44 protein-coding genes and 1 tRNA gene (2 of these 45 running past the window's edge) are annotated in these 57,671 nt (G+C 47.8%); 14 read left to right on the plus strand and 31 right to left on the minus strand.

The genetic code is table 11. From position 1 onward, the window contains the following. Positions 1 to 50, plus strand: partial view of a retropepsin-like aspartic protease gene (locus tag P2H89_RS11080; RefSeq protein WP_275826806.1) — the 3' end only. The gene continues 1,219 nt to the left of window position 1, outside the view; the window shows 50 of its 1,269 coding nt (coding positions 1,220–1,269); its start codon lies beyond the left edge, outside the window; it ends in the stop codon at positions 48 to 50. A gap of 39 nt (positions 51 to 89) precedes the next feature. Here the strand turns inward: P2H89_RS11080 and P2H89_RS11085 are convergent, their stop codons facing one another. The 5 genes from P2H89_RS11085 to P2H89_RS11105 all read right to left on the minus strand — a co-directional run bounded on the left by P2H89_RS11085 (position 90) and on the right by P2H89_RS11105 (position 13,838). Further along, complete coding sequence (locus P2H89_RS11085) at positions 90 to 6,224, minus strand: T9SS type A sorting domain-containing protein (RefSeq protein WP_275826807.1); 6,135 nt, start codon at positions 6,222 to 6,224, stop codon at positions 90 to 92. Positions 6,225 to 6,468: 244 nt separating this feature from the next. Beyond that, positions 6,469 to 9,039, minus strand: coding sequence for a TonB-dependent receptor (locus P2H89_RS11090; protein ID WP_275826808.1), 2,571 nt, complete (start codon positions 9,037 to 9,039; stop codon positions 6,469 to 6,471). A 349-nt stretch (positions 9,040 to 9,388) separates the two neighbouring features. After that, positions 9,389 to 11,524, minus strand: coding sequence for an elongation factor G (locus P2H89_RS11095; protein WP_275826809.1), 2,136 nt, complete (start codon positions 11,522 to 11,524; stop codon positions 9,389 to 9,391). Positions 11,525 to 11,677: 153 nt separating this feature from the next. Beyond that, positions 11,678 to 12,049 carry a hypothetical protein gene (locus tag P2H89_RS11100; protein ID WP_275826810.1) on the minus strand — a complete coding sequence of 124 codons (372 nt, stop codon included), beginning with the start codon at positions 12,047 to 12,049 and terminating at the stop codon, positions 11,678 to 11,680. A 493-nt stretch (positions 12,050 to 12,542) separates the two neighbouring features. Beyond that, on the minus strand, positions 12,543 to 13,838 hold the full coding sequence (locus P2H89_RS11105) for a lamin tail domain-containing protein (RefSeq protein WP_275826811.1): 1,296 nt from the start codon (positions 13,836 to 13,838) through the stop codon (positions 12,543 to 12,545). A gap of 244 nt (positions 13,839 to 14,082) precedes the next feature. Between P2H89_RS11105 and dnaG the strand changes: the two genes are divergently transcribed. The 4 genes from dnaG to P2H89_RS11125 all read left to right on the plus strand — a co-directional run bounded on the left by dnaG (position 14,083) and on the right by P2H89_RS11125 (position 18,810). Continuing rightward, on the plus strand, positions 14,083 to 16,041 hold the full coding sequence (gene dnaG, locus P2H89_RS11110) for a DNA primase (RefSeq protein ID WP_275826812.1): 1,959 nt from the start codon (positions 14,083 to 14,085) through the stop codon (positions 16,039 to 16,041). 132 nt (positions 16,042 to 16,173) lie between these two features. Continuing rightward, complete coding sequence (locus P2H89_RS11115) at positions 16,174 to 16,881, plus strand: hypothetical protein (RefSeq protein ID WP_275826813.1); 708 nt, start codon at positions 16,174 to 16,176, stop codon at positions 16,879 to 16,881. Then, positions 16,878 to 17,546, plus strand: coding sequence for a hypothetical protein (locus P2H89_RS11120; protein ID WP_275826814.1), 669 nt, complete (start codon positions 16,878 to 16,880; stop codon positions 17,544 to 17,546). Before P2H89_RS11115 ends, P2H89_RS11120 begins: the two co-directional genes overlap by 4 nt. A gap of 259 nt (positions 17,547 to 17,805) precedes the next feature. Continuing rightward, on the plus strand, positions 17,806 to 18,810 hold the full coding sequence (locus P2H89_RS11125; protein ID WP_275826815.1) for a histidine kinase: 1,005 nt from the start codon (positions 17,806 to 17,808) through the stop codon (positions 18,808 to 18,810). A gap of 32 nt (positions 18,811 to 18,842) precedes the next feature. On the opposite strand, the gene P2H89_RS11130 is transcribed toward P2H89_RS11125, so the two are convergent. The 8 genes from P2H89_RS11130 to P2H89_RS11165 form a co-directional block, all read right to left on the minus strand. Next, complete coding sequence (locus P2H89_RS11130) at positions 18,843 to 19,373, minus strand: class IV adenylate cyclase (RefSeq protein ID WP_275826816.1); 531 nt, start codon at positions 19,371 to 19,373, stop codon at positions 18,843 to 18,845. 119 nt (positions 19,374 to 19,492) lie between these two features. Beyond that, positions 19,493 to 19,957 (minus strand): hypothetical protein, encoded by a 465-nt coding sequence (locus P2H89_RS11135; RefSeq protein WP_275826817.1) that lies wholly within the window; start codon positions 19,955 to 19,957, stop codon positions 19,493 to 19,495. 167 nt (positions 19,958 to 20,124) lie between these two features. Next, the gene (locus tag P2H89_RS11140; RefSeq protein WP_275826818.1) at positions 20,125 to 20,934 is read right to left on the minus strand and encodes a M48 family metallopeptidase; all 810 of its coding nucleotides are present in this window, start codon (positions 20,932 to 20,934) and stop codon (positions 20,125 to 20,127) included. A 158-nt stretch (positions 20,935 to 21,092) separates the two neighbouring features. Continuing rightward, entirely contained in the window at positions 21,093 to 21,764 is a 672-nt protein-coding gene (gene plsY / locus P2H89_RS11145; RefSeq protein ID WP_275826819.1) for a glycerol-3-phosphate 1-O-acyltransferase PlsY, read from the minus strand. An 80-nt stretch (positions 21,765 to 21,844) separates the two neighbouring features. Next, entirely contained in the window at positions 21,845 to 22,663 is an 819-nt protein-coding gene (prmA, locus tag P2H89_RS11150) for a 50S ribosomal protein L11 methyltransferase (RefSeq protein ID WP_275826820.1), read from the minus strand. Positions 22,664 to 22,792: 129 nt separating this feature from the next. After that, positions 22,793 to 24,958 carry a polyribonucleotide nucleotidyltransferase gene (gene pnp / locus P2H89_RS11155; RefSeq protein ID WP_275826821.1) on the minus strand — a complete coding sequence of 722 codons (2,166 nt, stop codon included), beginning with the start codon at positions 24,956 to 24,958 and terminating at the stop codon, positions 22,793 to 22,795. 169 nt (positions 24,959 to 25,127) lie between these two features. Continuing rightward, positions 25,128 to 25,400: a 30S ribosomal protein S15 gene (gene rpsO / locus P2H89_RS11160; protein ID WP_275826822.1), complete on the minus strand. Its 273-nt coding sequence runs from the start codon at positions 25,398 to 25,400 to the stop codon at positions 25,128 to 25,130. A gap of 11 nt (positions 25,401 to 25,411) precedes the next feature. Further along, positions 25,412 to 25,597 carry a hypothetical protein gene (locus tag P2H89_RS11165; RefSeq protein ID WP_275826823.1) on the minus strand — a complete coding sequence of 62 codons (186 nt, stop codon included), beginning with the start codon at positions 25,595 to 25,597 and terminating at the stop codon, positions 25,412 to 25,414. On the opposite strand from P2H89_RS11165, the gene P2H89_RS11170 reads away from it, so the two are divergent. Next, positions 25,596 to 26,681: a glycosyltransferase gene (locus tag P2H89_RS11170; RefSeq protein ID WP_275826824.1), complete on the plus strand. Its 1,086-nt coding sequence runs from the start codon at positions 25,596 to 25,598 to the stop codon at positions 26,679 to 26,681. The genes P2H89_RS11165 and P2H89_RS11170 overlap by 2 nt on opposite strands. A 10-nt stretch (positions 26,682 to 26,691) precedes the next feature. Beyond that, a complete protein-coding gene (locus tag P2H89_RS11175) occupies positions 26,692 to 27,867 on the plus strand; it encodes a glycosyltransferase (RefSeq protein ID WP_275826825.1) in 1,176 nt (391 codons plus the stop codon). A 20-nt stretch (positions 27,868 to 27,887) separates the two neighbouring features. Here the strand turns inward: P2H89_RS11175 and P2H89_RS11180 are convergent, their stop codons facing one another. The 9 genes from P2H89_RS11180 to P2H89_RS11220 all read right to left on the minus strand — a co-directional run bounded on the left by P2H89_RS11180 (position 27,888) and on the right by P2H89_RS11220 (position 36,032). Further along, positions 27,888 to 28,799, minus strand: coding sequence for a glycosyltransferase family 2 protein (locus P2H89_RS11180; protein ID WP_275826826.1), 912 nt, complete (start codon positions 28,797 to 28,799; stop codon positions 27,888 to 27,890). Next, a complete protein-coding gene (locus P2H89_RS11185) occupies positions 28,796 to 29,485 on the minus strand; it encodes an ATP-binding cassette domain-containing protein (RefSeq protein ID WP_275826827.1) in 690 nt (229 codons plus the stop codon). The genes P2H89_RS11180 and P2H89_RS11185 overlap by 4 nt, the downstream gene beginning before the upstream one ends. Positions 29,486 to 29,589: 104 nt before the next feature. Next, positions 29,590 to 30,114: a GNAT family N-acetyltransferase gene (locus P2H89_RS11190; protein ID WP_275826828.1), complete on the minus strand. Its 525-nt coding sequence runs from the start codon at positions 30,112 to 30,114 to the stop codon at positions 29,590 to 29,592. Positions 30,115 to 30,158: 44 nt separating this feature from the next. Further along, complete coding sequence (locus P2H89_RS11195; protein WP_275826829.1) at positions 30,159 to 30,773, minus strand: hypothetical protein; 615 nt, start codon at positions 30,771 to 30,773, stop codon at positions 30,159 to 30,161. Positions 30,774 to 30,843: 70 nt separating this feature from the next. Then, positions 30,844 to 31,368, minus strand: coding sequence for a hypothetical protein (locus P2H89_RS11200; protein WP_275826830.1), 525 nt, complete (start codon positions 31,366 to 31,368; stop codon positions 30,844 to 30,846). Between the two features lie 72 nt (positions 31,369 to 31,440). Next, positions 31,441 to 31,839: a VOC family protein gene (locus P2H89_RS11205; RefSeq protein ID WP_275826831.1), complete on the minus strand. Its 399-nt coding sequence runs from the start codon at positions 31,837 to 31,839 to the stop codon at positions 31,441 to 31,443. A 38-nt stretch (positions 31,840 to 31,877) separates the two neighbouring features. Next, positions 31,878 to 32,636: a protein phosphatase 2C domain-containing protein gene (locus P2H89_RS11210; RefSeq protein WP_275826832.1), complete on the minus strand. Its 759-nt coding sequence runs from the start codon at positions 32,634 to 32,636 to the stop codon at positions 31,878 to 31,880. A gap of 58 nt (positions 32,637 to 32,694) precedes the next feature. After that, positions 32,695 to 33,735, minus strand: coding sequence for a hypothetical protein (locus P2H89_RS11215; RefSeq protein WP_275826833.1), 1,041 nt, complete (start codon positions 33,733 to 33,735; stop codon positions 32,695 to 32,697). Between the two features lie 62 nt (positions 33,736 to 33,797). After that, on the minus strand, positions 33,798 to 36,032 hold the full coding sequence (locus P2H89_RS11220; RefSeq protein ID WP_275826834.1) for an FUSC family membrane protein: 2,235 nt from the start codon (positions 36,030 to 36,032) through the stop codon (positions 33,798 to 33,800). 310 nt (positions 36,033 to 36,342) lie between these two features. On the opposite strand from P2H89_RS11220, the gene P2H89_RS11225 reads away from it, so the two are divergent. Then, a tRNA-Lys gene (locus P2H89_RS11225) sits at positions 36,343 to 36,415 on the plus strand. Between the two features lie 145 nt (positions 36,416 to 36,560). Further along, entirely contained in the window at positions 36,561 to 37,718 is a 1,158-nt protein-coding gene (locus P2H89_RS11230; protein WP_275826835.1) for a DEAD/DEAH box helicase, read from the plus strand. Between the two features lie 41 nt (positions 37,719 to 37,759). On the opposite strand, the gene P2H89_RS11235 is transcribed toward P2H89_RS11230, so the two are convergent. Both P2H89_RS11235 and P2H89_RS11240 read right to left on the minus strand, forming a co-directional pair. Then, on the minus strand, positions 37,760 to 38,305 hold the full coding sequence (locus P2H89_RS11235; protein ID WP_275826836.1) for a dihydrofolate reductase family protein: 546 nt from the start codon (positions 38,303 to 38,305) through the stop codon (positions 37,760 to 37,762). A 68-nt stretch (positions 38,306 to 38,373) separates the two neighbouring features. Continuing rightward, positions 38,374 to 39,138, minus strand: a complete 765-nt coding sequence (locus P2H89_RS11240; RefSeq protein ID WP_275826837.1) for an AraC family transcriptional regulator — start codon at positions 39,136 to 39,138, stop codon at positions 38,374 to 38,376. A gap of 251 nt (positions 39,139 to 39,389) precedes the next feature. Between P2H89_RS11240 and P2H89_RS11245 the strand changes: the two genes are divergently transcribed. From P2H89_RS11245 to P2H89_RS11255, 3 genes are all read left to right on the plus strand, one after another. After that, on the plus strand, positions 39,390 to 41,861 hold the full coding sequence (locus P2H89_RS11245; RefSeq protein WP_275826838.1) for an ABC transporter permease: 2,472 nt from the start codon (positions 39,390 to 39,392) through the stop codon (positions 41,859 to 41,861). Positions 41,862 to 42,072: 211 nt separating this feature from the next. Further along, positions 42,073 to 43,185 carry an acyltransferase gene (locus P2H89_RS11250; protein WP_275826839.1) on the plus strand — a complete coding sequence of 371 codons (1,113 nt, stop codon included), beginning with the start codon at positions 42,073 to 42,075 and terminating at the stop codon, positions 43,183 to 43,185. 86 nt (positions 43,186 to 43,271) lie between these two features. Then, positions 43,272 to 43,868: an HD domain-containing protein gene (locus P2H89_RS11255; protein ID WP_275826840.1), complete on the plus strand. Its 597-nt coding sequence runs from the start codon at positions 43,272 to 43,274 to the stop codon at positions 43,866 to 43,868. Positions 43,869 to 43,950: 82 nt separating this feature from the next. On the opposite strand, the gene P2H89_RS11260 is transcribed toward P2H89_RS11255, so the two are convergent. Further along, positions 43,951 to 45,111, minus strand: coding sequence for a heparan-alpha-glucosaminide N-acetyltransferase domain-containing protein (locus P2H89_RS11260; RefSeq protein WP_275826841.1), 1,161 nt, complete (start codon positions 45,109 to 45,111; stop codon positions 43,951 to 43,953). Positions 45,112 to 45,286: 175 nt separating this feature from the next. Between P2H89_RS11260 and P2H89_RS11265 the strand changes: the two genes are divergently transcribed. Both P2H89_RS11265 and P2H89_RS11270 read left to right on the plus strand, forming a co-directional pair. After that, positions 45,287 to 46,312, plus strand: a complete 1,026-nt coding sequence (locus P2H89_RS11265) for a histidine kinase (protein WP_275826842.1) — start codon at positions 45,287 to 45,289, stop codon at positions 46,310 to 46,312. A 4-nt stretch (positions 46,313 to 46,316) separates the two neighbouring features. Further along, positions 46,317 to 47,087: a LytTR family DNA-binding domain-containing protein gene (locus P2H89_RS11270; RefSeq protein WP_275826843.1), complete on the plus strand. Its 771-nt coding sequence runs from the start codon at positions 46,317 to 46,319 to the stop codon at positions 47,085 to 47,087. Positions 47,088 to 47,215: 128 nt separating this feature from the next. Here P2H89_RS11270 and P2H89_RS11275 read toward each other — a convergent pair whose 3' ends face one another. The 6 genes from P2H89_RS11275 to P2H89_RS11300 form a co-directional block, all read right to left on the minus strand. Further along, positions 47,216 to 48,814, minus strand: coding sequence for a solute:sodium symporter family transporter (locus P2H89_RS11275; RefSeq protein WP_275826844.1), 1,599 nt, complete (start codon positions 48,812 to 48,814; stop codon positions 47,216 to 47,218). A gap of 16 nt (positions 48,815 to 48,830) precedes the next feature. After that, entirely contained in the window at positions 48,831 to 50,804 is a 1,974-nt protein-coding gene (locus P2H89_RS11280) for a hypothetical protein (protein ID WP_275826845.1), read from the minus strand. A gap of 25 nt (positions 50,805 to 50,829) precedes the next feature. After that, a complete protein-coding gene (locus P2H89_RS11285; RefSeq protein ID WP_275826846.1) occupies positions 50,830 to 51,843 on the minus strand; it encodes a GntR family transcriptional regulator in 1,014 nt (337 codons plus the stop codon). A 37-nt stretch (positions 51,844 to 51,880) separates the two neighbouring features. Next, positions 51,881 to 53,323, minus strand: a complete 1,443-nt coding sequence (locus P2H89_RS11290; protein WP_275826847.1) for a hypothetical protein — start codon at positions 53,321 to 53,323, stop codon at positions 51,881 to 51,883. A gap of 102 nt (positions 53,324 to 53,425) precedes the next feature. Then, positions 53,426 to 55,096 carry a RagB/SusD family nutrient uptake outer membrane protein gene (locus tag P2H89_RS11295; RefSeq protein ID WP_275826848.1) on the minus strand — a complete coding sequence of 557 codons (1,671 nt, stop codon included), beginning with the start codon at positions 55,094 to 55,096 and terminating at the stop codon, positions 53,426 to 53,428. A gap of 29 nt (positions 55,097 to 55,125) precedes the next feature. After that, positions 55,126 to 57,671: the 3' portion of a TonB-dependent receptor gene (locus P2H89_RS11300; protein ID WP_275826849.1), read on the minus strand. It continues 133 nt past the right edge of the window; the window shows 2,546 of its 2,679 coding nt (coding positions 134–2,679); its start codon lies beyond the right edge, outside the window; the stop codon is at positions 55,126 to 55,128.

Raw genomic sequence — 57,671 nt, forward strand, 5'->3', positions numbered from 1 at the left:
GTGAGCTGGTGATCAACTTCAAATATATGTATGTTGATTTTGTGAAATGATCGTGGTGAATAGATGAAAGCCCGTATGAGCCATGACCATCACTGCACGATCAATTTCCGCGTTGTAATTATCTTATGGTTACTGTCGGATACCTGAACATAATATATTCCTTTTGATAAATGGATTACCGACAATACGTCACCGCTTTTCACATCCTTGCGCAGTAGAACCTGTTTGCCCCGGGCATCAAAAATCGCCACTTGTGCTTGCCTGGTCCCCCACCTGTTAAAGGTGATCTTTACTTTATCATTTGCAGGGTTAGGATAAACCAAGATATCTGCTTCATTATCATCCGGATCGCCGATGGCAGTTACCACCGGAACTTTATAATCAAATTTATTCGAAAACGGGCTCACGCATCCATTTTGTGTTACCCGCACACTGTACAGACCATCCGCTCCAGGTTTGTATCGAAAATTGGTGGCACCCGAAATAGCCGTTGTTGTGTCTATGTACCATTGATTTCCGAGAAGGCTGGAAGACATAAGGCCGTCATCTCCGATGTATACAACCTGCGGCTTAACGGGCAATGGCTTCACCTCCACCTCAACAGTATCATTAGCGGTACATCCTGCTGCCGTTTTCACTGCCACATAATAAAGCATTGAAGCGGCAGGGCTCACCGTTGGGGTAGCCAATGAACTGGAAAACCCTGCGGGCAAGGAGGTCCATTGATAAGTATTGCCAGCTTCAGCAATTCCAATTGTGACACCGCTTCCCTGACAAACGCTCTTATCGGGTCCTGCATTTACCACAGTTGATGTGACCCTGACCTGAACAGTGTCAAATGCTGTACAAGTCGCCCCTGTGACTGTAAGATAATACGTGGTATTGATCAAGGGTGCTACTACCGGGTTGGCAGCACTACTGTTAAACCCTGCCGGGAACGAGGTCCATTGATAAGTATTACCAGAAGCGGCCATACCGATAGAGACGTTGCCCCCTGCGCAAATTTCTTTGTCGGGGCCGGCGTTCGCCGTTAATGTCAACATGCTCACTTCAACGGTGTCATAAGCCGTACATCCAGCTGCATTGGTTACCGCCAGGTAATACCGTGCATTTGCCGTTGGAGTAATTACCGGATTAGCTAAAGAACTTGAATAATTTCCGTTCGAATTTGTCCAACGATAGGTGTTCCCGGATTCAGCTGCAGTTCCGATTGTAACACTGCTTCCCGGACAAACCTCCTTATCAGCTCCTGCATTGGCAGCAGCGGATAATACCTTTATGCTAAGCGTATCAAATGCTTCGCACCCCATTACGTTCTTTACATGCAGAACATACTTAATATCAGCCAGTGGGATAACACTAAAGTAAGAGGAAGTGGTTTTTAGTCCTGCAGGTATCGACGACCATTCATAACTGTTCCCAGGCAAGCCACTGTGTGTTATGACGACTACATCCCCCCGACAAATAATCTTATCGTTCCCTGCATCAGCCGTTAAATTGGCAACAAACACATTTACTGTATCTAAAGCGACGCAGCCATTTCCATTTCTCACCGTTAAATAATAGGTCGTGTTCACAGCCGGACTTACAGATGGCTCGGCCAATGAGCTGGTAAATCCGGCAGGTAAGGACGTCCATTGGTAGGTGTCGCCAGTCGCTGCAGTTCCAATCTTAACACTATTTCCGAGACATACATTTTTATCTCCTCCGGCATTGGCATTCACAGCATTCACCCGAACAATTACTGTATCATATCCTACACAGCCTCCCGCATAGGTAACGGCAAGGAAATACTGTGTGGTAACTGTAGGGTTAACACTGGGGTCAGGTATTGAGCTCGTAAATCCAGCGGGATAAGAAGTCCATTGGTACAGGTTACCTAACCCAGGAACTCCAATGGACGCGGCGGAGCCTTTGCAAATCTCCCTATCGGGCCCGGCGTTTGCTATCGGTTGATTAAAGACATTGATATGGACAGTATCATAAGCTACACAGCCCGAAGCATCGCGAACAACCAGATAATAGGTGGTACTTACCATCGGAGTTACGACCGGATTCGGAACCGCACTCGTGAATCCAGCCGGCAACGAAGTCCACTCACATTCATATCCAAAATCGGCCCTGCCAATCTCTGTTCGTACTCCCGGACAAATGCTCTTATCTGCCCCTGCATAGGCAACAGGCGAGTTTATTTTTATGTTAACGGTATCAAATGCGAAACAACCCGTCGCATTTTTCACCACGAGAAAATAGGTAGTGCTTATTGCCGGAGAGATAGCGGGATTTGAAGTAACGCTGGAGAAACCAGCCGGCAGAGATGTCCATTGATAGGTATCTCCACTAACCGCGACACCAATCGTCGTGGCGGAGCCTTTACAAAGCACCCTGTCTGCTCCCGCATCAGCCGTCGGCACACTTAAAACTTTTACCACTATTGTATCCTTCGTAACGACACCGGATGGATTGGTAAGACTTACGTAATAGGTAGTATTGACGATTGGTCTTACCTCTGTCGTTGGGGTCGATGCCGACAAGCTACCATCGCTGGCGCTCCAGGAATAGGCAAAACCATTAGGGTTGCCTAGCCCCAATGTAACCGGACTTCCTGCGCACAGCAGCGTATCATTTCCTGCCTTGGGATAACTCGTGATCGTTCCACAAAGATCCTGATTGATCCTGGCATAAAAGCCTCCCTTATCGCTTGCATTAATCAAACTGCCAAATATTGAATATTGACCGTTTCCGCCATTATTATGATCACTGTTTCCTCCAATTAACAGGTTATTTTTTCCATCGATGTACAGGCTGTTGGGGTTCATGTACCCACCTGCATTCACTCCGCTTGTTTGAATTTTTACCAGATGACCACTGGAGTCATATCTGGCCAGAAAAAATTCAGACGCGGTTGTCGTCAGATCGACCGGAGCCGTTCCGGCAGAGGTGAATTTGTAGTTATAATACCTTTGCCCCATTCCAAACGCACTGCCGGCTACATACACTTGTTCCCCATCACAATAGATCGCCGATCCGCCGCCGTTGTAGGCATACCTGCTTCCCTGGGTCCAAATGGTTTTCCCCGCGGGCGAAACTTTTGCCATGAAATAACCGCCATAACTCGCCGCCGTTGTTGTGCCATCAGTATTATGAATCAAAAATGACTCGCTCAAATCAGATCCCGATGATGAACCGGTCAGGTAAATAAAATCTGAAGGATCAATAGCAATCGAATTTATAGAGTTCGATAACGCACTCGTTGGCATGTTCCATACCAGTTTACCCATACGATCCAGTTTCAACAAGTAGCCCAATACAGCTCCCCCCGAACTACTTCTATAATCAAGCGGTGTATTAAAGGCATCCCTTATTTCTACCGATCCTTCATAGTAGCCGGAAACAATTACACTGCCATCTGTATTAAAGGCGACATCCGAAAATGCCCGTCGTTGATTTACTGCTCCATTGTGGGCCTTTACACTCCAATTATAGTTACCGTTGGTACTGATACTGAGTATGAAATTATTTTGGTTGTCATTTGCGTAAACACTGTTGGGATACGCCATGATTGGCGAGATCGTACCATTTTGGTAGTAAGACAGGTTAGCCAAACAGGATCCCACAACCACGACCTGATCATCCCTTAGCACTATCTTGGTTGGGTAACCTCCCCCCACAGGATATCCCTGCCAATTCGCCGATGGGTCGAACAGCAGTGTATGCCAAATATATTTTCCATTCGGCCCAACTTTCATGATAAAGCCGTTTGCTTTGTCATAGGTCGGCAAACTGGTGCCTGTTTTAGGTACCATCGTCATCGAATCGCCATTATTGAAATGGAACCAGGTAGCAGCATGACAATATCCTGCGATATATGTATTTCCATCCTTATCTGTAACAGCCGAATTGATGTTGCCCCCGATTATGTAGTCCACCCATTTCAATATGCCATCCCGGGTATATTTTGAAAGGTGTGAAACGGAGCTTCCTGCTATTTTTTTATGAACACCATACCTGCTTTTTATCAGCGGATTATTTCCAATTCCACAGATCAGGTAACCATCGTTAATATCCCTTCGCATATCTGTTTGGGTACCGGACAGCTCATAAGTGTCATCGTCTGTGGTATTATTGGCATAGCAGACCTCTTCCGGCTTCGGCTCACGGAAAATAAATACAGCGTCTCCTGTAGCAGTATCTGCACAGCCGTAATTACTGGTGCTAATTAAAGACAGTCTCTTTTGCCCGCCACTGCTATAAGTAATATTGACTGGCGACGGGGAGGTAGATCCACCAGGACTTGCATTACCGGAAAAGCTCCATTGATAGGTGGATGCCTCTATTGAATAATTAGAAAAATTCACGGGTTCATTTTCTGCCGCGTTTACTTTATCCGCTGCGAATATCGACCGGGTATGCTCCACTATTAACTTCACTCCTTGCGTAAGCATGTGGGTTCGTGCAGTAGAAAGGTGGCTGCGGGTAGCCCAAACATAATACATCCCACTTTTATTGATCGGAAGGCTTGTAAAACGAAGGTCACCTCCATTTCCCTTGCCACCACCAAAGGCAACATTCTTATCAGCATTCCAAAGCTCATACCGTACATCTGCTTCAGTATTTGAAATAATAAAATCAACCTTCTCTTCTTTGCACAATATGGTGTCTACTGCTTTCACTGCCTGATCGGACCTTGGGTCCGCGAGAAATACAAATCCCCCCTTGGAACCACTGGTACTATTATTGAAGACCTTTACATCACCGCTGGCGCCTGCACCTACCAATGTATAGATCTCTGTTGCCGATCTTACCTCGAAGTACCTGGCAGGCACACCGCCAAATGTGACGGCATTTACATTCACAAATCCGGTACCCCGAATTGTGACGGCGACATTGGCGTAGCCAACCTCCGGTGTAAAAGACGTAATGGCAATAGGTGGGCTAAAATTTATGAATTGAACCGAAGTATCAGAATCCAGACCATTCCCAACAATCAGCATAATAGTATCCTGCAAAACCGACGAAGCATGTATATAGTTACTATGATAGGTACCTCCCAGGTACGTGCCATTTTTAAACCACCTATAGGTGTAACCCTGGCGGGAATAATTTACGAGATTGACGACACCCGTGGCGGAAGTATTGCTTACATCTATCCGAAAGTAAGCCTTTGGCAAGGTACCGATACCTCCGTCTGTGGTCGCCAACAAACGGCCACTGTAACCGCCGGCCCATCCTATATTACTGTTTACGAAAGATAATGCCAGGAAGGGGCCATACTCTCCCGGGGATTGGTTTTCATTTTTGCAATATTCCCAGGTTTTGCCATGATCTGTAGTTTTTAATATTCCCGAGGCGTTCGGTGCAAGAAATCCTGTGCTGTCATTGAGGAACAACATGTCATTTCCATATGCAGGTACTACGTTGGGATCATTCATTTTCGACCAAAGTCCACCTCCATTAACTGTTTTATAAACCTGGTTCAAATCACCGTCAGACAGGTACCCGATCTGGTCGGTAACAAAATGAATGTTGTTGTAGTTCGGGTAGGCACTACTGGCAGACGGTGGCTGGTTGATCCACAAAGAACCACCGTTGACGCTTTTATAGAGCTTATTGCCACCAGAAACAAACAATATAGCAGCCGAGGGACAGCTTAATTTTCTTAAGCGTTGGTCTGGAGAATTCAGGATTGGAATCCAGGATTGACCTCTATTGAGGGTTTTTAGCACCTGTTCATGATGAACCGCGTAACCGACTGTTCCATTGCCTGGGAATTCAATATCAGTGATGCCCTCATTAAAGTCCGAAGCATTAAAATTCACGCCAATATGAAACACCAACTTCCAGTTCCTCCCGCCATCGGCGGAAAAAAGAATGGAAGGCTCAGTCCCAAAATGTCCATAAGTGAGCAAAGAATCTGCAGAAAATGCAACCACTCCATTGGTTGTAAATCCGAAAAGAAGCCCTACGGATTGGCCGTTAAAATCAGTATTGGCAAAGCTAATCGTCCGCCCGACAAAAGTCTTTCCACCATCCTGGGTAAACCCGATATAATTTTTGAAAGCGACGTAGCCCGTTGCAAAGCTAACGAAAGAAATGCCGTTGATACGCTCTTCGGGGTCGGCGCTTTTGTAAATTTCCCGAAACTGAGAAAGTGCAGGCTGTACACTGAAGATCACTAGCAAGAAAGATAAGAAAAGGCGATCCATTTTCTTTGCAGATAGCATGGTTAGGGCGGTTGAGGGGCTAAAAATAAGAAATTAGCTACAGAAATACATCAACGTCAACAACAACCGAAGAGTTAGATTGAAGGGCTAGCCCAGGTTGGTTCTCCGCCTTTCTGCCGCTTAAACCATAATGCAGAACAGGTGTTGCAATTGGCCCCTGTTAAAAGCTCGGAGATTAAGGATTTATACAAAATGCCGGTGCCCATGGGTTGGGCACAGGCACACTTTAATAAAAAAAAGCATATCAACCTCTATCACCGCCTTCTTCAAAACCGCCACCATCGTTATTACCCTTGCGTTTGAATAGGTTGAAATCAGCCTTACCAAACTTGTAGGTGAAGGTTACCCGGAAGCTGCGCACGTTGCGGCGGCGGTAAGAGTCCTGGTAAAAGCTTTCGGTATCATAGATGGTTCCCCAGCGACGGCTGTTGAACACATCATTCACACTAAACGTGAGCGTTCCCTTGTTGCCTTTCAGGAAATCTTTACGCAGGGCGGCATCCACGCTGTATTGATCTTTGCGCTTGCCCTGGGGCAGCACTTCGGGCGATTCATATTCGCCAATGGCTTGCAGGCTCAGTTTATTCAATAGTTTCGTTTTGCTGTTGATGCGGTAATTGGCGATCAGTTTGGCTTCCCAGTTGAACCCTTCATTACTGAGGTCGAGCTTATCCATCCGCGCATTCACCTTCATGTACTGCAGGCTCACCGTAGGCGTGAAATCGAAGTTCTTACCTATTTTCTGCTGCAGGGTCAGCTCACTTCCCCATACATTCTCATTGTTTGCATTGATAAAGGTATTCAGGATCGCATTGGGATCAACTGCAGCGTTGTTCAGCTGTTGGTACTGAGCGTCGGAAATGGTATCGCTGTACTGGGTAATTTCTCCTTGTGTATTACGGTAGTAAATAACGCCCAGGAAACTACCTGTACCATAGTTTTTATTATAGTTGAACTCGAAGGAGTTGGTGAACTCCGGTTTCAATCCAGGGTTGCCCTGACGCAGGTTGAGCGGGTCGTTGATGTCTACGAACGGATTCATCTGCCAGAAATTGGGCCTCCGGATACGGCGCGTATAATTCACCTGAATATCTTCACTTTCACTGATCGATTTGGTGATGAATAAACTGGGGAACAGGGCATCGAATATATTGTCGAGTTTTTCGGGATAGGAGTATCCGAACTTCTTCGCACTGTCGATAAGTTCACCATCGAACTTAGATATCTCGGCCCGCAATCCTACCTGATAAGTGAACTCCCCGACCTTGTTGCTGTAGGTACCATAGGCTGCATTCACCATTTCGCGGTACTTGTAATTGTTGCTGAGCGACAACTTGGTCTCTGTTCCATTAGCCACTGAATAGGCATTGTAGGTGCTTCGGTAGTTATTGATAAAACTGCGCACGCCAGCCTCGAACTTGCTGTGATCGCCTTTGGGATCGATAAAATCGACCTGTACAGTGACCTGGTCGTTGTCGTCGCTCCCATCATTGCGTACAACATTGGTGGGAGATGCGACCGTGCCATCCGGATTGAAATAATGATTGGTGATGAGCGAACCGCTGTTGCCACCACCCGTATTGTAACTAATGTCTGCACTCAACTCCTTGCCAGCTTCCGAAAACTTATGCTTATACAAGAACTGAGTATTGTAACGATTAAAATTATTGCTACCATTGGCCAGGCGGTCGCCATATTGCGTAAGGTCATGGCTAAGATTGGTATACCGCTGCTGCTGGGTTTCGTCGTTGCGGTCGTTGCCGCTCACGATATTTTGCGAGAGCGTGAACGTGTTGCGATTGTCCATGAAATAATCGACGCCAAAACGCACTGAGCCGAATTTGCGCAAGCGATCCGCCTCCGATTCCTGGTTAAAATAGTTCTGTATTTCGCCCGCCTTTTTGTTTTCGCGGTAAGACTTACTCTTAGCAATACCACCGTTCTGGTTGTAGTTGCCGCTTACGAAGAAGTTGAATTTGTTTTGCCGCAGGTTGATCGACAGGTTGCCATTGAGGATATCGGGGTAACCGGCACCTATCGAGGCAAGGCCATTCAATCCCAGCTTCTTATTCTTCTTGAGGATCACATTGATAACACCTCCGGTGCTGGCAGCATCGAATTTGGCGGAGGGGTTGGTGATCAGTTCTACTCTTTCAATATTATCGGCGGGTATCTGATCGAGCGTGAGGATGGTTGGACGACCATCTACAAAGATCTGGGGTGTGCTATTGCGGAGGGTTACATTGCCATCTACATCCACATTTACCGAAGGGATGTTTTTCATGACATCGATACCTGTACCACCAGCCGCGGTAAGGCTTTTATCTACATCGAAGAACTTACGATCGATACCCATTTGCAGGGCGGGTTTGGTACCTGTTACAGTGACGACATCGAGCGTGGCAGCATCCTGGTCCATCTTGATGTTGCCGAGATCGGTTTCATTGCCTGCCTTACGGTTGAAGGCTACTTGTTGGTCGATCGGCTTGTAACCGATAGCGCTGATGGTGAGGCGAAACTTGGCGGCTGTAGACAGTCCTTCCACGCTAAAGTCGCCATTGGGTTGAGAGAGCATGCCACCCACCAGGCTGTCTTTGGGTGCGCCAGCAGCATCTTTGACGATCATGAACAAGCGTACGGAAGCTGCTTCTACACCCTTGCTGTTCTTGCCATCCACAATGCGGCCATACAGGCGCCCTTCTCCACCAGGACCATTGGAGCCACCGCCGCTACGTTGCCCGCGGTTTTGGTTGCCTTGTGCAAATACAGTGATAGTTACTAAAAGAACGCCAAACAAACTTCCTATCTTTTTCATTACCAGGTATAAATTGTCGTCAATAATGATTTGATTCTCTTTGAGATATAGTTAGACGACAACAGGCATGCATCCTTTCGGCCAATGACCTTAGACTGCGATCGGAAGCCTTCTTTTGGCTAGTCTTTAACATTTGTGAAGCAGCAGGTCCGGAAGTCGGGGTAAAGGTGCCACAAAACAGGGCCATCGGGTACCAAGGTGGCAACCCTTTCTGCAAGCGCGACCCACAAAAAAACAGGTCACTGCCTTTTGGGGCCGATGACCTGTTGCACAACACGGGTAAGCACCACATTCATTCGTCGGGGATTGCCAATGAGGACAATGACGATATGAACGCCTGGCCGTTTTTTTATACCTCCTCTTTAGCTAGTTTGTGGTAATCGTCCTGCAATTTTTTCTGTATCTCACCCGGTACTGCCGCATAGTCTTCAAACTGCATGGTAAACTTGGCGCGGCCCTGGGTGATAGACCGCAGGGATGATGAATAATCGTGCATTTCTGCCAGGGGTACCTTGGCAAGGATCTTCGTGAAATGCCCTTCGGTGTCCATGCCTTCAACGATGGCGCGGCGTGTTTGCAGGTCACCGATCACAGCTCCGGTAAGTTCGTCGGGACATAATATTTCAACATGATAGATAGGTTCCAGTATTTGCGGATCGGCCAGTGCAAATGCCTGCTTAAAAGCCATGAGTCCGGCTATTTTAAAAGAGATATCGTTCGAATCGACGGCATGCATTTTTCCATCGTATACCGATACGCGCACGTCGCGAACAAAGGAACCGGTCTGCGGCCCTTCGTGCATTTTTTCCATGACGCCTTTCATGATCGAGGGCAGAAACCGGGCGTCGATAGCCCCTCCAACTATGCAATTAAAATAAACGAGTTTGCCGCCCCAGTCGAGGTTGTGTTCTTCACGGGCTCTCACATTAAGCCCCTTGGGATCGGGCATGCCTTCGTACCAGGGTTCTATGCGCATGAACACTTCACCAAACTGGCCGCTGCCGCCGGATTGCTTTTTGTGGCGGTAGTTGGATTCGGCCATGCGGCGAATGGTTTCGCGATACGGAATACGTGGCCGGCTGAACTTCACTTCCACCCCATGCAAATGTTCTATGCGCCATTTGATGACGGACAGGTGGAGTTCGCCGAGGCAATGGATAATGGTTTGTTTAAGCTCCTGAGAGAATTCAACCCTGATGGTAGGATCTTCTTCGGGCAATTGGTGGAGCGCCAGGGAAAGCTTTTCCTCCTCTCCTTTCTTAATCGACTCGATGGCCACGCTCATATTGGCGGCCGGGAATTTGATGGGCTCCAGTTCAAAGATCTTGCCTTTTCCATGCAAAGTATTGTTGACGTGGGTATTTTTAAGTTTGAGGGTGGCGCCGATATCGCCGGCCACGAGTTCGTTCACGTTGATGCGTTTGTTGCCTTCCACTACAAAAAGCTGGTTGAGTTTTTCCGATACGCCGGTGGTCTCATTCGTTAGCTCCATACCGCTTTTAATCGTTCCGGAGAATACTTTGAAGAAAGACAATTCGCCTACGTGAGGTTCGGATACTGTTTTGTAAATAAAGAGGCAGACAGGCCCGTTTGCATCGCAGGGCAGATCCTGTTTCGATGATACGAGTTGGGCCGACCGCATTTCATTGGCACTGGGGCATACGTTGTCGATGAACCCCATCAGGCGTCCACTGCCCATATTGCGTTCGGCAGAGAGACAGAACAAGGGAAAAAGATCGTGGTTGATCATGGCTTTTTTGAGTCCATCCTTCATTTCATCTTCATCCAGTTCTCCTTTGTCGAAATATTTTTCCATGAGGGCTTCGTCGTTACCGGCGATGGACTCTACCAGTTCGCGGTGGAGTTCTTCGGCCCTGGACTTTTCGTCGTCAGGAATGGGTAACTTTTCGGGCTTTCCACCGGCATCCTTGAATTTATACATCGTCATGCGCAACACGTCGATGATCTCGTGAAAGCCTGCGCCCTGCTGGCGGGGATATTGCACCACCACCACTTTATTGCCAAAGTGGTTTTTGGCTTCGCGGACAGTGTTGTCGAAATCGGCGTTGTCGTCGTCGAGTTTATTGACGGCCAATATCATGGGTGTTTTGAACTGTTCGGTATAATCCCATATGATATCGGTGCCCACTTCCACGCCCATGACGGCATTGAGGAGCATTACCCCGGTGTCGGCTACGCGTAAGGCAGAAACAACCTCTCCGGCGAAATCGTCATAGCCCGGCGTGTCGATGATGTTGATCTTATAGCCACGCCATTTGGTATGCAGTAAAGTGGAGAAGATGGAGTTGCCCCGTTCCTGTTCGAGTTCGTGGTAGTCGGAAACAGTGTTGCGTTCCTGGACGGAACCCCGGCGGGTAATGAGGCCTGCTTCGAATAGCATGCATTCCGCCAATGTTGTCTTGCCTGTGCCCGCGTGGCCCAGCAAGACGATATTTTTTACGTGTGACGTATCAAATTCCGGCATAGCATAGGTTTTTTAATATTAATAGATGTGGTGCGGGAGTTATAGGGATAGGAATATGCTACGCTTTTGCGCAGGCAATAGCGTAGACGGGCTGTGCACCGGAGAGTGGGTGCCGGCAGCGTCAAGGTAACGGAGGCCTATAGGCGGCCCTGATCACGTTCGGTCGGCGAAATCTTTGAATTCCTGCTTTACTTCCTGCAGCGTGTGTTCGAGTTGCTGGTACTCATCGTACAGTGATTCGTGGTGGGAGGCGGTGTCGTCCTGGATCTGACCTTTTACTGTTTCCGATTCGATCTGCCTGAAATGGGACTTGATGGCATGTTTGAGGTCGTGGATGTTGATGAGCTGAATGTGGAGCTGGTTGTCCAGGTGATCTACTTCCAGTAGATCTTCTTTGGTGGTTTGCCTTGCGGCTACATCTATGAGTTTGTTTTTAAGCTGGCCAAACTCATCTCGCCAGGAACGCAATGTCTCCCTCCAGGCATTGCATTCACGCGAAAGCTGTGCTACGTCTGTCGTAACCATGGGAGAAAAATTTAGGTGAAGAAATAAAGAACTGTTTCAGAACGCGAAGACTGATTGCTAGTGGTTCTTATCTAAATTAGGAAGTTTTGGCCAAAGCGCCGGGCGATTTCCATTAAAATTATTCACCTTCCACGCAGGTTTAACATAGGGGGTGAAAATGCAACAAGGCCCCAACTTGGGTACGGAGCAATCAGCCACCAAGGAGGCGAAAACGCCAATGAGGCATTGAGGTGTCAGAACAGCGATAAGGCGAGAGGGAAGCTAGCCCGGAGAAGCAATCCCGGCAAGCAAGGTGGGCAGCGGAGGTATACATGGCGGCGAAAAAAACATTGATCCATTGATCGTTAGCAAATAGCCCGGTGGATTTGCCCGCGGGCGACCTTTTACGGGTATGCAATCAAGGTTGCTGATCTTTGAAGGTGGCGACCTTTTGCGGGTATACGCATCAAGGTTTGCAGACCTTGAGTGTGCCGACTTTTTACGGGTATCCGAATCAGCGTTTCTGGCCCTTGAGGCTGGCCACCCATTCGCCGGTTTCATTAGTGAGGCGGATGATGTACACGCCCGCCTTGAGGGTATGCATGGGGAGCGCGTAATCGCTTTGACCGGTTTGAATGAGCAGTTCCTGCTTCCTTACCTGTCGCCCCAACTGATCGTAGACCTGAGCGCACCACTTCCCTTTTTTCTGCCCGTTTATCGACAATTTACAGTCGGCATCGAACGGATTACCGAGTAAGCGAATAGCGGCTGTAGCTCCATTGCGCTGATCGGCAGTTACGGATTGGTTGAGCAAACGAGCACTACAGCCCAGTATTGAAAAATCGAGTTGGGTTGCATCGCAGCCCAGGGTGCTCACGATGGCGAGGCGGTAACTGCCCGCCGCCAGATTCCCAATCGGAATATTCGAAGCCGTATTGTCAACCCCATTAAAATATTGATCGTTCTCGTCGAAGACTTCGTTTGAATCTTTATCGCGTGCCAATGTATACTGCATGGGGAACAAAGTGGGGTCGGATACGGTAATGACCACGCTTCCATTGGTGGTACAGTCGTAAGGTTGTGTGAGGCTGAGCGTTGCATTCCAGGATAATGTTTGCCCGGTTGTATTATTTCTATCCCCGGCACTTTCATGGGTATCTTTCAACCATCCGCAGCCTCCATCCACTTTACGGGCAAAACTATTGCCCCTGCCTGCCGACTCCCCTACTGCTTCATATTGTATGCCCATATTATCCAGGTCGAAGCTGCGTGGTGTGAATTGTCCGCCGAGCGATGACGTCGTTACCGATACAGACGCTTCAACCGGCGTGCTGCGTACGATCGCGTCGATTACGACAAGGTTGGAATCCAATAGTACAATCTGGTCATTGCTGCTACCGCCGTCTGTCAGCAGGCCATCGCCGGTTGTTGGGATGGCGGTACTCGTACAGCCGCAGGTTGTCCAGTTAAGGTTGACCGCTACATTCCGGGTGTCGTTGCCGCAATTTTGGAGTATGGTATTTTGTCCGGCCAACACATAATATTGATTGGCGGGCAGGATCGTATTGCGCGGTATAGTGATGGAGTATTCACCATCAGTTACGATATAGCCACCGATATTGACCGGGCCGGGACCGAAGTTGAAAAGTTCGATGAATTCTGCAGTCGTGCCACAGCCGTTGCTGGGCCAGGGAAGGTATTCGTTGATGAGCACGCGGCCCTGTGCCCGGGAACTGAGAAAAGAAACCGTAAGGAGGCAGATCAGGATGATGCTGCGCAAATTGTTCATTCGGGTATAGGTCGTTATCATACGGTTGGATTTAGGGTAACTGGGCGTGGCGGGAAACACGGGCAAATTAGTCCACCCCAAACGCATAACAAAAATCAATTATGCGCAGTAAGAGAATTCCTATAGGGATGAATAAAGGTTACAGCAAGCGACTCTCTCAGGCGCGGAAATGATCCCAGCCCATCTGGCATTTTTACTGTAATTTTTGAAGGTGAAGGCGTAATAGCTTAATTTTGCCGGTTCAAAATAACAAACTGAAAATCAGTTGATAAGTCAACAAACGATACAACAAATCCTTAGCCGGGTCGATGTGGTGGAGGTAGTGGGCAGCTTTGTGAAGCTCAAGAAGCGCGGGGTGAACTATATCGGGCTTTGTCCTTTTCACAACGAGAAATCGCCTTCCTTTTCGGTATCCCCTACCAAGGAGATCTATAAATGTTTTGGCTGCGGCAAAAGCGGTAACTCCATCAGTTTTTTGATGGAAGTGGAAAAGTACTCCTATGTAGAGGCATTGCGCTGGCTGGCCAACAAGTACAATGTTGAGATCGAGGAAACGGAGATCAGTCCTGAGCTGAAGGCACAATACCAGGTTGCTGACAGCTTGTACATCATCAATCAATTTGCCCAACAATATTTCGCGAAGCAATTGTTTGAGTCTGAAGACGGTGATGCGATTGCGATGAGTTACCTCAGGGAGCGGGGCTTCAATGAGGACATTATCCGCAAGTTTCAGATCGGCTATTGCCTGCCCGAAAGGGACGCTTTCGCCAAAGCGGCACTGGCGGCTCAATACAACCAGGATTACCTGCAGAAAACAGGGTTGATAGTGGTGCGGGATGACAGGCCTTACGATAACTACCGGGGGCGTATCATCTTTCCTATCCACAACCAAAGTGGCAAAGTATTAGGCTTTGGAGCCCGCGTGATCGGCAAGGTGGAGCGTGCGCCGAAATACATCAATACGCCCGAGAACGAGATCTACCATAAGAGCAAGATCCTGTATGGTTCTTACTTCGCACGCCAATCGATCGATAAGAACGATGAGTGTTTACTGGTAGAAGGCTATACCGATGTGGTGTCGCTGCACCAGGCAGGCATCGAGAATGTAGTGGCCTCGGGTGGTACATCTCTTACGCCCGATCAGTTGCGGCTGGTGAAGAAGTACACGAAGAACCTCACGATCATTTACGATGGTGACTCAGCCGGTGTTAAAGCGGCGCTACGTGGCCTCGATCTCGCGCTCGAGGAAGGGTTGAACGTAAAGCTGGTATTGATTCCCGACAACGAAGATCCCGATAGTTATGTGAATAAGATCGGCGCCGAGCAGTTCCGGGATTTTGTAAAAGCAAGTAAGAAAGACTTTATCCTTTTCCAGGTGGAGATCCTGTTAAAGGATGCCGGTGACGATACGAATAAGAAGGCGGCACTGGTAAACCAGATCGCCGAGACCATTTCGAAGCTGAATAAGACGGAAGATTTCACCAAGCAGCAGGACTATATCCGTCGTTGTGCAGATCTGTTACGGATCGAAGAAGTGGGTTTGAACAACCTGGTGAACAAATTCATCCGGGACAAGCTCACCAAACAGGAAGCCAAACAGCAACAGTCGCAGTCGCCATTTCCGCCAATGGATGGTGGTCCGGATTTCTATGATGATGGCCCTCCTATTTTTGTTCCCGAAGATGAAGCCGGTTCGTTGTTCAATAAGGATGAAATGAACGAGCGGGCGATGGTTCGTTGCCTGCTGGATTATGGGTTGAAGCCCTGGGATGAAAGCCGTCGTGTGGCAGATTATATCTTCGAAGAGTCGGTTGACCAGAACATGATCGACAACAAGGACCTGGTACGCATCCTGGACACCTATAAAGTGTGGTATGATGAAGGGGTTGAACCGGGACCGAAGAATTTCCTGTATCACGAAGACCAGACGTTGAGTGCGATGGTGGTGACGGTGATGGACTTTGCGTATGAGATGAGCCCCAAATGGAACGAACACTTCGATGGCAAGCTACCTACAACGGAGGATATCTATAGGGCTGATGTTAAGTCGGCCGTCAATTACTTAAAGATCCGAAAGATCCGCCGGCTGATCGATGAGAACCAGCGCGACATGCAAAAGCCACATAATTCCGAAGAGCTGCTGGTGTTGTTACAAACGCATATGGCATTGAAGCAAATGGAGCAGGACATGATCAAGCAGAATGGAACGGTGATATTGAAATAGCAAAACCCCCAATTCAACCACACAAACAAGCACTTGAGGCAAATTCCAGCTTATCAACTTCCCGCTAAATAGGCAAGATTGTATTTTGCGGTGACGGGCTAATGCCTGGACGCACTATCAAAACTTGTCAATATGTCGTTGTTTTACCAGGCTTTTAGAAAAGGGACGCCGAAAGAAGCTTTTGAACCCTCAGATATCTGGGAGGTGAATGTAGATCTTGCAGGATTACATCTCACGACAGGATTTATGGATGGCTCTCATAATTCGGACCTCCAATATGACAACGGCGAATCGCTGATCTCCGCTTATACACAGGAGGTGCACCAAAAATTACAGGCAGGCTTTGTGTATGTCAATTCGGCCCCCCACCAACTTGACGAGATCATAAACTTCGACAAGCTGCAAGCAAGCAAATTGAAAAAGATATCCTTCCTTTCTTTAAAGGAACTGTATGCACTATATGCATCGATCCCAGCCGACCTGATCCAGTTTATCGGGAATGGTACACACATCAATATGCACAAAAAGAAAGCTATCAAACTATGTAATTCTTTTAGTGTACCTGTTCACTTCTTTTCACCTCGCCTGGCGAAGCACCTTAAGAATAAGGAAGTAAAAGTGGTCTTGAAGGACACGGACACTGACCCCAGTCAATTGATCCCATTTCTGGAAGCCAAAACCACTTCAAGCTATCCGTGGGATTATGAAGCGCAGGTGTACATCCGTCCCACAAACAATGGCGGGTACGAGTTTGTGATCCTCGATACAGACGGTAAGTACTTTACCACGATGGGGGCGACATCTATCGAAGAATTCATGGCAATCCATTTTGCGGAATGATCCTGACAGCAATTAAGAAGATGGCTCAAAAGATGCTTCTGGTTAAGCTATTCATTTTACCCTTCGTCATTTGTACCGCCCAGCCGATGGACTATATTAGCAATTTACGAAACCTGCTTGCACTCGATCCCGCACAGATTCAACAATTCAAAAGAACCTCTGGTGATCTAAAGTTTATCCATACCAGCGACAATGGCCTCCTGGTTACCAATATGCCCCTGCTACCCGCCCCCATCAATCACGACCTTTTGCCACCGGCTTCATTACATTTATTACTTCAAGACGATCTAACCCTATATGGCGCTATTGTTCGGTTGATCCAGGAGGACATCTCCACCATAAGGCTGGATTTTTATGGACGGGCGCTGGATTTCCATCCAAACTATGAAGAAGACAGCCTGGCAGTAACCCGCATCAAAGATGACTTAAGGAAATGTTTTAAGGAATTTCATTGGGCTGAGCAACCCATCTCCAACCACTTCGCATTATCTTTTAGCTATCAGGAACTGCAGTTGACGATCCTGCTGGAGACGCTGGCAGATGTTCAACACTACCCATTCTGGAATAAACTGAACGCTGATTTTCATTATCAGTATACAGCAGACCATATACCCGTGCTGGAACGATTCCCACATTTTATTATCCGCAAAACCACTTCCCTTTAATAGGCTGACCACCACTTTTGCTGAAAACCTTCTGACTGAATCGGCTATTTAAGGGCCCCGGATTGACATTTTTGACCACCGAACTAATCAGCAACGGCAAGGCAAAACAACTCATGCTTCATTTTTCTCAATTCATACGCACCTGTTCCTGCTATTACTTGCAGGATTCTGCAGTATAGCCTTTATCCTGTACATTTGGCGGCAGCAGTTTCCGATGATAGCCATGCACTCTCCATTTTGTTCAGGTACAGACAGGCGGATGCGCCTGTTCGGCCCGGTATTTCTATTTACCGTGGGCGCGCTGTTTTTCAGGCTAAAGCTATACCTGGATACACCCACCAACAAATTACCGATCCTCGTCATGGTAGCCCTTTCCTGCGGTTATGTAGGGTGGGAATTGTCGCGCCTAACGGCCATTTACCTTCAGGCCAGGTGGCCGGGCCTGGCCCGCATCCGTCAGCGCCTCCTCATACTCATACTGGCCATTGTTGCCATTTCTCATTTCGGTTTCATTTTACGCAACCTGGTGCACGGTGCCCTGGGCAGCTACCCCCTGGTATGGCCTACCATGGTCGACTATTCAAGCGGTCTGGGCGTACTGATCTTTTACGCAACGGTAACATTGTTCATTTATGAAGGTGGTTATTTATGGAAGCAGTGGCAGCAAACTTCGGCAGAAAAAGAAAGGCTGATCGGATCGGAATGGCAGGCAAAATTCGATGTCTTAAAGAACCAGATCAACCCGCATTTCCTCTTCAGTAGCCTTAATTCGCTGAGTACGCTGATTGCCGAAGATCCGGTACAGGCGGAGCGGTTCACCAACGAGCTCAGTAAAGTGTACCGGTACCTCCTGCACAGCAATAACCAGGACCTGGTGACGGTAGCCGATGAGCTACGTTTTATTTATTCGTATGAACATTTGCTGCGTATCAGACATGGCAACCAGTTTCGGCTAATGATCGAAGTACCGGTTTCGTTTCATCAATGCCTTGTTCCATCGCTTACAATGCAGTTACTGGTCGAGAATGCCGTCAAACACAACATTGTATCGCGCGAGCAACCTTTAGAAGTCTGGATCAAATGCCAGGACGGTCAGTTCCTCTCGGTCGAGAACAAGCTGCAACGCAGGGAAACGCCGATGATGTCGAGCGGCATGGGTCTTTCTCATATCAACAATAAGTTGCGGCTGCTGCAACTCGGCGAGGCGATTGTAGAAGAAACGACGCTATTCTTCAAAGTGTCGGTGCCGTTGGTTTGCCGTTAACCATCTATAGATCGGTAAGATTTCGTTGCAATTTATTCCTGGTCCCCTGACTTTTCAAGCAACATATCGCTGTAAGAGACTTGTATAAGATCATCGTCGGCCACGCCGAATGCCTGACGGTAGTATTCGCATTGTTCGCGGAGTTTTTCGACGGGCAAGTCGTCGTTTTTGTTACTGGCTTCTACTTCCACGAAGGTGCCCAGGCTATCCAGCTCATCGATGTGGAACTTTACGTTGCCGATAAAATAGATCTCGCGTTTCTTGACGACCGTTACCTTAATACCAAGCGCATGAATGAGCGTCTGGCGCAGGCTGTTTGCCTCCGCTACCGGGGTTAGCAGACAATCGGCCTGTTTGGGCCCGGCCTGGTTGGATCGCTGATACCAGATAAGGTTCTTTTCAATATGGCCTTCGCGCAACTTCAGGCGTCCGTTGGGCACTTTGAAATAGGTATCGGTTTGTACGTCGGTGCCGCGGTATTCCGCGCCATGATCAAGCAGGTATTGCCTGATGTCGCCGGGATGCAGCGTGCGGGCTTTGAATTCGATATTGATAAAAGACATGGCTGGTGGTTTGAATAAATGGACGATTTCAAAATATGGCGTGGCACCCGTGCCGGGGCATAAAAAAACAGACCCATTGGTGCGGGTCTGTTAGCAATAATTTGTGGTTGTGACGATGGTTACTCTGCCATGGCGGGTACTCGTTTGCCGGGTACCGGAGCCCTGCGGGCAGGTTTAGCAGGTGCGGCGGCTGGTGCGGGTGCTACTTTGCTAAAGCGCATAGCGGTCCAAACATGATCGAGGGCCACTTCGTCGGCGCCTTCAAAGCCGGCATTCCGTACACAGTCCCAACTGCATTGACGGTTAAGATTGGTTGCAATTTTGGAAGAGGATTTTGGATACGCGATCCAGAATTTACCTTCTTCCTGTAAAGCCGGGATTACGTCCTTCATGATGCCTGTCAACTGGTTCTCATTGACTGCAAACACCAGTGCAAAGTCGATTTTGCGCGTCTTCAACAAAGGCGTTACATTCTTTGAAAAGGCTAATTTGACAAACTGTTTCTCGATGGAGGAGGGAAGTCCCTGGATCAGTACATTTTTTTCTTCCTGAAGCTGAAGCTTATCTAATAAGTTTTGCGACATGCCTGAGAAGTTTTTTTAGTAAGTAACTAAGGATTAGTTCAAACGGGATTGCAAAGGTAAGGCAAATCTGCCATGTTTTGGAACTTTTCGCATTAAAAAACCCGCCAGGGGCATTAATATGCCACTGGCGGGTTATTTGAAAAATTATTATATAATTTCTTTATAACCTATTTACCGATGGGTTTATAGTACTTAAGTGCTTCCGGCATCAACTCCCGCAACTTATCTATACGGGTTGCTTCGGCGGGGTGAGTACTTAATATTTCCGGTGGTTTTTGTCCGTTACCGGCGGCAGCCATGCGTTCCCATAGTGGGATGGCTTGTTGAGGATCGTATCCGGCCATAGCAGCGAATATAAGGCCATAATGATCGGCTTCCAGCTCCTGTTTGCGCGAGAATGGCAAAAGGGCTCCTACCTGCGAACCGACGCCATAAGCGCTCATAAAGAGGTTCTGCGCTTCGGGTGTTTTGTTGGCGATAGCAACTGAGAGCGCTACCCCACCCAGTTGTTGTACGGTGGCCTGGCTCATACGTTCATTACCATGCTTGGCGAGGGCGTGTGCGATTTCGTGGCCCATCACCACGGCAAGGGCCGCTTCATTTTGGGTGATCGGCAGCAGGCCGGTATACACCACGATCTTGCCACCGGGCATACACCAGGCATTTACTTCTTTGGAATCGACCAGGTTGTACTCCCACTTATATCCTTCCAATTCCTGCGATAATCCTTTGGAGGCGTAGTAGCTATTGATGGCGGAGGTAAGGCGTTGCCCTACCCTGCGTACCATTTCTGCATCCTTATTAGCTGTGGAGGCGACTACTTTATTCTGACTGAGGAATTGTGTGTATTCGGAAGCGGCCATGCTTTGAATATCTGCTTCGTTGTAGAGCGATAGCTGGTTTCTTCCGGTGATCGTATTTTGGCTGCAGCCAATAATGAGGGCTAGTGCTGCGGCTGCAACAAAGGTTCTTTTCATGGAGAATATATTTTGTCAAAAATAGAGAAACAATCTTTGTACCAGCTACTAATTTAATACCAGCAATGTTGATTTCTCCTTAATACTTAACCAGGTATAAAAACGAAACATCCGCCATATTGTGGCGGATGTCCCAATTATGTAACAATCTGTAGTGATTAGTCTTCTTCTTTGGCGAGTCTCCGCCGTTCTCTTTTGCGGTCACGGTACTTCAATATGGGCACTTTGCTTTCGCTGCCGCGCAAGAGGCGGGTAATATTCTTCTGGTGTGTAAGTATCACCAGTAATGCTACAGCAATGGCAAATGCGCGGTACAGTGGTTCTTTTTCATTAAAGATAAAAAGGATCAATACTGCAAATGCGATACTGGCAAATATCGAACTGAGCGATACGAAGCGCGTCAGATAAAGTACGAGGAGAAATACACCTACGCAACATACAGCCACAATGGGTTGAATGGCGAGTATCATTCCAAATAAAGTGGCTACTCCTTTACCGCCCCTGAAATCGGCCCAAATGGGAAAAATGTGCCCCAGCACAGCAGCCAGGCCGAGACCTACCATCAGGTTGGTGCGATCCCACTCATTGGCGATATCAGCGTAAAATGGTAACAGGAGATAGAGACTGGTGGCAGCAACGCCCTTGAGCATGTCCATGATCATCACGAACGTACCCCAGCGGGAGCCTAAAACGCGGAAGGTATTGGTAGCGCCGGCATTACCGCTACCGTATTCACGGATGTCGATACCGAAGAAACCTTTGCTTACCCAAACAGCTGTAGGAACAGAGCCGATCAAATATGCTATTACAATGATGAGCACTTCTTTCATTGAATAGTTGGTTGAAAGTTGGAAAATTCAAATATAAGGGAAAAACAGTTTAAAAAGCTGTCTCACACCCTTTTATTCTGTTACACAGTGGTTAACCTTAGTGCGATCCAGGCCTGATGCTGTTTTTCATCCACAAATTGAATTCCGTGGCTGTTTGCGGATGTCAGGATATCAGACCGGTCGCCTGCCAGCAGGCCACTCATGATAATAACGCCCCCTGGTGTTAAATGTTGTTTAAGGGCACCCATATTTGCCAACAAAACATGCTTATTGATGTTGGCCAGTATCACATTAAATGTTCCAAATTTTTCTAAACTGTCGGCCTTCTTCAGCACGATCTTTGTGGCGCCGTTTACTGCAATATTCTCTGCCGCATTTTCCACACTCCAATCGTCGTTGTCAATCGCTGTAATAGTTGCGGCGCCCTGCTTTTCCGCCAATATGGCCAATATTCCTGTGCCCGTACCAAAATCGAGCACCGATTTCCCCACCAGGTCAAGTTGTTCCATATACTGGATCATCATATAAGTGGTAGAATGATGGCCGGTACCGAAACTCATCTTGGGTGTGATGACGACTTCATACTGCACGTCTTTGATGGGTGCATGAAAATGTGCGCGTACCGCGCAGAATTTATCTACCACCACGGGCTCGAAATTCTTTTCCCATTCTTCATTCCAGTTACGCTGGGCAATGCTTTCGGCCGTGTACTTCACTGCCATGGATTGAGCCAGCACCACCAGCGCCTCCTCATCAAGCTGCTCTTCGGGTATAAATGCGGACAGGTATTGGGGACCTTCCTCAAATCCTTCGAAACCCTGCTCGCTCAGTAAAGCGATCAGTATTTCCTGCTGCTCTTTGGTGACGGGATGAAACTTTGCGTGTAGATAGTTTGCCATAACGGTAGTAAATGATGAATGAATTGCAACGGGCAGTTTGTGGCCACGCCGTTAATACAAAAGGGTGAGCCACTTTGCAAAGCAGCTCACCCTTTTATTATTTATGCTGGTATTAATAACCTCGCGGGATTACTGCTGTGGAGCAGCTCCATTGCCCTGGGGCGATCTGGGTCCGCCTTCGGGTTTGGGCATTAATACTTTGCGGCTCAGTTTGAATTTGCCGGTTTTGTGGTCGATGCCGATCAGTTTCACTTTCACCTTCTCGCCTTCTTTCAACACACCTTCCATGCTATCGAGACGTTTGTGAGAGATCTCACTGATGTGGAGCAAACCTTGTTTACCGGGCAGGAACTCTACGAAAGCGCCGAATTCCTTGATGCCTTTCACCGTTGCTTCGTATACGGAACCAACTTCGGGCATTGCGGTAATACCTTTGATCCAGGCTACAGCTTTGTCCAGACCTTCTTTCGCAGGGCTGAATACGCTTACTTCACCGTAGTTACCAACTTCTTCGATGTTGATGGTAGTGCCGGTTTCGCGCTGGATCTCCTGAATGATCTTTCCTTGTGGTCCGATCACCGCACCAATGAATTCCTTGTCGATGAAGAGTTTCTCCATGCGTGGTGCATGTGGTTTCACTTCTTCACGGGCTGCAGGCATACATTCGTACATGGCTTCGAGGATATGAAGACGGCCTTTACGTGCCTGCTCCAATGCTTCGCGCATAGTGTCCATGCTGAGGCCATCGATCTTGATATCCATTTGTACACCGCAAATACCTTCGCGGGTACCGGTTACCTTGAAGTCCATATCACCGAGGTGATCTTCATCTCCGAGGATATCGGTGAGGATAGCATACTTATTATCGGAAGCGCGGGTAACCAATCCCATGGCCACACCACCAACGTGTTTGGGGAAGGGAACACCTGCATCCATGAGGGCGAGTGAACCAGCGCAAACGGTCGCCATTGAAGATGAACCGTTCGATTCGAGTACGTCACTTACCACGCGAACGGTGTAAGGATACTCGGTGCCTGGCATCATCTGCTTCAGTGAACGCATGGCGAGGTTACCATGACCAACTTCACGACGGCCTGGACCACGCATCATTTTCACTTCACCGGTAGAGAATGGCGGGAAGTTATAATGCAGGATGAATTTGGAATATTCGGAGTTGGCGGCACTTTCTATCAGCAGCTCATCCAACGGAGTACCCAATGTAACGGTGGTGAGAGATTGTGTTTCACCTCGGGTAAACAACGCAGAACCGTGGGGTGAAGGCAGTGCATCCACTTCCATGGCGAGGCCACGTACCTGGTCGAGCTGACGGCCATCGAGACGTACTCGATCATTGATCATCATGTCACGTACAAGTTCCCATTGGAGATCTTCGTAGTATTTTTTAGCCTGCTTCTTGGACTTGTCGTCTACTTCTTCGCCGAGGCTTTCAATGAGTTCCTTTTTCAGGGTATCGAAAGCTTCGCTGCGGGCGTGTTTCGCAGACGCGCTTTTGGCGATCGCATAGATCTTATCTTTTGCAAAAGCATTTACCTGAGCGCGGAGCTCTTCGTTCTGTTCGGGTTTGGTGTAATCACGTTTGCCTTGCACGCCTGCTTTTTCACGCAGTTCGTGTTGTGCTTTGATCTGAATGCGAATGGCGTCGTGGGCAATTTCGAGCGCCTTTACCAGGTCTTCTTCACTACATTCCTTCGACTCACCTTCCACCATCATGAGGTTCTTTTCAGTAGCTGCGATGAGGAAGTCCATATCGGCGGTAGCGAGTTCAGTACGACTTGGATTCACAACGAAGTTCCCGTCGATACGTGCTACACGTACCTGAGAGATCACTTCTTTGATTGGAATATCTGATACTGCGAGTGCGGCAGAAGCAGCGAGGCACGCCAGTGCATCGGGCATTACTTCTTTATCGCTGGAAACAAGCGTAATGAGCACTTGTACATCGCAGAAATAGTCTTCGGGGAATAACGGACGTAAAGAACGGTCGATCAAACGGCTTACCAATACCTCATAATCATTCAGACGGCCTTCTCTTTTGAAGAAAGAGCCAGGAATACGACCGGCAGAGGCAAATTTTTCGTTGTAATCTACTACCAGGGGGAAAAATTCCTGGCCTTCTTTGGGTTCTTTGTTGGCTACCACGGTAGCAAGCATGATGCTATTACCCTGGCGAACGGTAACGGAGCCATGAGCCTGGCGTGCCAGTTTACCGGTTTCGATGGATACCATACGGCCACCACCGATGTCGAAAGTTACACTAATAGGTTGCGAGAGCATAGAGTCTCAATTTTAGGTTGACGCACACAAACGCGTAGGCGGGAAGGATTGGCTTGTGGGTGCAACCGGTTTAAAATACATTTTTTGGCGTCGAACCAGAATATCAGTAAAACAAGTATTCCCAACCGATAAACTTCAGTTGGGAATAATATCTTAGAGCGTGTTCTGATTATTTTCTGATTCCGAGTTTCTCGATCAGTGCGCGATAACCCTGGAGGTTATGCTTGCTCAGATAGTTCAGCAGGCGTTTGCGCTGACCTACCAGTCTCATCAATCCACGCTGAGTAGAGAAATCATGCTTGTTTTGTCTGAGGTGTGCGGAAATTCCGTTGATGCGCTCAGTCATCAAAGCAATTTGTCCTTCGATAGAACCAGTGTTGCCAGCTGTTCCACCATACTGCGTGAAGATATCAGATACTTTTTCTTTAGTTAAATACGGCATCTCAATTTTTTTTAAACATCCAAATTTTTACTTCTTCTATAATTTGGCGGCAAAGGTATGGAATTAATCGTGATTTCAATATCTTGCCTGTCCGTTTTTTTTCTTATCCAGATCGAACGGGGGCGGCAAAGATATGGAATACCGCCGGCCCAAATACCTTTAAAAAGAACTAAAAACCAGCGTTCTACTGCCTGCATGAAGCAACTTGTTTTTCCCGTCACCAATGACCTTAATTATGATCAGCGCATGATCCGCATCTGCACATCGCTGAGCCGGGCAGGTTACGCGGTCACGTTGATCGGGAGGCACATGCCAGGTTCGGTTCCGCTGGTGAAGCAGCCCTTCCGGCAGAGACGGCTCCGCTGCTTTTTCACCAAGGGAAAAGGGTTTTACATTGAATATAATATAAGGCTGTTTTTCTTTCTGATATTCAATAAAATAGACGTCATTTGCGCGGTCGATCTGGACACTATCCTACCTTGCTATTGGGTATCGGTACTTAAGAGGATTCCCCGGGTTTATGATGCGCATGAGCTGTTTTGCGAAATGAAAGAGGTGGTAACCCGGCCGGTGATATACCGGCTTTGGAAACGGGTGGAGCGTTTTGCCGTACCCCGGTTCAAGACAGGCTATACGGTGAACCAACCGATCGCCCAGGTGTTTAAGGATAATTATCAGGTTGATTATGAAGTAGTGAGAAATGTTCCGGTGCTGCAAGAACTCAATGTCCCTGATAAGGTCGAAAAATACGTTCTTTACCAGGGCTGGGTGAACGAGGGACGGAGTTTTGAGACGCTGATCCCGGCCATGGCGCAGGTGGACGCCAAACTCATTATTTGTGGAGATGGCAACTTTATGGCCCAGGCCAGGGCGCTGGTAGCGGAACATGGATTGGCCGAAAAGGTCATTTTCAAAGGACGGGTGTTGCCACAAGAATTATGTGGATATACCGTTAATGCCTGGATCGGCGTGACTTTGTTTGAAAATAAGGGGCTGAGTAATTATTATTCGCTCGCGAACCGTTTCTTTGACTATATGCAGGCAGGAATTCCACAATTGGCTGTGGATTATCCGGTTTACCGGGAAATAAACAATCAGTATCCAATTGCTGTTCTAATTAACGATCTGTCCCCGAACAGTATTGCCGTTCAACTTAACAGATTGTTAAATGACGAACAATTGTACAGGGAATTACAACAAAACTGCCTCGCTGCGAGAACTGTTTTTAATTGGCAACAGGAAGAAAAGAAACTGATTGCTTTTTATTCATCGATTAGCTGAGCATTGTATTTTGGAAAAGCACTTACATATTGTTTCGTCTGACGTTCCCTACCCGGTAGATTACGGTGGTGTGATAGATGTTTTTTGTACTGTAAAGGCCCTGCACGAAGCTGGCGTAAAAGTGCAACTCCATTGTTTTGATGATGGCAAGGGCCAGCAGCCGGAGCTCGACCAGTATTGCGAAGCCGTTCACTATTACCAGCGGCTGAGTGGTCATAAATGTATCTCTCCCAAACTTCCTTATATCGTGGCCTCGCGTTCGTGCAACCAGTTGCGCGAGAAATTGCTGCAGGACAATCACCCCATTCTATTACAAGGTATTCAATGTACCTACCTGCTGAACGACGATCGGTTCGATGACCGGCAGATCTTCGTGCGGCTGATGAATGTGGAGCACGAGTACTACGAACAGTTGTGCAAAACGACCACGGTATTGCAACCGCTTAAAAAGATCTATTACCACCACGAGAGCCGCTTGCTCAAAAATTACGAGAAGAACATTGCCGATAAGGCGATCTTCCTGGCGCTGTCGGAGAAAGATGTTGCCATTTACCGGCAGAAGCTGCATGCCCGTAATGTGGTGTGCCTGCCTCCGATGCTGCCATTTACCTCCATAGAAGCGGAAACCGGCATTGGTTGTTTTTGCCTGTACCACGGCAACCTTTCGGTAGAAGAAAATGAAGAAGCCGCCATCTGGCTGCTGAATAATATATTCAACAAGATCGATGTACCTTTTATTATCGCCGGTAAGCATCCTTCGCCACGTTTGCAGCGTGAAGTGGACCTGCACGGGCATGCCTGCCTGATCGCAAATCCCTCGGCCAAGGAAATGCGTGACCTGATCCGCAAGGCGCAGATCAATGTGCTCCCTTCCTTCTGTCGCAAAAGCCGCTCGGTAAAACTCCTCAATGCATTATTTGGCGGACGACATTGTGTGGTGAACCCCACTATGGTGAGCAGCTCGGGACTCGACACAGCCTGTCACGTAGCTACTACGCCCGAAGCCTTCCAATCGATCATCATTCAACTTTATCACCAGCCTTTCGACGAGCATGAATTAAAGCTGCGGCAGGAGATCCTCCACCCCTTCCTGAACCAGGGGCAGCTTACCCGCCAGCTGATGGGCATTATCTGGCAAAAGGAAGGAGAAGATCATAGTTGCTGTGGCGGAGGTTGCCACTCGTAGTATTCCCTGTTTTCCGGCATTTATGGTCTGTGGCTGCCAGCTTTCTGCTGCTGAAGGCGGGAAAAATAAGCCAGCCTGTAGAGATCGAATAGCCTTAGGGAGGGATGGCAGCTATGCAGGTTTCGAAGTACATACCTTTCCAACAATTTATTGATCCATACCGGCGCCCACGTGAGGCGCCATTTTTTTAATGCCTGGTGCACCCGAAAAAGCTTCACATGACGTGTGAGATCTTCTTCCGGAATGGTAGTGCTGATCTTCGAGAGATTCGCGAGGGCGTCTTTCGATTTTTCGATGAACTTTCCGGCAGTTTCCAGTCCGTCGTGCAGCACAGGATTATCGATAGGCACTACCGGTATACCCGCCTGCTCGAGCAGGATGCCGATCCAGGTATCTTCGTGTCCATACCCTTCCCACTGAGCGCCAATCTTCAGCTGGTTGAATATCCAGGCTGGTATCATGAAATTATTGGTCATGAAAGCGGGCTGGTGCTTTTTGCCGGGATGCCGGCTTTCTCTATGCGTACCGTACTGCCAATGCAGGTGCAACTGGCAATTTTCCGGGGGCGTGGTAGTATATGTTCTGCCCCCCACAATGGCTGCAGGCTGCTGGCCAATGGCTTTTTCGTATTGGCGGACAAACAGGCCTGAATCGATAACGCTGTCTCCATCGAGGAAGAGCAGCCACTCCCCTGCCGCTTCTTTGGCGAGGAACTGTCGTACTTTGAGGCGACCGTAGTTTTTATGCAGTGGTATGTAGCGAACACCCGGCAAGGAGGTAATGGACTCATTGTCCTCCAGCGTGTGTACTTCCGATCCATCGTCCATTACGATGATCTCACCGCCGTTTTCTAAATGGGAAAGCCCGGCACTCAGCCGGGCTATCAATATTTTTACATCCTGGTTATATACGGGTATCAGGACAGATATCATACCATATCGATGCTAGCATTGTCGATGACCCGGCCGCGTTCGGTACGCACCATACGGGCAGGGAACTTGTTGATCACGATATAATCATGGGTAGCCATGACGATGGCGGTGCCATAATCGCGGCTGATGTGGAACAGCAGTTGCATGATCTCGTCGGAGGTTTCGGGATCGAGGTTACCGGTAGGCTCATCGGCCAGGATAAGTTTAGGCGAATTGAGCAGCGCCCGTGCTACATCCACCCTTTGTTGTTCGCCACCACTCAGCTCGAACGGCATTTTGAACCCTTTGGATTTAAGCCCTACTTTATCCAGTACGTCGGTGATCTTTTCATCCATGAGCTTTTCGTCCTTCCAGCCGGTAGCGCGCAATACAAACTTGAGGTTATCATTGACATTGCGGTCCATGAGCAATTGGAAATCCTGGAATACCACCCCGAGGTTGCGGCGCAGGAAGGGTACTTTTTTCCAATCCATTTCCCGGAGATTAAAGCCCACCACACTGCAGTCGCCTTCTTTGAGGTGCAGATCGCCGTAGAGGGTTTTGAGCAGGCTTGATTTTCCGGTACCGGTCTTCCCCACGAGGTACACGAATTCACCTTTTTGTACCCGGAGGTTTACATCCTGTAATACGAGATTGGTGCCCTGATAAATATTTGCGTGCTTCAGTTCTATGATTGCATCCTGCATAATATCCGGTTAAGTCAAACAAAAATAAGCAATTATGGAATAGAATGGTAGCCAGTCGCAGCAATTCGCTGAAGGTCATGTGTTCAACGTGACGAACGGCCGCATCACCCGCCGTGGAGGTGCGCTCCCATCAAAACGATGGGCGTTTGCTCGCCGGGCATCGTGATGAGGCGCTGGTAAGTAAGCCCCAGCTTTTCGAGCAGCTTTATGGAACGGGTATTGTCCTTGTTGGTGATGGCGAGTATGTGTTTCAATTGCAACTGTCGTTTGGCGTATTCGAGTACTGCCGTTGCGGCTTCGTAGGCATACCCCATACCATTGTAGGCGGCCAGGTAGGCAAAGCCGATGTCTTCATATTGCAGGGCTTCGCGTTTGATGAGGCCGCACATGCCTATGGCCAGTTGATCGCTTTTGCGCTGAACGAGCCAAAGTCCATAACCATCGTCGCGGTAGCTCTTAAGCGGTACATTGCGGATGTATTGAACAGCATCGTCGAGCGTACGCACTTTCTTATCGCCTATGAACTGCAGCCAGGCTGGTTCATTGAGCAGTTCCAATACGAAAGGCGAATCTGCAGTATTAAATTCCCGGACCAGGAGGCGTTCGGTTTCGGCGATTGTTGAACTCATTGCTTGCAATAAATTGGTTGACCTTTTCCCTTAAAGATACGGACTCAATCCTGTTCCCAGCGTCTTCTATCCGAACCCACCTGCCTCACAACGAGCCATTCATTGTCTTTGGCTTTTTTGAGCAGGCGCTTGCGGAGTTTTTTGGGGTAGAATATTTTGAGGGCCGTCTTTTTGCGCGGGTAGCTTTTCAGGATATCGAGCTGGCCCAGTATCTCATAGGCTGCCGAACCGCAGCGCATGCCAACAAGGGCATAGTCGTAGGGCGTTTGAGCCAGGTAGGCGGTAGCTATGCTATCGAACTTTTGTTTTTGCCAGGTCTCTACAGGGATGTATACAACGGTTCTTTTCATGCTGTCGGCATCGCCGCCGAGGAGGGCATAGAAGCTGGTTTCATCGTGGACGGCATAGGTGCTGTGAAAGTCCATCTTGCGTTTGAACACATGGAAATCGCCGCTGGGCAGGAAGTTGAGGATACGGTTACTGTCTATTTCAATACCTACATGACCGCCGAGGGTACCGCCAAACCATTTGGATTCTGTTTCCTTATAGTCTTTTGCGGGTCTTGAACCATACAGAAAATGAACTTTCAGGTAGCTGGTGTCGTTAGCGCAGGCCATGGTTGCAGGAATACAGCATAAGCAGAAGAGCAGGTACCGCATGCAGGAGGATTTGTAACGGTAATGTACAAAACTCCGGCAAGGGTGTGGTGGCCCTGTATGTTAAAGTTTTCTATTTTCCGGGTTCGATGATCTCCCATTTAGCCACATTGATAACCAGCTCGCTTTCTTTTTCAGTATCTCCGTTGGAAAACTGCAGCATGCCATCTTTGGCTTCCAGCTTGACAATGGATTTAGTGAGTCTCCCATCTTTCTGTTTGATGTTGCCGCTGTAGAGCGCCCACCCGACTGTAAAGTCGCCATTGAAATGGCATTCGATCGTCTCAAGATCGGTATCGAAAGTCACTTTCTCTTCTCCGGGCTCCTGTCCGCTGAATGTCAACAGTTTTGCCGCCGGATCCAGGGTAATCTCCGTTTGTATGTCCATTAACTTGCCGGTCTTGACTGACAGGACCTTCTCTCCATAAAACTTTACTTTTTCGCCGCAGGCACTGGCCGGCTGGGCAGTAGCGGCGGCTGTGCCTTTGGCATCCCGGCCCTTACCGATTGCATGGCCCGATTTGCGGGCTGGGTTGCAGGATACGATAACCAGGATGGTGAAGCAGGCCAGGGACGGCAAAAAATGTGCAAAGCGCATAGTCATTCGGTATGGGTGTTTATTTCCCATAAGTAAGACGATTGAACCCTTTGTTACCATTAGTGGCTGACATTATTTTCCTTGTGCCGGCTCTATCAGGTCCCACAAGTTGCTGTAGAGGTCGGCAAAGACCAGCACTTTCCCCCAGGTTTCCACGACGGGCTGGCGTATGATGGTGATATTGTGTTGCAGCAGGTTGGCATGATCCCGGTCGAGGTTGTCGGTATACAGGAAGAGAAAGACCCTTCCGCCGGTTTGGTTCCCTACCCTGCTTTGCTGCTCGTCGCTGGCCGCTTTGGCCAGGAGCAGACAACAGCCATCGGAACCGGGCGGCGCCACCACTACCCAACGTTTGGTGGGCGACATGACGGTGTCCTCTATTAGCGTAAAATGTAATTTCTTGGTATAAAATTCGATGGCTTCATCGTAGTCATTTACCACGAGGGCTATACGAGCAAGTGATTGTTGCATGGGGCGAATGGCATTGGTAAAAATGCAAATGTATTCAATTAGACAATCTTTCCGGCCGGGCCTGGATGCACGATCCGTACAATCGCAAAATCATCTCCCGGCTTTAATCCAAACTGATGTTCGAGCTTCTTCAATTTCAATTCCAGCATGTCGGGGTTTTCGGATTGTTCGGTGTTAGCCAAAAGGAAAGTTACGGGATCGATAGAGGGATTTTCCAGGGAATTGATCCTGGTAAACAGGCCAATACCATCAGTAGCAATGGACACATCCCTGCATTCATTCATAAATATTTTTTGAACCTGCTTCCCATACCAGCTTTCAAAATCTTCTGCCAGGTGAAATCCGATGTAATCTGGCTTGTTGTCCTGATCATATTCGGTGATGGTACCATTCACGGCAATCACACCGTCTCCTACCGTTAGTATTACACCTTGTCCTGTGCGTTGATTTAAGACAAGGAGAATCAAAGTCGTCAATAATTCGTCCTGATTCAATAACAACCTGCTTTTCAGGTCGGCCAGGTCCTTAAACAACTCAGCCAACACAGATCTCAACAGATCTTCTGGCGAATCTGGCTCTTGCTGTCGACCGTACAATGAGAGATAGCTTCTTTGCTTCACGATCTTTCGAAGCAGTTTACCCGTTAAAGTGGAAGCGAAATAACTGTCGGTACCCATGGTGCACCCATCCATGACGGCTGCAATAAGATGGTCGCTCCCAAGCTGTTCAACAAAATAATAATCTTCGCAATGATGAATGTGGTGTTCGCCGATTTGTAACGCAGTGTAGATATTCATGCAGGATCGGTTACAAATATAGCATTTTGCAGCCTTCGCAATACACCTCTCTACTGCCTCAATTTTCTCCCTGCTTCCTGAATCGCTTCAATATGGTGTCGCCTTCCTCGCTGTGTCGCCGCAGGTAGTCGTACATCAACTCGAATACGAGGTCGCGGGCGGTGTCCTCGATTTCGGGCATATCCAATTGATGGCGTACGGAACCTGCGTAATGGAAGTCGTTTCCCCGGATGGCGGCCGTCAATACCAGCCCGCGGGCTATCTTCTCGGGGCCCGCTTCGATTTCCGCTTCCCCTTTTTCTGCTGCCAGCTTTTGAATGGCCGACGAAAGTCCGGCGAGTACCCCGTCCACCAACGATCCGCCGCAGTGTGTTTGATGGTTATTCACGTATGATTCTATATAGCTGTCGGTACGCCCCCAATCTTCATAGCAGCAGCTCACCTGGTATACATACCCGTCGACCGTACGGCTCATATTCAATTTGCCGACCGGTTTGCGAAGGTCTTTTTGCGAAAGCAGATACTCCAGTTGGCCCGAAAGGCCTTCTTTATAGCAGAATACGTTACACTGAAACGCCCCTTTGTCTTCCACGCTAATGATCTTGACACCAGGGTTGAGATAGGCCAGTTTGCGTAAAAGAATATTGATGTGCTGATAATTGATGGCGCCGAATGTAAAGACTTCTTTGTCCGGGATCATGGAGATCATGATCCTGCTTCCTGTTTCATGGGTGGAAGCACCCGCCAGGTCGTACTTTCCTCTACTGCCGCAGAGGATCAGTTTAGCCCCGTCGTTGATGACCTCGATCTTAAATTTATTGCTTAAGGTGAGCGCTACTCCTACGCCCATATTCTGGTGGTTACCCAGGTCTTCCAGTCTGTTCAATTGATGAATAAAATGCGCGGCGTCGATATGCGTGACCTTGATGATCAATTCTTCCTGTCCAAACGCAAACTCAAGCGTTATGCCAGGACGTGCCAGTTCGATCAGTTCTTCAAATAGGTATTCCAATAACTGCTGAAAGCCTGAAAAATCAGTAGCGCCTAGAAACATTGCCGGTCTTTGCTGGACGCGACCGGCCCATTGGTAGGTAATCATAGCTTAAGGTGTAATGGTATTTCTGCAAAGATTAAAGCGGAATTAAAATTAAGGAATTATGGTTATTCCACTCTTCGTAGTTTCTCAATTATTTTCACTTGTTCGGTAGTGATAGAGTAGATCAACTGGAACTGATCGGTGATCGCCTTGAGGTCGGACAACGTTTTACGCACCGATTTCTCCGGTTTATCCGCCCCTGGCTGCATTTCCTGCCTTCTTTGTTCCAATAACTGTTGCAGCCTGGCACGTATGGGATACTCACTGGCTTTTTGGTCGATCTTGATGATCGCCTGGTTGTCGAGCACGTTCTCCGCATTTTGAAACTGGTCATCGACCTGTTTTGTAAGCGGCGCAAAATCGGGCGATGCGTATTGCGCCGCCGATCGCTGTGCATAGTATGACAGAGAAGCTATATGCGCATTGAGTAAATGACTGGTGGCAACAAACTGGTGGTATTGCGGCAAGCCTGGTTGCTTGTTCTTAGGTTCGGAGAGCATCCGCTGAAAATGATCCGACATGTTCGCGAGTGCCACAAAGGCTTCCTTCCGCGCCAACCGGTAATTGTTATTGGCCGGTGACTGACCGTTAAAGAACGCCGAAACTATATTGAAGTAATGACGGCTGGCCTGCAGTGACTTTTGAATGAAGGGTTCTATTTGCTCATGCTCCCACAAAGGCAATACAAATGTTGAAACAAGCCAGGCAATGAGCGAGCCTATGCCCGTATCCACGATTCTGTCCTGCAACACATCGGTAAGGCCGCTGGGATTCATAAAGTGAAAACTCAGCACCACATAAGTTGTAATACCTGCTGAACCTACGAGGTAATTCAATTTGAGGTAGCTGTAAGCCAGGATCATGGCCACGAGCATGATGATGAATTGTGCAGTGGTGTCTTTGATAAAATACAACACGCCAAACGAAAAGGCTGCACCGATAAGCGTGCCTGTCAACCTTTGAAAATTACGCTGCCGGGTTATGCTGTAAGCCGGTTTGAGGATGGTAACAATGGTGAGCAATATCCAGTAGCCATGGCCCAGGGGGTACAGGAGCGAAATGATATAACCAATCATCATAGCCAGGGTTACCCGGATGGCGTGCCTGAAATGGGATGACTGCAGACTGAGGTTGTCGACCAGGAGGCGGATGTTGAATTCCTGCCCGGCATTGTCCTGTTCTTCCAGGCGATCGGGATCGATATTTTTGGTTTTGCTGATACTCCGGTCATAAGTAGAATAATGGGCCAGCACGCCTATCCGCTCCACCAGGTCTTCGACGCTGTACAGGATATGCCGTAGTTTGATAAGCCCTTCGATGGTGTGGGGATTCAGCTGTTTGTCCCGATGGGCAAAAAAGGTATCGCTGGTTTCTTTAAAGGCAGCGTCGAGGGAATTATCGTCCCGGTAAGGCAGGCCCTCTTGTACCGCCAGGCCGATGCGGTGCAATTCGTCCGAGGCCATCATGATCATCCGGTGATAGACCTGGAGTATTTCGGTATCGTCAAACTCTTTGTGCAGGGCCTCATAGTCCTGTTGCGTGGTCATGATACGTTCGAAAAGGTCCATGCTGTCGAGGAACATCATCATCAGGATGCGCCCTTTGCTGGTAGATTCGAACATAACACGGCGGGCACGGAACAGCATTTCGCGCAGTTCGTCCTGGTGCAGGTGTGCCGATACCTGGATGCGCATCAGCTCGCGGTAAAGGTGCTCGTTGTCTCTTTCACGATCATAAAAAGCAGCCTTCACCCGGAGGTAATCGGCGATCTCCATCAAATTTTCCCCCAGCAATTGCTGAATAGGTTTAAAGGGCCTCAGGGTATAGAGGGTGAGACTGAGCAAGGCATACCAGGCGCCGCCGACGGTAAACCAGGCGGCATCGCGCCAGATATTGCTCGAAGCCAGGTGGCTGTCGATGTTGAATATGAACACGAGCAGGGCGATCAGGCCAATGGCATTGACCCGGTTTCCGTATACGCCGACCAGCGAAAAGAAAATGCCAAACACGACGATCTCGATACCTACGAGCCAGGGCGAGTGGCGGGTAAGGCCGACGATGACGACTATGATGAAGTTGAGGAGAATACTTACGGCCATACCGTTGCGGCGGTGCTGGGGCGGGCCAGGCGTGTCGGTGGTGCTTACCACGAGGGCGCCCAACGGTATGGCCATCATGGAGGTAAGCAGCCCGAAATGATTTAGGATGAGGGCCGGAATGATGGCGCCGGCGGTGATACGCACACCTGCATACAAATACTGACTACTGATAAACTTCCTGAATTCCCGGGTATAATCCATAGCGTGAAATCATAACTAATTTACACCCGGAATTGTTGGCGACCTCCGTTTTAGGGAGTTTAATTTTCTGTGACTCACTTAATTGTAAAATATTTTTTTGTAAATGGGAGAATTAGGTGCCTTGTGAAAATCAGGCCACTTCTGCGTTTCAGGAAAATTTAAAAAAACAAGCATTTTTCTTCCACACCATGTGAAAATAAAATGAAAAATAAATTTGGTACGATCTGTTTTTCGCGTACTTTTGCACTCCCAACAACGATATAACGGTCCTGAAAATGAGACAGTTACTAAGTTAAGAGGGAAATGGTCAGAACTCGTAGCTCAGTTGGTAGAGCACAACACTTTTAATGTTGGGGCCCTGGGTTCGAGTCCCAGCGGGTTCACCGGGAGAGGTCATCGAAAGATGACCTCTTTTTTTATGCAATGTATTGGCCTGGCGTGGCGGGTGAACCTGGGTTGTACGCCGCTCGATCAGCCGATTTTCTCCACTTGCTTTACAAACCATAAAACGCGGTAATTACTATAGCTTTGCGAAAAAAGAAGATGGCGTTTTCCGCATTGGGTTTATCTGCACCGTTATTAAAGGCAACAGGCGAGCAGTCATTTACACAGCCTACGCCTGTACAGCAGCAGGCTATTCCAGCTATCTTACAGGGAAAGGATATACTCGGCATATCTAAAACCGGCTCTGGCAAAACGGCCGGTTATGTATTGCCTATACTTGAATTATGTCAGCGCCGGGTAGAAAAGAAAGACAGGCATGTGCGGGTACTGGTAATGGTGCCCACCCGTGAGCTGGCTATACAGGTAAATGATGTTTGTAAAACCTTCTGCGCTTACCTCCCCAATAAGATAAAAACAATGGCGGTGTATGGTGGTGTTTCCATCAACCCGCAAATGATGGCCCTGCATGGCACCGAAATATTAATAGCTACGCCGGGCCGATTGATTGATCTGATAGACCATAAAGCCGTACACTTGTCACAAGTTGATATACTGGTGCTGGATGAAGCCGATAAAATGCTGGACCTGGGCTTTAAAGAGGAGATGGATAAAGTGTTTCAGCTGCTGCCGGCCAAACGCCAGAACCTGTTGTTCTCTGCCACTGCCAGTGAAGACATTAAGGATATGCAGCGTCACCTGCTGCACCAGCCGGTAACGATTGAAGTGGAAGAAGAAGAGCAGAGCATTGAACTGATTGAACAACTTGCCTATCATGTAACCGAGGCACGCAAAGGGCCGCTATTACGTTACCTGATCAAGCAGGAAGGTATGCAGCAGGTGCTGGTGTTTACTTCCGCCGTAAGAACGGCAGATAACCTTACCGGCAAACTTATCAAAAATAAGATCCAGGCAGCTTCTTTGCACGGCCACTTGAGCCAGACTGCCCGTCTTGAAACGCTGCAACGTTTTAAAGCAGGCAAGCTGCGGGTACTGGTAGCGTCTGATCTTGCTTCGCGGGGTATTGATATTCAGCAATTGCCTATAGTCATTAACTACGAGCTGCCACGTTCGCCCAAAGATTATATTCATCGAATCGGCCGAACCGGCAGGGCAGGAATTTCGGGCAGGGCTGTTTCGCTGATATGCCCTAATGACCAGCATCATTTTGGCATCATCCAGAAAAAGATGGGGAAAAAAGTAGAGATCCTGGAAAGTGACGATATTAATCTCCAGGGCTTTTAATAATTACGCCGGCAGACTTCCGCCTCAATATTGGCCTTACTTTATACTTTATAGGTAAGTAGTATAACGTTTTTGTCCAATTGCTTAAAATCTGAAAACTGCAGATGGCAATTTACCCCGTCCAAAAACAGTCGTTCCCCATTTCCAACTATGGAAGGATTGATCAATAGTTTCAATTCATCCACTATCCCTGCTTCCAGTAATGGCTTCACAAGAGAGGAACTTCCCTGAACCAAAATATATCCGCCATCCTCCCTTTTAACCTTCTCTATTTCTTTAATAAAATCTTTCCTGATAATAGTGGTATCACCCCAAGGGGCTTTTTTTAGTGTTGAGGACACAACATATTTTTTGCAGTTGTTTAATTTGTTGGCAACGCCTTGCTCATCGTGTTTGAAAGAAGACCAATAAAGATAAAGCATTTCGTAGGTGTTTCTTCCGTACAGCATAATCTCACAACTATTGATAGTATCCTGGATATATTGCTGACGGCTTATGCTGTCAAATGGCAACCACCATTTAGTCATTGAACTTGCATCAAATATTCCGTCTAATGAAACCCATTCCGTAATTATTAATTTACGCATTTGTTTTATTTTTTGACAAAGCTAGAAGTATCGAACTTTGAAAAATAGAACGGTTCCGACAAAATAGGTTATTGAACATTGCTGATACTTAAATATTCAGTCGGCGTAATTAAGGTAAACTCTTTAAATACCTTAATATAGTGGCTTTGATCTGCATAACCGTTATTGAATGCTATATCAGTAAGATTCTTGAATTGCCCGTTGTTCAATTGCTGAAATGCTTTATTGAATTGGCTTATTCTGCGAAATTGATTGGGCGAAACGCCCACATTCTTATCAAACCAACGCTGAAACGATCTTTCAGTCATACAAAGCTCACTTTGAACCTGAGCTAGAATATTCCCGATTGGATTTTGTAAAATCTTTTCTATTGCATATCTACTCCTATTAGTGTCCAGCTTTGCTTTCGCAATTAACCCTGTGATATAATCATCAAGCAGAGAAAGTTTTTTGTTAAGTGTTTTTGCATTCAGCAATTGTTCCTGCAAAGCTGAATTACCTACAACCAAATTAAGGTCAACAGGATTGTCTGTCAACTCGTTTGCCCGAATGCCAAACAAAGATGGCAGGGATTGTGGTGTTAAGAAATAAGCAATAAGCGTAAATTCTCCATCCAGAAAAAGTTGGTCGGGTAAAACTGTCTGACCAAAAAGTGTCAGGTAGTTGGATTGGTTTTTAAGTTGCCCTTTTGTGGTTTGAAAAACAAGCGTTGGTGTCCCGTTAGCGAATAGGGGCAATGTAAAAGGCTTTCTGCCTTGATAATTTTCAATTACCAAAATCCCCTTAACATATCCTGAAACGCTGTCAGCAATTATTGGATGAGTTATCTTCATTTCTTAGAATGTCAGTGAGTAATAGCAATTTACCCCAAAAAGTGTAGCTCTTAATCAATGACAAAGGTGAGGCTTCCGGCCTATTAGGGGCCATGAACTTCTTACCTTGTCTCTAATTCGGGCACTTCTTGTATCGTAACCGAACAGCGAAGAATACCTATATGGGCCATAAAAAACTGTTTATCAAGTATATATTGGTTCGGCATTCTGTTTGAACAGCTACCGGCGTGTTTTCTCCAAATTAACTCCTCATGCTGAAAAACTATTGGATCGTGGCCTGGCGTAGCCTTGTCCGCAATAAAATATATAGCCTCATCAATGTGCTGGGCCTGGCGTTGGGTATCTGTGCCTGTCTGGTCATATACCTGATCACGCGCTACGAATTCAGTTTTGACACCTTTCACCCCGACCGCGACCGCATCTTTTGCGTGGATGCTGTGATGCATGGCAACCATATGAATAGCGTTCCTGGCCCTATGCCGGCCGCCATGCGCCAGGAAATGACCGGCTTTCAGAGCGTGGCCGCCATTCAGCCCTATTCTGCCAGTGCAACAATACCAAGTGACCGTCAGGAAGAACCGCAACGCTTTGACGACGACGGCAGCCTGGCTATCGCGGAACCACAATACTTCGATATTTTTCCCCACCGGTGGCTAAGTGGAAATGCGAACTCCGCGCTCACAATGCCCAACTCGGTAGTACTTACCGCGGATAAGGCCAGAAAATACTTCGGCGATGTTGACCCGGACAGTGTCATTGGCCAGACCATTTATTATCAGGATTCGCTGATGGTCACTGTTACAGGCGTCGTTGCCGGTTGGACAAGTAACAGTGACGTTGATTATGGCCAATGGATCTCTTATGCTACCATCCCCGTTAGTTTCCTTCGGCAAGAGATAAAGCTGGATGCCTGGAACCAATTCCATCGTTCCAGCCAGGTCATGATCAAACTGGCAAAGGACGTAAAGCCATCACAGATCGATGCACAATTCACGGCCTTTGCAAAACGGCACTACGGTTCTCAACCACCGTTGGCCGCCCGTTTGAAACCGCTGTCGGACATCCATTTTCACCAGGAAAATGGTGGCACCCGCAGAAAGGCCAGCCTACCTGTCTTGTATACGCTCATAGCCGTGGCAGGCTTTATCCTTATACTGGCTATTGTGAATTTTGTCAATTTGTCCACCGCCCAATCTATGCAACGAGCGAGAGAGATCGGCGTCCGAAAAGTACTGGGTGGCAACAAGTCGGGCATCGCCTTGCAGTTTTTTACCGAAACCCTGGTGTTGACGGTAGCAGCGGTGGGCCTTGCGGTGCTGATGGTAAAGCCGGTGTTCAGCTGGTTTGCTGATCTGATACCAGCCGGCGTTCATTTCCAGGTGGATGGTGCTACACTTTTATTTTTAGGGCTTGTAATCGTGGCGACTACACTGCTGGCGGGCTTTTATCCGGCTAAAGTACTAGGAAACTATCAGCCCACGGTGACCCTGAAAGGCATCGCTGCGACATCAGGCGGCGGTAAAGGGGTGTTGCGCAGAGGACTTATCGTGTTCCAATTTACCATATCGCTGTTGTTCATTATAGCGTCTGTCGTCATTGGCTCGCAGCTGCGGTACGCGCTGCGCGCGGACCTTGGTTTCAAAACGGATGCGATCCTCACGATCAGCCGTCCGCATGACAACAGAATGAGCGGAACGGGTTTCTCGTCGGACAAAACACAGATCCGGCAACGGGCTACCGAAGAGCCGGGCAAGATAGCGGTACTGACGAATAAGATCCGGCAACTGGCTGGCGTAGAGAAGGTGATCAAAGAGTGGAAGTCGCCGATGGGACAGGACCATAGAGGATTCGAAGGCGGCGGACTGAAAAACAGCGATGAGAAGCCGATCAATATTTCCTATCATTACGGCAATGAAGATTACGTGCCTTTTTATGAGATGAAGCTGGTGGCGGGGCGTAATTTGCTACCAAGCGACAATACCAGGGAATTGCTGATCAGTGAGGCTTGTGCCCGCGCATTGGGCTTTTCCGATGTGAGCAAAGCCATTGGACACGAGTTGGTCATCAGCCCCTTCGAAACCTATCCGGTAGCCGGCGTGGTGGCCGATTTCTATGAGAACTCTTTTCACAAGACGACCTGGCCAATCATCATCCGGCACGACCCCACGCAGGAAACCACCATTGCGGTTAAGATCGCCGCAAAGAATATGACCGCCGGCGAGTTGAAGACCCTCATCGGCCATATGGAGACGGCCTGGAAGGCCATTTTCCCCGGGCAGCCGTTTAGCTATGCTTTCCTGGACGAGAGCATCGCCAATATGTATGCCGACGATCTTCGGACCGAACGGTTGACCAATGTGGTGATGGGGATCACTGTTTTTATCTCTTGTTTAGGTCTGCTCGGTCTGGCCATTTTTTCTACGGAAAAAAGGACCAAAGAGATCGGCATCCGAAAGGTTTTAGGAGCCACTGTACCCGGTATTATGGTGATGCTTTGCAAAGATATTGTGCTGCTGATCGGGATCGCCTTGCTGATTGCCAGCCCGCTGGCCTGGTATTTCATGCATGGCTGGCTGCAGGGCTTTGCCTACCGCACAGCGCTTAGCGGCTGGATGTTTGTAGCAGCAGGAGCGGCGGCCATTGGGATGGCGCTGCTTACTGTAGGATTTCAGGCGATGAGGGCAGCCAGGGCTAATCCTGTTAAATCATTGCGTACCGAATAACTTCAACGTCCTAAAAAGCGGTTCTAAAGGTGTTCAATCCGAAAGAGGTCATCGAAAGGTGACCTCTCCTTTTTTACCATTTGTAAAAATGAGATGATTTGTCGATACTTTGAGACTCCTTGTTGAAATCCGGAAGGTCAATTTAAATTAATCTTACAGATTCAATCGATAGCAATTTTAAAACGTATCTAAGTACCCTATCTGAAGACGAATGAATCATAATTCACTTTCCACAAAGCCACATTACCTCATATTAGATGGATTACGTGGAGTCGCAGCCATTATCGTTGTAACGTTTCACCTGACCGAGCCCTTAGGAACCGGGCACCTGGATATCCTGGTCAACCACGGCTACCTGGCCGTTGATTTTTTCTTTCTGCTGTCTGGCTATGTGATCGGTTATGCTTATGACGATCGCTGGCAAAAAATGACCATCGGCACATTCATGAAGCGACGGATCGAACGGCTTCATCCCATGGTGGTGTTGGGGATGACCCTTGGGGCAATCGGTTTCTATTTTACTGATTCAACGATCTGGCCGCTCATCCATACTATTCCCCTATGGAAAATGCTGCTGGTGCTGTTCATTGGCTATACTATACTGCCTGTTCCCTTATCCATGGATATACGGGGTTGGGAAGAAATGCACCCGCTCAATAGCGTGGGCTGGTCATTGTTCTTTGAATACATTGCCAATATCCTGTATGCCATTGGCATCCGGAAGTTGTCAAAAAAAGTGTTGGGTATTTTGGTGTTGATCGCGGCCGTAGCGCTCGCTCACCTGGCCATTACCAGCCCCAATGGGGATGTCAGCGGCGGTTGGACACTAAACGCAGAACATCTGCGCGTGGGTTTTACCCGGACGATGTATCCCTTCTTTGCAGGTCTGCTGCTTTCAAGGATAGCCAAACCAACGCGCATAAAGCATGCCTTTTTATGGAGCAGCCTCCTGGTAGCCCTTGTTCTGTATATGCCACGCATAGGCGGTGCTGAGCATCTGTGGATGAATGGGGTCTATGAATCAGTTTGTATCATCATTGTTTTTCCGCTTATTGTTTACCTGGGTGCCAGCGGCGTGGTACATACAGAGAGCGAACGCAGGATATGCAAATTCTTAGGCGATATCTCCTATCCGCTTTACCTCGTACATTATCCGCTGGTATACTTTTATGTCGCCTGGATCAGCAACCACAAAGGTGTCACCATCGCACAGGCATGGCCTTATGCATTGTCGATCTTAATAGGCTCTATTATCCTGGCGTATGCCACCTTGAAATGGTATGATGAGCCGGTACGCAAATGGCTGAGGAAAAAACTGGGATAAGCAAAAGGTATCCCGGGTAGGTTTAATAAACGACCTTATTATGACTTAATTTTGCCTTATCGATCCACTCATCTAAAGCTCCGCGTATGAATTTTGAGCAATTGCAGCAACAGGTAGATTTCATTCACGAAATCGATAAGGTAAAGTATATACAGCGCAGAACAAAGCTGTTTAACAGCGACCGCCCCGAAAATGATGCGGAGCATAGCTGGCACCTGTCCTTAATGGCCATCGTCCTGGCTGGCCACAGTAACGAACCGATCGACCTGTTGAAAGTGATCAAGATGCTACTGATCCATGATGTGGTGGAGATTGATTCCGGCGACATCTTTTTGTATGATAACGTAGTCAGCCACTCCAACACAGAAGCTGAAACCATAGCCGCCAGGCGGATATTTGGTTTACTTCCCGCTGATCAGGCCGAAGAGCTCATTGCCATCTGGGAAGAATTTGAAGCCGGAGAAACCGCTGAAGCTAAGTTCGCCCGTGCGATGGACCGCTTTGAACCGCTGCTCCAAAATAGGTCTAATAACGGCGGTACCTGGAAAGAATTCAACGTAACGTATGACAAGGTCGTCCAAAAAAAGAGCATCATTAAAGAAGGTTCTGACCTGCTGTGGAGCTATGCTAAAACATTGATCGATAAAAGCGTAGATGAAGGGATGCTGAAAAAAAATAGTTAACAGGCAGCTTGTAGGGCCGCCTGCGCGGCGCTATATCCAACCGAATGCGATCATCAACAAACCCTCCTTAACTGGCTCCCAGTTATAGAAACTTCAGCCACCAGTGCTGGTGAGTGGCTTTGTATCGTCCATACCAGCAGCATGGCTTATAAAGCAAAGCCACGACAATTACCCAAACCAAATAAACCTGCCATAGCGCGAGGCCGTTTCTGATATCTACAGGTCTTCCGAAATTCCCGGAAGCAACATCCATCTGTTCCCAGGTGATGCCCTGTGCAAGCAGCACACCAAACATGATCAAATGAATGAGGTAGAAATGGAGCAGGAAATAAAACAGTGGCACTTTGCCATACCGGCATACAATCCTGGAAAGCCTTCCTGCCGCATTTTCGGCAAAAGCCAATATAAAAAACATGATTCCTAAAGTAGCGAGGCAAAACAACAGTGATGGTGGGTATTTGGTGATGTTCATGAACGAAAGAAAAGTATACAAAGCATTCTTTTGAGAAGACCACGGTACAGGATCGCCATAAACGTTGACAAAGCGGATAAGAACAAACAATAACAATCCGGCGCAGCCCAACCGCACAAACATTTTCTTCCTCTCCTGCCCCTCCCATTCAAAGCATTTCCCGGCTGCAAAACCAACCAGCATGATACCCAACCATGGTATCGGTGGATAAGCAATGATCAGGGTACGTCCAAATACAGGAAAAGCACCGGGACCAAAGAATGGACTTAAAATAGCCCGCGCTATTGAATCTTCACCAAAAGGGACCAGGACGAATAGGTTGTGGCAAAACAGTATGACCAACCCGACAATGGCGATCGCTTTTGTCGACAACCTGCTCATCAGGCTAAGCAGGATGAAGCCAAATCCAATAGCTCCAATCACCTCAAAAATAAACGTATGAAAGCCAGGATCGAAATACAAGCCAAAGTTCACCAGGGTAAACTCCAGCAAGATCAGGTACAAGCCGCGCTTCCATAAAAACCTCCTGCTTCTGCCAACATCCTTGCTGCTGCTGAGCGACAGGAAGGCCGATGTTCCCGATAAAAACACGAATATAGGGGCGCAAAGATGGGTTATCCATCGTGTAAAGAATAATTGAGGAGTAGTGGTAGTGAGATCGGTAGGACTTTGGGTAAGGCCATTTACATGAAGCAGATCACGCACATGGTCGAGCGCCATGATAATCATTACAGTTCCTCTTGTAAAATCAATGCCAGGGATCCTTTTCATGAAGGGACTATTTTTTTTGATTGAAGTCGCTGTTTGGCGAGATGCTCAAAATTGGTGGTAATAACTGTGTCGCGACGGAAGTACAACCTGCATTTTGCCGGGTTCATGGGGCAAATGGCCAGCCTGGCCGTTTTCTGGGGATTTTGGCTAATTTGGATGATTATTATTGCTATGAATGAAAAGCCTGGCCGGTAAATATCGTTTGAAGGAAGGAGGTTTTATTGCGCTGTTTTTCCCGGCAGCCTTTGCGCTTTCCGACAGCAGCAGATCTACCACGGTGGTTCACTTTGTTTCTTCTTTTCTGATCATACTTTCGCTGTGGTGCATGAATTTCGCCCTGATTGACTTCAGGACGAACAAATCGATGAAAGCAAAGAATAAGCCCAGGGCCCTCCATTACAAAATAGCAGTATCCTATATGTTGGCGATACTGATCTATTTATCGGTCGGGCTATTGCTGAATACGCTATCGGGCCGGTTACTTTCCACGGCAAGGGGCAACTGGGGTCATTCTTTCAGCACCTGGTTTTTCATCTTCCTGCAAATATTTTTATTCAATACACTGATCTTATTGATCAAACATGCCTTCGACAGTGTTGCAGAAAAAAGGGACATCGCACTGGAGAATGAGATGCTAAAGCGGGAAAACCTGCATGCTGTACACGAAGCGTTGAAGCAACAGATCAATCCTCATTTCTTATTCAACTCGCTGACGACGTTACAATCATTAACAAAATATGATCCCAGGCAGGCGGTTAGCTTTATCGGCGAGCTGGCTTCTGTGTATCGTTATATGCTGCAACACCAGGATAAAAATATGGTGACGCTGGGTGAAGAGCTGAACTTTATGCGCTCTTACCTGTACCTGTTAAAGATCCGGTTTGGGGATGCGATCTGCACCGACATACAGGTACCGGAGCAGGTGCTCAGTAACACGATGCCACCGAATACGCTGCAATTATTGGTGGAGAATGCAGTAAAGCATAACGGTCTTTCGTTAAAAAGGCCGTTGCACATTTCGATTTTCATGACGAAAGAATACCTGGCGGTAAAGAACAACCTGCAGTCAAAACCGGTGGAACCGACCTCCTCCCGTTTGGGTTTAAGTAATATAAGCCGCCGTTATATGTTATTGAAGGGAAAAGATATTGTTGTCACAAAGAACGAACATGAATTTCAGGTTTTACTTCCCATAACTTAAGTATATGAAAGTTTTGATCATAGAAGATGAAGTGCAAACGGCCAGAGACCTGCAACGGTCGATCAAGGCCTTACGTCCGGCCTTTCACATTGTTGACATTATCGACAGTGTTGAATCGGGACTTGAATGGTTCGATAAGAACCAGCAGCCCGACCTGATCTTTTCGGATATTCAACTGGGGGATGGTCTCGCATTCGATATCTTCAAGCGGGTCGATATTCAATGCCCGGTAGTCTTCTGTACCGCTTACGACCAATATGCTATCCAGGCTTTTCGTAATAACGGCATTGATTACTTATTAAAGCCGCTCGAGGAAGGTTTATTGGAAAAATGCCTGAACAAGTTACAGCACCTGTTAAAGAAACCGGCCAGTCAGGAAGAACGGCCTTTACTTACAGCGCTCCTGAAAGAGCTCCAGGGGACCCATAAGTCATACAAATCAACCTTCCTGGTAACCTACCGCGACAAGCTGATCCCTGTTAACGTAAACGATGTGCTATACTTTCGGGTAACCGGTGAAGTGGTAGACCTGTGTACGAAAGACAATCAGCAATATCGCCTGGTTGATTCGCTGGATTACATTGAATCGCTGATTGATCCGTCACTTTTTTACCGGGCAAACCGGCAATACCTGGTGGCTTTTAAAGCGATCAGGGAAGTGGAAACATATATTGAACGGAAGCTGCTGGTGCACCTTATACAACCGGCAGCAGATCCTATTGTTGTCAGTAAAGCAAAATCGTCAGACTTCCTCGCCTGGATGGAAAGTCATTAACCCCTATTGCCGGCCTGATACAACAAATCTACACCAGGTTCCAATCCGCTTGTTTGCATTTGTGACGGGCGTCTCCAAAACCGGGGATGGGCTTCGGCAAAATGCCGTAGCCTATGCAATATGAATTATCATCGGGCCAACCCCAACGGCGAAAACAATACAAACAGGAACACCGCCATCAGCACCAGTAGAAATGTATAAAAATGCCTGTTCTTCCAGGGCTTTATATCAACCATGCTATTGCCAGCCAGGCGAAAGGGAACAGGTACAGGCTTCCATTTTCCGATTAATAACATGATCAGCGTTGTCATTACAAACAAAATGGCAAGTACATGCAAAAAGTGAACCTGTACATCAAATACCAGTTGCGTACACGCATAACATACCACAAAAAAGAACAACCCAACTTTAGCAGCTAACGGCGGAACCCTGGTCGTCAGCAGCCCCACCACCAGTATAGTAAATATGGGCACGCTGAATAAGCCACCAATCTTCTGCAGGTAGGTATAAAGTCCTCCTTTCGCAAACATCATAAACGGAGCAATGCAGATGGCCACCAGGCAAATAAGCATTTCAAAGCGCTTGGCAGCCCGCAGGTAGTCCCGTTCGTTCACATCCCATTTTCTTTTTATAGCCAATGGCTTGTAGATATTCAAGGTAAACAAGGTCGCCGAACTGTTTAACCCGGCATTGAAGGTCGTAATGGCTGCGCCGAACATCAGTGCAGCCATAAAGCCGCTATAAACAGGAGAGGAAACATCGGCCACCAGTCTTGGAAACACCTCCACGGTATTCGACAATCCGCTGTACAGGTGTACCGCAATAATGCCGGGAATATTGATCAATAATGGCAATAGTAATTTGCCAACACAAGCAAGCGCAATCCCTTTTTGACAATCAGCCAGGCTCCTGGAGCCAAGCACCTGTTGTACAATATACTGCTCAGTGCCCCAATAATACAGGTTGATGAGCGCCATACCCGTAAAGATGGTTCCAAACGGGATGGCATCGCCCGAACGTCCCATGCTGTTGAAATGATCAGTATGGGAAGACAACACCTTAGCCAGGCCCGCTTGCAAACTACCATCCCCCAGATGCTTTAAGGCAAAAAAAGGAAGCAATAGTCCGCCGGTAAACATCCCGATCCCCAGCAATACATCCGACACGGCGATCGCTTTGAGACCGCCCAGTAGAGAATACAAGCCACCAATAATTCCCATCACCCACACCAATAGCCAGATGGTAGTCCAATAACCGATCTGGTAATGTTCAGAAAAATGAAAAAGCCCGTTGAAGGCAACAGCACCGCTATACAAAACAGAGGGCAGCAGGTTGATGATATAGTTCAGCAGGAAAATAATCGATACAATTGTCTTCGTGCTATTGTCATAGCGAAGGGCCAAAAACTCAGGCGTCGTGGAAATGCCCATTTTCAGGTACACAGGAATAATAAACTCCGAAACCACCAGCATGGCTAAAACAGAAGTAACGCCCCAGGCCATTACACTCATGTTGTTGATATAAGTAAGCTCGTTCTCACCAACAAACAAAGCAGTATTGATATTGGCAAACAACAAGCCGCACCCCACGGCAACAAACCCCAGCTTACGATTGGCAAAAAACAGACCCGATAAAGTATGCAATTGCTCCTTCCTCGTTTTGATCCACGACAACAAAGCCACACAAATGGTAAGGGCCAGGAAAGTCAGGAGAGCAATCGTATTCATTGGCTAAAACTATACATTACAACACAAAACGCAACGGCTTAACGCCATTCCAGTCAATAATTTTTGCCGGCTTGCCCGCCTCCTGTACCCGCACACGGTATCTGCCTCCAAGGCGAACCACCGACATATCGAACAGCGTATTAAAAGCATAAACATTATTCAACGACATTTCCTTCCATCTCTTCGGCAGCCTCGGACAAATGGCGAACTCCCTGAGTCCAACCGGTTCGAAACCCCAGAGGCCCTCAACAACCGAACGGCAGTAAAGACCGCTTTCGGCCGACAAATGACGCTGGTCTCCCTCCGGCCAGGCTTCAATGGCATAGGGAACATGATCGCCCAGTAACCTTTTAGCAGAGTAGTAGGCAAAATAAGGGTAAGTGGTATCGGTTGCACCAGACCTGAATAAGCCGCGGAATCCGTATAAGGTCGAGCGATCCCAGAACGTAGTTGATCCCGATTGCGTAAGCAGGCCATTGATCGTCCATAAACGGGGAGATAATAAGGCATTCTTCGTTTGCTCCTTGCGCTCGTCGATATCCATCACCAGCGGCAGGCAGATCCACGAACGCAACTTATCATTACCATCATAGTATCGATAGGTCTCATATCCCTCCACCGACGATCCGAAGTATCGGTTGATACTACTTTTCAATGCTGCCGCCTCCTTCATCCAGGCTTCAGCCACAGCAGGCTTACCCAATGAAGAAGCGAGCTGTGCCCCATATCGAAAGGAAGCATAAGCCAGCACATTCGTAGAAAGATTTATTTTCCCCGCCGGGAACCTGCCTTCCAATTCGTCCGATTCGGAAGCGATCACCCCCTCCGGAGATTTTTTTCCAAGCAGGTAAGCATTACACCAATCGATCAATGGCCAAAGAGAGGTAGCCATCGAAGTATCCCCACAGGTCAAGGCGAAAAAAGAGGCGCCATACCCGATCATTGCCTGATCGCCCCGATCACCTGCACCATTCCAGAATCCCGCCCCCTCTGCAATGATAGAACTGGGAATAGGTTGAAAAGAAGGGTTCATATAGCCGGCAAACAGCCGGAAACTATTAAGGGCCGATGCTACACCTGCAGGATATCCAAGATAGGCAAAGAACGGGTTGATGTATTCGGCCTGGTCATTGGCCCAGATGGCGGCATAATACTCTCCGCCGCCAGGGCCATGCATCAGTCCCTGTTTGGTATCGTAGATACTTTCACCCGCCCTGATCTTGGCAAAGGCAAACATGCGGTTTATTGTGTCGTTAGGCGTTTTCAACACCAGTTTCTCCTGCAGTTGATCCACCAGCATAAGCCGCTTTTCCCATTCGTACCGGGCGGCGTAGTAATAAGGTTCCTCAGTTACTTTCCGTGCCGATATCACTACCGAAAATTGAAGTGCCTCATGACTGGCAAGCTTTTTAAGGCCACCATCATACACTTTATAATTTACATTGTACGCACCATACACTCCCTTTTGGGCATCCGTGATCTCGCTTCGGTCAATTTCGGGAATGTCTACTTCGATAGCCTTATCCCCGTTATTACGGATCGTGTAGCTTTCAATAAAGGCAGGTTTATCGACAGCAGGAAATAGCCTTTTGTGTATACTGACGCTTTTACCCAACAGCGACTCACCTTCCAATACCCCTTTGATGTAGTACCATTGAGGAACGTCCTGCCCCAATTGGCCTCCTATCATAATGGAATCCGTAATATTTCCGTTAAACTCCCTGATCAGATTGCCTCTTGTATCATTGGGTATGGTGCGCAGCATGGGAAATACCAGCTTACGGCTATAAATCCTTTTCCCCGAATGGTCTACTCCATAACGAACAATCACGGAGATCTGTTTTCCACTCATTTCGATATGATCCGCATGCGCCTGGTTTGCTTCCACGTTCCATCGAATGCCGCCATCCTTGCTCAATTGCCAGTATTGCTGTTGGGCGTACATAGTGGTACCTGCCAGCAAAAATGCCAGCAACATCATTTGTTTCATGTGTTTGATTTTTATAGGGCTGTCATCAAAGTGAAGTTCTACGGGCCAGCACAACGGGCAGGGTAACCTGTATATTCTCTTTATTCAGTATTGTTTGAGCGGCCATTGTTCCCATTAATCCAAAGTCGGCAGAATAGGTAGTAATTCCCACAAATTCCTTCGCCGGCTCATCGTTGTGCGACAGGATACCAACATCCTTGCCCACCTTTAATTTTTTTGCTTTGCATTCCTTCAATATTTCCCACATGGCAAAGTTGTCGAGGGTAAAATAAACCTTACCCTTTTCAATGCTGCCCGGAACAAACTCGGAGATCACCCGCCCTTTTACTTTGTACGCTTTGAGGAATTTCCGGAATGCCTTTACGATCTCTTTGGGATCAAGTGAGTCGGGAGAATGATAGAAGATGAATTCGTCAAACCGTTTGATCTCCTCAGCCAGTTCGGCAAATATTTTATACGACGATTGTTCAAATTCCTGTGTTATATGATTAAACTCCCCATCCAACTGCTCAAACCGGTCAAACATCAGGAACTTTTGAGTGGGTATACTCTCCAGCAATTCCTTTGATTTAGGATCGGGGATCGGAGCGATCACATACATACCAAACTTTCCTTTGATGCGCTGAAGGATCGTTTCAAATACTTCAATATTGCCGTGGTGGAAGAAGGTCTGGAGGTCAACCGAAGCTCCCAGGGTATTTCGGAAATTCCGGTAAAACTGCTCTTCAAAACTATCCAGGTTATACATCAGCAGCGCAACATGCAGCATTTGACCGGTATTACCATTCGCAACATAATAGCCCAGCCTGTTCTTTGACTCAATAATCCCCCTGCTCACCAGTTCATGATATCCTTTTATGATCGTTTCCCTGGAAAAGCGAAGCTCCCGGATCATGGTATTCACAGAGGGTAAAGTATCGTCAGGAACAAGGATCTTTTCATTGATAGCGTTGATGATTCCCTGCACCAAACGATCATGTTTGGAATAGGCCGCTACTTTTTCAAGTTCTCTTATCTTTTCATAGAACATTTTCATCATCCAACTTCTGTTTACTACAATAGGCAATTAACGTACCCTAACTTTTCTTATAACCCGCTACCAGTTTCTTTCCAGGCGGCACACGCACATCCACGTAAGAAATAAAATTACCCATAATTCCGCACTCCCGGGTAGCTTTCATTTTTCGCCCGGCCACCTCTATAAAGGGTATCTCCCCATTAAACGCTACCCGCCAGGTGATCGCTTTCTTACCCTCATTCAACAATGAACTTCCGTTTTGCCAGTGCTCAACAGTGACGGTCGAAGACAAAACCGGCAAGTGAAACAAGGAACTACGATCGGCACTGCGGCTCCGGTAAAGCGTCGATACCCGGTTAAACCTTGCATCGGCCTCCACGCCCATCAGCCCCTGTACGATCCCTTCTATCGCCCCAAACGACACTTCCGGATAATCCCTTCTTTTGGTCGCCGGATTCGTAAGATACAGGATATAACTATAGGCTTTATCCCAATAACCGTACCTGTACAACTGGTAAGCCTGGTATGATAAATTCTCAACATTCCAGTCATTATTCACCAGATGCCCGATCGTGCTTCGTATTCTTGCACTGTCTTTTAAAGCATCGAACCACAACAGAAAGGTTTCCCCCTCCCCTCTACCAAATACACCATTATTGGTTACATGGGTATAATACCGTTCGAGCTGTGGATCCCACCAGGCCGATTCCAGTTGATGGCGATAAGCGGCTGCTTTCCGGGCATACAGATCAGCCGCTTTCTTATTGCCCCTCCATGCCTCCGCTGCCGACCATGCTTCAGCTCCCCGATAGAGGGCAGCTACCAGGTCGACCCCCATTTTCAGATCGGCCACATTCTCTGTATAAGAAGGTAATCCCCGGCAACGGTGAAAATAATCGATTATATTAAAGGGAACCGGCGCGTTGGGATAAGCTGGCCTTGCAAGCAGCGAATCGGCCTGCAAGGTCCAACGATCAATGAATTCATTCAATGAGCGCAGGTGAAAAGATTCAAAAGCAGGATGCCTGATATAGTCGGTGTCGCCTGTCCACAAATACAATCGCCAGCAGGCGTAAATAAGATCGAAATTGGCGTTGAGGTTGTACCAGAACGCTGTATCGTTACGATAGTCTTCAGGCGCGGGTTTGCCGAGGTAATTCATTTCCCAATACGTACACCAATCTTTTTTAGCAGAGATGTTCGACACGAACTGAAGGAACATATTCTTGTTCTCACCACTCATGCCCAGCGATTCCGCCGCCAGGCACTGATGCGAAACATCCCTGATACAAAAAGCCCGCCGGGAGGGTAATGCGGCCTCGTACCACGGGCCTACCGGGTCAGCAGCGCTTCCCCGGTAAGACAATGCCATTTGCCGGGCATTACTGAATGCTGTTTGCAGCGCGGTATCTGTAGAGGTAAACCCAATAGGCCTCGCCTGGGCGCCGGCTGTAAAGCTTGCCCATAAGAACAACACTAACAAAATAACAGTTCTGTTCATACTGATTGCATTTATTCGAAAACCAACTGCCTACCCAAACCCTCCTCCTCCTTACGAATGTACAGATTACAAATAGATTGGATAGGCAGCAGGTTATTGATCTTAATTATAACCCGGATTCTGTGGCAAACCCGTCCTTTCAATCTCTGTTCTCGGGATTGGCAACAGGTAATTGCCCGGCTTGAAATAACGTTGCTCCAGGTCCTTATACTGGTAAGTTTTAGTGCCATTCTGTGCACGGGTAATGATCACCTGGCCAATGGGCAGGTTCTGCGTAACATCCGCAACCTTCCAGCGGCGCACATCATAATAGCGGTGTCCTTCAAAACACAATTCCACCTGCCTTTCATTACGTATCCTTTTTTCAAGATCAGTGCCGCTTTCAGTAAGACCAACCCCTATCCCCGCCCTGTTTCGCAACAGGTTGAGGTACTGCCGCGCGGTTGCTTCATGCCCCAGGTAAAACTCAGCCTCTGCATAGTTGAGGTAGATCTCCGACAACCTGGACAGGATCCAGAACTTATTGGTTTGGGTAGTTGCATTAAAATCGTAGGTCGTGTCCATGTACTTCCGGAAAGTATACCTTGTTTCGCTGTTGTTCCAGGTATCGATGCCCTGGGGAGAATCCAGGCCGCCTTCAAAAAACTCCGCCAGCGTTCCATCAGGATTATTACTGCTTTTTCTCCAGTCTACATATGCCGGATTCCCCAATGAACGGCCATCAAATACAATATTCGCATAGAACCTCGCATCCCGGTTCTGGTAAGGTCGTTGCGGATCATAACCTGAGGCTGCATCGGAAATATACTTGCCATTGGCAGTACCAAAAGCATCCACCAGGTTTTGCGTGGGCGCAAATGCCGCCCAACCGTGATACCCGCTGGGATAGTTCATCATTTCTACACCGGCAAATGCACTCCAGTTATATTGTTTGTTTGATAGTCTTACGCCGATCAATTCCGGGTTGAAGGTGGTAAAAATATCTGCGTAGTTGCCGCTATAGAGACTGAACTTGTTCAGATCAAGAACGGCTTTCGCGGCAGCGGACGCAGCCGCCCACTTAGCCTGGTCGTTGGTCGGATTCCATTGCGGACTGGCAGCATACAGCAACATCCTCGACTTGATCGCCAGCGCCAGTGGGCCAGTGATCCGTCCGGTAGCCGTTCCTCCACCAGTTGCAGTCAACAAACCTGCAGCAAGATCCAGTTCCGAAACGATAAACTTCACCGTTTCCTCGAACGAACTGCGTGGCACCTTGAAATCGGAATTCAATTCAAAGGGCGTTTTGATCAGGGGCACGCCACCATAATCACTAACCAGTTGAAAATAGGCGTACGCACGCAGAAAAGTAACCTCGCCTTTAAGGCGCTTACGAAATGCTTCATCGCCCGGAATAGCATCTATCTTCGACAGGAAGATATTGGCATTTTGGATATGGCTGTAATTCTTTGCCCAAATATCAAAGTCCCCGGCATTATCGGGCGATAGTATCCCCTTTGTAATTACGCTCCGTATACCCGCATAATCGAACTTATTATAGCCTTCATCGACCGCACACGACAGCAGGAAACTCCTGTTGATAGATTTACCCCAATCGTAGGTACAGGTAGGAAGTACATTATAAATATTGTTCGCAAAAGCCTCTGCCAGTTTCAGATCGCTCCAAACAGACTGATCAGTATAAGAATCCAGGGGTGCTTTATCCAGCACCTTCGAACAAGAGAATAAAATGGTATTGCTGAGAAAGATTCCAGCCAGTATTTTGAGTTTCATATAGCATGTTTTAAAAGTAAAAAAAGGAACTACAGTCCGACATTAACACCTGCCCTGAATATCCTCGACTGAGGATAATTAACCCCGGTAATATTATTCGTTTCCGGATCGATACCATACTGCTTCGTATTATCGAACGACAGGAGGTTATAGCCACTGGCATATACACGCAGACTGGAAATCCCAAATCTTGAATAAACCTGAACCGGCAGGGAATAAGAAACCTCCACCGATTTCAATCGCAGAAAAGCAGCGCTCTTCAGCCAGAAGTCAGCGTAAATGCTGTTATAGCTATCATTGCTATTGAACGCCCTTGGATATTGCGCCTGGGGATTATCTGTAGTCGACCTGCCATCATACAACCACTTTGGAGGTGCTATCAGAGAGCCCTGCATTTGAGACAGGATCATTTGTTTGGCCATTGCCTGGCCAGAAAGGAGAATATTAACACCAATTCCTTTATAAGCAGCACCCAGGTTAAGGCCGTAAACCAGCTTGGGAGTAGCCGACTCGAATTTCCTTACCCGGTCATTGCTCGTTATACTTTTGTTACCGTCTGTGTCTTTGATCCATAGGTCGCCGATCCTGGCGCCAGGCAAATGTACCGATCCGTCAAGCTCCTCTTTGGTATGATAAATACCGTTTGTTTCATACACCAGCCAGGAATCGATGGGGTGCCCCTCCGATCTTTGCCATGCCGGCACATTGGCTGCCTCATCGCGAAACAACACCTTGCTTTTAGCGTAGGTAAGGTTTACGCCGATATTGTATTGCAGCGCCCCTTTCCGGTTATTGTACACGGCAGAAAAGTCAATACCCCTGTTAAGTGACTTTCCGATATTCTCTGCTGGCAACGACATGCCCGTATACAAGGGTATCGAGGCACTACGCTGGGCAAGGATATCTTTCCGCAGATAACGGAAATAGTCGGCAGTAATATTCAGTTTGCCCTCCAAAAAGGTGACATCGAAGCCAATATTCCTGGTATCCTGTTTTTCCCAGGTAATGTCGGGATTGGGCGTACTGGACAATATCAAAGAGGGGGCCAGCGCATAATCGTTGCCAAAATAAGTATAGTAGTTCTTATTGCTTACCAGCTGATACCTGGTCAGGAACAGGTATTGCGCCACCGCATCGCTACCCATCAAACCCCAGGAAGCCCTAACCTTTAATTGGTTTATGAAATTGATATTGTTTTTAAAGAACTTCTCCTCCGAGATCCTCCAGCCTGCAGTTACGGCGGGAAATAATCCCCACCGGTTATTCGAAGGAAAATTGAAGGAACCATTGTAGCGAAAAGACAGCTCGGCAAGATACCTGTTGTCAAAATTGTAGGCGAGCCTGCCCAGATAGCTGGCCCGGCCATCCTGCGCAGAGGCGCCGGTTGCGAGTTGACCTTCGGCATTCCCCGTGAATATCTGGTCTATCTGATCGCTCAGCAGATCTTTCCGGTAGGCGTAAGTCTGGGAATAATTGGAAGACGTTTGTTCATAGGCAGCAAAAGCGTTGATATTATGGGCACCAAATTGCCGGTCGTAAGCCAGCTTGATAAAATAAGTGCTCGCATAAGTTAACCGGTCGTCCTGTGTAATACTCGTAATAGCGGTTGATGTTTTCTGATTGGCATATTCGCCGGTGGTGCGGTTAAAGGAAAAAGCATCCCAGGGTTTATTAAATATTTTTTCATTGCGCAGGTTGATATCATACGAAGCATATCCGCTCACCGACAAACCCGGGGTCACAAAGGGTAATTGCCAATCAAATCCGGCCAGCGGAGTGAGCGCATAATTCTTTATTTTATCATATCCCGGGTCGCCTGTTACCAGGATGACAGGATTCCTTCCGTTCGACACGCCTGCACTAAGTGATCCGTTGGGCCAGCGAACAGGAATAAAAGGATACAGAGACCTGGCTTCATGAAGAATACTGTTAACACCATAAGTAGGATAAACACGGTCTTCCCGGCGCGCTGCCAGGTCAAGGTTTACCTTCAGGTTTTTCGATACCCTTGCATCGATATTGGAGCGAATATTGAACTGCTTATAATGCTCAATACTGTTGCTGAAATTGCTTGATTGATCCAGGTACTGGCCCGAGAAATAGTATTTAATATTATCACCTCCGCCACTTACCGACACCGAATGCGCGGTTTGCGGAGCGTTTTTCCGGAATACTTCATGGATCCAGTCTGTGCTGGTGTAGCTGGGATCATTTCCCGCTTTGTACTTATCGATATCGGCCTGAGTATAGGTATTGGGCTTGATCTCGTTGTAGTAGGTCATGTACTGCCAGGCATTCACCACTTCGGGCAGGCGGGTCAGTTGCTGAACACCCAAAGAACCATCATACTGAATGGTGGGCTTTCCCGTTTTACCTCTTTTGGTGGTCACCAATATAACACCGTTGGCAGAACGCACCCCATAAATAGCAGCAGAAGCATCTTTCAGCACAGTGATATTTTCAATATCGGCAGGGTTGATACGGGTGAAATCCCTGTCGGGAACACCATCCACAACTACCAGCGGACTGGTTCCGCCACCAAATGAATTAAATCCCCTGATCAGGATAGTAGACG

The organism is Paraflavitalea sp. CAU 1676 (assembly GCF_029223285.1).
Classification (GTDB): domain Bacteria; phylum Bacteroidota; class Bacteroidia; order Chitinophagales; family Chitinophagaceae; genus Paraflavitalea.

What these genes read in the sequence shown, in the direction of transcription:
- P2H89_RS11085 (WP_275826807.1), bottom strand. Translation starts at nt 6,224, where the DNA reads ATGCTATCTGCAAAGAAAATGGATCGCCTTTTCTTATCTTTCTTGCTA.
- P2H89_RS11090 (WP_275826808.1), bottom strand. Translation starts at nt 9,039, where the DNA reads ATGAAAAAGATAGGAAGTTTGTTTGGCGTTCTTTTAGTAACTATCACT.
- P2H89_RS11095 (WP_275826809.1), bottom strand. Translation starts at nt 11,524, where the DNA reads ATGCCGGAATTTGATACGTCACACGTAAAAAATATCGTCTTGCTGGGC.
- P2H89_RS11100 (WP_275826810.1), bottom strand. Translation starts at nt 12,049, where the DNA reads ATGGTTACGACAGACGTAGCACAGCTTTCGCGTGAATGCAATGCCTGG.
- P2H89_RS11105 (WP_275826811.1), bottom strand. Translation starts at nt 13,838, where the DNA reads ATGATAACGACCTATACCCGAATGAACAATTTGCGCAGCATCATCCTG.
- P2H89_RS11115 (WP_275826813.1), top strand. Translation starts at nt 16,174, where the DNA reads ATGTCGTTGTTTTACCAGGCTTTTAGAAAAGGGACGCCGAAAGAAGCT.
- P2H89_RS11120 (WP_275826814.1), top strand. Translation starts at nt 16,878, where the DNA reads ATGATCCTGACAGCAATTAAGAAGATGGCTCAAAAGATGCTTCTGGTT.
- P2H89_RS11125 (WP_275826815.1), top strand. Translation starts at nt 17,806, where the DNA reads ATGCGCCTGTTCGGCCCGGTATTTCTATTTACCGTGGGCGCGCTGTTT.
- P2H89_RS11130 (WP_275826816.1), bottom strand. Translation starts at nt 19,373, where the DNA reads ATGTCTTTTATCAATATCGAATTCAAAGCCCGCACGCTGCATCCCGGC.
- P2H89_RS11135 (WP_275826817.1), bottom strand. Translation starts at nt 19,957, where the DNA reads ATGTCGCAAAACTTATTAGATAAGCTTCAGCTTCAGGAAGAAAAAAAT.
- P2H89_RS11140 (WP_275826818.1), bottom strand. Translation starts at nt 20,934, where the DNA reads ATGAAAAGAACCTTTGTTGCAGCCGCAGCACTAGCCCTCATTATTGGC.
- plsY (WP_275826819.1), bottom strand. Translation starts at nt 21,764, where the DNA reads ATGAAAGAAGTGCTCATCATTGTAATAGCATATTTGATCGGCTCTGTT.
- prmA (WP_275826820.1), bottom strand. Translation starts at nt 22,663, where the DNA reads ATGGCAAACTATCTACACGCAAAGTTTCATCCCGTCACCAAAGAGCAG.
- pnp (WP_275826821.1), bottom strand. Translation starts at nt 24,958, where the DNA reads ATGCTCTCGCAACCTATTAGTGTAACTTTCGACATCGGTGGTGGCCGT.
- rpsO (WP_275826822.1), bottom strand. Translation starts at nt 25,400, where the DNA reads ATGCCGTATTTAACTAAAGAAAAAGTATCTGATATCTTCACGCAGTAT.
- P2H89_RS11170 (WP_275826824.1), top strand. Translation starts at nt 25,596, where the DNA reads ATGAAGCAACTTGTTTTTCCCGTCACCAATGACCTTAATTATGATCAG.
- P2H89_RS11165 (WP_275826823.1), bottom strand. Translation starts at nt 25,597, where the DNA reads ATGCAGGCAGTAGAACGCTGGTTTTTAGTTCTTTTTAAAGGTATTTGG.
- P2H89_RS11180 (WP_275826826.1), bottom strand. Translation starts at nt 28,799, where the DNA reads ATGATATCTGTCCTGATACCCGTATATAACCAGGATGTAAAAATATTG.
- P2H89_RS11185 (WP_275826827.1), bottom strand. Translation starts at nt 29,485, where the DNA reads ATGCAGGATGCAATCATAGAACTGAAGCACGCAAATATTTATCAGGGC.
- P2H89_RS11190 (WP_275826828.1), bottom strand. Translation starts at nt 30,114, where the DNA reads ATGAGTTCAACAATCGCCGAAACCGAACGCCTCCTGGTCCGGGAATTT.
- P2H89_RS11195 (WP_275826829.1), bottom strand. Translation starts at nt 30,773, where the DNA reads ATGCGGTACCTGCTCTTCTGCTTATGCTGTATTCCTGCAACCATGGCC.
- P2H89_RS11200 (WP_275826830.1), bottom strand. Translation starts at nt 31,368, where the DNA reads ATGCGCTTTGCACATTTTTTGCCGTCCCTGGCCTGCTTCACCATCCTG.
- P2H89_RS11205 (WP_275826831.1), bottom strand. Translation starts at nt 31,839, where the DNA reads ATGCAACAATCACTTGCTCGTATAGCCCTCGTGGTAAATGACTACGAT.
- P2H89_RS11210 (WP_275826832.1), bottom strand. Translation starts at nt 32,636, where the DNA reads ATGAATATCTACACTGCGTTACAAATCGGCGAACACCACATTCATCAT.
- P2H89_RS11215 (WP_275826833.1), bottom strand. Translation starts at nt 33,735, where the DNA reads ATGATTACCTACCAATGGGCCGGTCGCGTCCAGCAAAGACCGGCAATG.
- P2H89_RS11220 (WP_275826834.1), bottom strand. Translation starts at nt 36,032, where the DNA reads ATGGATTATACCCGGGAATTCAGGAAGTTTATCAGTAGTCAGTATTTG.
- P2H89_RS11235 (WP_275826836.1), bottom strand. Translation starts at nt 38,305, where the DNA reads ATGCGTAAATTAATAATTACGGAATGGGTTTCATTAGACGGAATATTT.
- P2H89_RS11240 (WP_275826837.1), bottom strand. Translation starts at nt 39,138, where the DNA reads ATGAAGATAACTCATCCAATAATTGCTGACAGCGTTTCAGGATATGTT.
- P2H89_RS11245 (WP_275826838.1), top strand. Translation starts at nt 39,390, where the DNA reads ATGCTGAAAAACTATTGGATCGTGGCCTGGCGTAGCCTTGTCCGCAAT.
- P2H89_RS11250 (WP_275826839.1), top strand. Translation starts at nt 42,073, where the DNA reads ATGAATCATAATTCACTTTCCACAAAGCCACATTACCTCATATTAGAT.
- P2H89_RS11255 (WP_275826840.1), top strand. Translation starts at nt 43,272, where the DNA reads ATGAATTTTGAGCAATTGCAGCAACAGGTAGATTTCATTCACGAAATC.
- P2H89_RS11260 (WP_275826841.1), bottom strand. Translation starts at nt 45,111, where the DNA reads ATGAAAAGGATCCCTGGCATTGATTTTACAAGAGGAACTGTAATGATT.
- P2H89_RS11265 (WP_275826842.1), top strand. Translation starts at nt 45,287, where the DNA reads ATGAAAAGCCTGGCCGGTAAATATCGTTTGAAGGAAGGAGGTTTTATT.
- P2H89_RS11270 (WP_275826843.1), top strand. Translation starts at nt 46,317, where the DNA reads ATGAAAGTTTTGATCATAGAAGATGAAGTGCAAACGGCCAGAGACCTG.
- P2H89_RS11275 (WP_275826844.1), bottom strand. Translation starts at nt 48,814, where the DNA reads ATGAATACGATTGCTCTCCTGACTTTCCTGGCCCTTACCATTTGTGTG.
- P2H89_RS11280 (WP_275826845.1), bottom strand. Translation starts at nt 50,804, where the DNA reads ATGAAACAAATGATGTTGCTGGCATTTTTGCTGGCAGGTACCACTATG.
- P2H89_RS11285 (WP_275826846.1), bottom strand. Translation starts at nt 51,843, where the DNA reads ATGATGAAAATGTTCTATGAAAAGATAAGAGAACTTGAAAAAGTAGCG.
- P2H89_RS11290 (WP_275826847.1), bottom strand. Translation starts at nt 53,323, where the DNA reads ATGAACAGAACTGTTATTTTGTTAGTGTTGTTCTTATGGGCAAGCTTT.
- P2H89_RS11295 (WP_275826848.1), bottom strand. Translation starts at nt 55,096, where the DNA reads ATGAAACTCAAAATACTGGCTGGAATCTTTCTCAGCAATACCATTTTA.